General features: G+C 73.1%; 45 protein-coding genes and 3 pseudogenes (1 of these 48 running past the window's edge). 23 read left to right on the top strand and 25 right to left on the bottom strand.

Annotated elements, in window-relative coordinates:
- Positions 1-26, bottom strand: a pseudogene (locus ABZ495_RS25715) (transposase); its annotated part reaches 447 nt to the left of the window's first position; the annotation flags it as partial.
- Between the two features lie 73 nt (positions 27-99).
- Between ABZ495_RS25715 and ABZ495_RS25710 the strand changes: the two are divergent.
- From ABZ495_RS25710 to ABZ495_RS25695, 4 genes are all read left to right on the top strand, one after another.
- Positions 100-471, top strand: coding sequence for a hypothetical protein (locus ABZ495_RS25710; protein WP_359838283.1), 372 nt, complete (start codon positions 100-102; stop codon positions 469-471).
- A gap of 746 nt (positions 472-1217) precedes the next feature.
- The gene (locus ABZ495_RS25705) at positions 1218-1535 is read left to right on the top strand and encodes a hypothetical protein (RefSeq protein ID WP_359838281.1); all 318 of its coding nucleotides are present in this window, start codon (positions 1218-1220) and stop codon (positions 1533-1535) included.
- Positions 1532-1798: a DUF4235 domain-containing protein gene (locus ABZ495_RS25700; protein ID WP_329485119.1), complete on the top strand. Its 267-nt coding sequence runs from the start codon at positions 1532-1534 to the stop codon at positions 1796-1798. The genes ABZ495_RS25705 and ABZ495_RS25700 overlap by 4 nt, the downstream gene beginning before the upstream one ends.
- 618 nt (positions 1799-2416) lie before the next feature.
- Positions 2417-2989 (top strand): Asp23/Gls24 family envelope stress response protein, encoded by a 573-nt coding sequence (locus tag ABZ495_RS25695; protein ID WP_359838280.1) that lies wholly within the window; start codon positions 2417-2419, stop codon positions 2987-2989.
- A 547-nt stretch (positions 2990-3536) separates the two neighbouring features.
- Here the strand turns inward: ABZ495_RS25695 and ABZ495_RS25690 are convergent.
- From ABZ495_RS25690 to ABZ495_RS25680, 3 genes and pseudogenes are all read right to left on the bottom strand, one after another.
- Complete coding sequence (locus ABZ495_RS25690; RefSeq protein ID WP_359838278.1) at positions 3537-3734, bottom strand: hypothetical protein; 198 nt, start codon at positions 3732-3734, stop codon at positions 3537-3539.
- Between the two features lie 232 nt (positions 3735-3966).
- A complete protein-coding gene (locus ABZ495_RS25685) occupies positions 3967-4500 on the bottom strand; it encodes a hypothetical protein (RefSeq protein ID WP_359810408.1) in 534 nt (177 codons plus the stop codon).
- 181 nt (positions 4501-4681) lie between these two features.
- A pseudogene (locus tag ABZ495_RS25680) lies at positions 4682-4845 on the bottom strand (LLM class F420-dependent oxidoreductase); the annotation flags it as partial.
- A 407-nt stretch (positions 4846-5252) separates the two neighbouring features.
- Here ABZ495_RS25680 and ABZ495_RS25675 point away from each other — a divergent pair.
- Both ABZ495_RS25675 and ABZ495_RS25670 read left to right on the top strand, forming a co-directional pair.
- On the top strand, positions 5253-5498 hold the full coding sequence (locus ABZ495_RS25675; RefSeq protein ID WP_359838276.1) for a DUF2945 domain-containing protein: 246 nt from the start codon (positions 5253-5255) through the stop codon (positions 5496-5498).
- A 251-nt stretch (positions 5499-5749) separates the two neighbouring features.
- Complete coding sequence (locus ABZ495_RS25670) at positions 5750-6808, top strand: SMI1/KNR4 family protein (RefSeq protein WP_359838274.1); 1059 nt, start codon at positions 5750-5752, stop codon at positions 6806-6808.
- 877 nt (positions 6809-7685) lie between these two features.
- Here the strand turns inward: ABZ495_RS25670 and ABZ495_RS25665 are convergent.
- Together ABZ495_RS25665 and ABZ495_RS25660 are read right to left on the bottom strand one after the other, a co-directional pair.
- Positions 7686-8600 (bottom strand): oxygenase MpaB family protein, encoded by a 915-nt coding sequence (locus ABZ495_RS25665; RefSeq protein WP_359838272.1) that lies wholly within the window; start codon positions 8598-8600, stop codon positions 7686-7688.
- 392 nt (positions 8601-8992) lie between these two features.
- A complete protein-coding gene (locus tag ABZ495_RS25660; protein ID WP_359838270.1) occupies positions 8993-10132 on the bottom strand; it encodes a helix-turn-helix domain-containing protein in 1140 nt (379 codons plus the stop codon).
- Positions 10133-10219: 87 nt separating this feature from the next.
- Between ABZ495_RS25660 and ABZ495_RS25655 the strand changes: the two genes are divergently transcribed.
- Both ABZ495_RS25655 and ABZ495_RS25650 read left to right on the top strand, forming a co-directional pair.
- A complete protein-coding gene (locus ABZ495_RS25655; RefSeq protein WP_359810393.1) occupies positions 10220-11281 on the top strand; it encodes a ferredoxin reductase in 1062 nt (353 codons plus the stop codon).
- A 7-nt stretch (positions 11282-11288) separates the two neighbouring features.
- Positions 11289-12413, top strand: a complete 1125-nt coding sequence (locus ABZ495_RS25650; RefSeq protein ID WP_359810390.1) for an acyl-CoA desaturase — start codon at positions 11289-11291, stop codon at positions 12411-12413.
- Between the two features lie 33 nt (positions 12414-12446).
- Here the strand turns inward: ABZ495_RS25650 and ABZ495_RS25645 are convergent, their stop codons facing one another.
- Both ABZ495_RS25645 and xylB read right to left on the bottom strand, forming a co-directional pair.
- Positions 12447-13640 carry an ROK family transcriptional regulator gene (locus ABZ495_RS25645; protein WP_359810387.1) on the bottom strand — a complete coding sequence of 398 codons (1194 nt, stop codon included), beginning with the start codon at positions 13638-13640 and terminating at the stop codon, positions 12447-12449.
- A gap of 73 nt (positions 13641-13713) precedes the next feature.
- Positions 13714-15144 carry a xylulokinase gene (gene xylB / locus ABZ495_RS25640; RefSeq protein WP_359810384.1) on the bottom strand — a complete coding sequence of 477 codons (1431 nt, stop codon included), beginning with the start codon at positions 15142-15144 and terminating at the stop codon, positions 13714-13716.
- 93 nt (positions 15145-15237) lie between these two features.
- Between xylB and xylA the strand changes: the two genes are divergently transcribed.
- Positions 15238-16410: a xylose isomerase gene (gene xylA, locus ABZ495_RS25635; protein ID WP_359810381.1), complete on the top strand. Its 1173-nt coding sequence runs from the start codon at positions 15238-15240 to the stop codon at positions 16408-16410.
- 132 nt (positions 16411-16542) lie between these two features.
- On the opposite strand, the gene yjfF is transcribed toward xylA, so the two are convergent.
- The 5 genes from yjfF to ABZ495_RS25610 all read right to left on the bottom strand — a co-directional run bounded on the left by yjfF (position 16543) and on the right by ABZ495_RS25610 (position 22891).
- Positions 16543-17514, bottom strand: a complete 972-nt coding sequence (gene yjfF, locus ABZ495_RS25630) for a galactofuranose ABC transporter, permease protein YjfF (RefSeq protein WP_359810379.1) — start codon at positions 17512-17514, stop codon at positions 16543-16545.
- Complete coding sequence (locus tag ABZ495_RS25625; protein ID WP_359838268.1) at positions 17511-18596, bottom strand: ABC transporter permease; 1086 nt, start codon at positions 18594-18596, stop codon at positions 17511-17513. The genes yjfF and ABZ495_RS25625 overlap by 4 nt, the downstream gene beginning before the upstream one ends.
- Positions 18593-20116: a sugar ABC transporter ATP-binding protein gene (locus ABZ495_RS25620; RefSeq protein WP_359838266.1), complete on the bottom strand. Its 1524-nt coding sequence runs from the start codon at positions 20114-20116 to the stop codon at positions 18593-18595. The genes ABZ495_RS25625 and ABZ495_RS25620 overlap by 4 nt, the downstream gene beginning before the upstream one ends.
- Positions 20117-20194: 78 nt before the next feature.
- Entirely contained in the window at positions 20195-21178 is a 984-nt protein-coding gene (locus tag ABZ495_RS25615; RefSeq protein WP_359838264.1) for an ABC transporter substrate-binding protein, read from the bottom strand.
- Positions 21179-21901: 723 nt separating this feature from the next.
- On the bottom strand, positions 21902-22891 hold the full coding sequence (locus tag ABZ495_RS25610) for a LacI family DNA-binding transcriptional regulator (RefSeq protein ID WP_359810369.1): 990 nt from the start codon (positions 22889-22891) through the stop codon (positions 21902-21904).
- A gap of 681 nt (positions 22892-23572) precedes the next feature.
- Here ABZ495_RS25610 and ABZ495_RS25605 point away from each other — a divergent pair.
- Positions 23573-26071: a glycoside hydrolase family 9 protein gene (locus ABZ495_RS25605; protein WP_359838262.1), complete on the top strand. Its 2499-nt coding sequence runs from the start codon at positions 23573-23575 to the stop codon at positions 26069-26071.
- A 269-nt stretch (positions 26072-26340) separates the two neighbouring features.
- On the opposite strand, the gene ABZ495_RS25600 is transcribed toward ABZ495_RS25605, so the two are convergent.
- From ABZ495_RS25600 to ABZ495_RS25580, 5 genes are all read right to left on the bottom strand, one after another.
- Positions 26341-27282, bottom strand: a complete 942-nt coding sequence (locus ABZ495_RS25600) for a glycoside hydrolase family 6 protein (protein WP_359838300.1) — start codon at positions 27280-27282, stop codon at positions 26341-26343.
- Positions 27283-27328: 46 nt separating this feature from the next.
- A complete protein-coding gene (locus ABZ495_RS25595) occupies positions 27329-29620 on the bottom strand; it encodes a glycoside hydrolase family 3 N-terminal domain-containing protein (protein ID WP_359838298.1) in 2292 nt (763 codons plus the stop codon).
- Between the two features lie 86 nt (positions 29621-29706).
- Positions 29707-30528, bottom strand: coding sequence for a carbohydrate ABC transporter permease (locus ABZ495_RS25590; RefSeq protein ID WP_359810364.1), 822 nt, complete (start codon positions 30526-30528; stop codon positions 29707-29709).
- A complete protein-coding gene (locus ABZ495_RS25585; RefSeq protein ID WP_359810362.1) occupies positions 30525-31421 on the bottom strand; it encodes a sugar ABC transporter permease in 897 nt (298 codons plus the stop codon). The genes ABZ495_RS25590 and ABZ495_RS25585 overlap by 4 nt, the downstream gene beginning before the upstream one ends.
- Entirely contained in the window at positions 31418-32710 is a 1293-nt protein-coding gene (locus ABZ495_RS25580) for an extracellular solute-binding protein (RefSeq protein WP_359810360.1), read from the bottom strand. Before ABZ495_RS25580 ends, ABZ495_RS25585 begins: the two co-directional genes overlap by 4 nt.
- 180 nt (positions 32711-32890) lie before the next feature.
- Between ABZ495_RS25580 and ABZ495_RS25575 the strand changes: the two genes are divergently transcribed.
- From ABZ495_RS25575 to ABZ495_RS25565, 3 genes and pseudogenes are all read left to right on the top strand, one after another.
- Positions 32891-33895, top strand: a complete 1005-nt coding sequence (locus tag ABZ495_RS25575) for a LacI family DNA-binding transcriptional regulator (RefSeq protein ID WP_359810358.1) — start codon at positions 32891-32893, stop codon at positions 33893-33895.
- Between the two features lie 262 nt (positions 33896-34157).
- Positions 34158-34460 (top strand): annotated as a pseudogene (locus ABZ495_RS25570) (xylose isomerase); the annotation flags it as partial.
- A 106-nt stretch (positions 34461-34566) separates the two neighbouring features.
- On the top strand, positions 34567-34752 hold the full coding sequence (locus ABZ495_RS25565; RefSeq protein WP_359810355.1) for a hypothetical protein: 186 nt from the start codon (positions 34567-34569) through the stop codon (positions 34750-34752).
- 80 nt (positions 34753-34832) lie between these two features.
- On the opposite strand, the gene ABZ495_RS25560 is transcribed toward ABZ495_RS25565, so the two are convergent.
- The 5 genes from ABZ495_RS25560 to ABZ495_RS25540 form a co-directional block, all read right to left on the bottom strand.
- Positions 34833-35921, bottom strand: coding sequence for an aldose epimerase family protein (locus tag ABZ495_RS25560; RefSeq protein ID WP_359810352.1), 1089 nt, complete (start codon positions 35919-35921; stop codon positions 34833-34835).
- Between the two features lie 148 nt (positions 35922-36069).
- Positions 36070-37578, bottom strand: coding sequence for an L-arabinose isomerase (gene araA, locus ABZ495_RS25555; RefSeq protein ID WP_359810349.1), 1509 nt, complete (start codon positions 37576-37578; stop codon positions 36070-36072).
- On the bottom strand, positions 37575-38264 hold the full coding sequence (locus ABZ495_RS25550; RefSeq protein WP_329485142.1) for an L-ribulose-5-phosphate 4-epimerase: 690 nt from the start codon (positions 38262-38264) through the stop codon (positions 37575-37577). The genes araA and ABZ495_RS25550 overlap by 4 nt, the downstream gene beginning before the upstream one ends.
- The gene (locus ABZ495_RS25545; protein WP_329485143.1) at positions 38261-39958 is read right to left on the bottom strand and encodes a ribulokinase; all 1698 of its coding nucleotides are present in this window, start codon (positions 39956-39958) and stop codon (positions 38261-38263) included. Before ABZ495_RS25545 ends, ABZ495_RS25550 begins: the two co-directional genes overlap by 4 nt.
- 310 nt (positions 39959-40268) lie before the next feature.
- Positions 40269-41258 (bottom strand): LacI family DNA-binding transcriptional regulator, encoded by a 990-nt coding sequence (locus tag ABZ495_RS25540; protein WP_359810414.1) that lies wholly within the window; start codon positions 41256-41258, stop codon positions 40269-40271.
- A gap of 478 nt (positions 41259-41736) precedes the next feature.
- Between ABZ495_RS25540 and chvE the strand changes: the two genes are divergently transcribed.
- The 9 genes from chvE (at position 41737) to ABZ495_RS25495 (ending at position 55250) form a co-directional block, all read left to right on the top strand.
- Positions 41737-42831: a multiple monosaccharide ABC transporter substrate-binding protein gene (chvE, locus tag ABZ495_RS25535; protein ID WP_359838260.1), complete on the top strand. Its 1095-nt coding sequence runs from the start codon at positions 41737-41739 to the stop codon at positions 42829-42831.
- 98 nt (positions 42832-42929) lie between these two features.
- Entirely contained in the window at positions 42930-44477 is a 1548-nt protein-coding gene (gene mmsA / locus ABZ495_RS25530) for a multiple monosaccharide ABC transporter ATP-binding protein (protein ID WP_359838259.1), read from the top strand.
- Positions 44478-44480: 3 nt separating this feature from the next.
- The gene (mmsB, locus tag ABZ495_RS25525) at positions 44481-45716 is read left to right on the top strand and encodes a multiple monosaccharide ABC transporter permease (protein WP_359838257.1); all 1236 of its coding nucleotides are present in this window, start codon (positions 44481-44483) and stop codon (positions 45714-45716) included.
- Between the two features lie 431 nt (positions 45717-46147).
- Positions 46148-48796, top strand: coding sequence for an RICIN domain-containing protein (locus tag ABZ495_RS25520; protein WP_359838255.1), 2649 nt, complete (start codon positions 46148-46150; stop codon positions 48794-48796).
- Positions 48797-48936: 140 nt separating this feature from the next.
- Positions 48937-49983, top strand: coding sequence for an expansin EXLX1 family cellulose-binding protein (locus ABZ495_RS25515; RefSeq protein WP_359812067.1), 1047 nt, complete (start codon positions 48937-48939; stop codon positions 49981-49983).
- Between the two features lie 131 nt (positions 49984-50114).
- Positions 50115-50645 (top strand): SigE family RNA polymerase sigma factor, encoded by a 531-nt coding sequence (locus tag ABZ495_RS25510; RefSeq protein ID WP_329485149.1) that lies wholly within the window; start codon positions 50115-50117, stop codon positions 50643-50645.
- Positions 50642-51436 (top strand): hypothetical protein, encoded by a 795-nt coding sequence (locus ABZ495_RS25505; RefSeq protein ID WP_359838254.1) that lies wholly within the window; start codon positions 50642-50644, stop codon positions 51434-51436. The genes ABZ495_RS25510 and ABZ495_RS25505 overlap by 4 nt, the downstream gene beginning before the upstream one ends.
- Before the next feature lie 753 nt (positions 51437-52189).
- Positions 52190-53662 (top strand): endo-1,4-beta-xylanase, encoded by a 1473-nt coding sequence (locus ABZ495_RS25500; RefSeq protein WP_359838252.1) that lies wholly within the window; start codon positions 52190-52192, stop codon positions 53660-53662.
- 169 nt (positions 53663-53831) lie between these two features.
- On the top strand, positions 53832-55250 hold the full coding sequence (locus ABZ495_RS25495; RefSeq protein ID WP_359838250.1) for a non-reducing end alpha-L-arabinofuranosidase family hydrolase: 1419 nt from the start codon (positions 53832-53834) through the stop codon (positions 55248-55250).
- 259 nt (positions 55251-55509) lie between these two features.
- Here the strand turns inward: ABZ495_RS25495 and ABZ495_RS25490 are convergent, their stop codons facing one another.
- Positions 55510-56238 (bottom strand): SDR family NAD(P)-dependent oxidoreductase, encoded by a 729-nt coding sequence (locus ABZ495_RS25490; RefSeq protein WP_359838248.1) that lies wholly within the window; start codon positions 56236-56238, stop codon positions 55510-55512.
- Between the two features lie 175 nt (positions 56239-56413).
- Between ABZ495_RS25490 and ABZ495_RS25485 the strand changes: the two genes are divergently transcribed.
- A complete protein-coding gene (locus tag ABZ495_RS25485; protein WP_359838247.1) occupies positions 56414-56884 on the top strand; it encodes a hypothetical protein in 471 nt (156 codons plus the stop codon).
- 156 nt (positions 56885-57040) lie between these two features.
- Here ABZ495_RS25485 and ABZ495_RS25480 read toward each other — a convergent pair.
- The coding region (locus ABZ495_RS25480) for a hypothetical protein (RefSeq protein ID WP_359838245.1) at positions 57041-57671 on the bottom strand (631 nt) is incomplete at its 5' end.

Here is a 57671-nt window from a genome sequence, read left to right as displayed (position 1 = left end):
CAGCCGTGGAAGTACCGGACGCCGTGGTGCCCCGAACCCCTGGCCGTCGGCCGCGCGCCGTGAGACCGTCCGCAGGTGACCGACACCGCTGCTGGGGCAATGACCTCGGAACGCCCGGACGACCGCGTTGCGTCCGCGCTCCGCTTCTCGACGGAACTCGTCGCATGGGTGGCCACCCCCTGGGCGCTGGCCGACTACTCGTGGCTGCTTGCCACCCTCTCCGTCCTGGCCCTGATCGGCCTTCCGACGTTGTTCTCCACCCCGGGGGACAGAGCCAACGTGGTCGTCGCGGTGCCGGGTTGGGCCACGATCCTGCTGGTACTGCTCCAGCTCGCGGCGGCGGTGGTCTCCTCGTGGCTGGCCTGGCCCGCCTGGGTGGCGGCCTTCGTGACCGTACTGGCCGCCGCCACCCTCTTCACGGAGCGTCGACGCTGGCGGTGGCTGGTCTCCGCGCACCGACGCGCAGGCTGAGGCCGCCCTTTGCCCGCTGCGGAGTTGACCCGGCCCGGGTCCGTCGCGGGGTCCGCGACATCCGCGTCGACGCCCCGCTCCCCCGGCCAGCGTGCCGAAACCCTCCGGCCCGGCCCCGGGCGGTCCCAGGTGCGAAGAACGGCAAGCCAGCTCCCCGCCATGACGTCGGCGAGACCAATGAGAGCGAACCCACGCCCAAGCGCGCCTGGCCCGCTCGAGGTCGAAGGTCAAGCTGGGATCGCCTCTCAGCACTGCCCATGGTCCGGTCCAGAACGGCGGTCGGGCTGCCGCCCCCGCGCCGCCGGCGGCACACTCCACGTCACGTCAACGCCACAGCCAGGCGAGCCAGTTCGCGGTTCGACCGCTGACCTCCCCCTGATGGCCGCACTCGACCTGTTCGAGCGGCGGTGGAGCCTGCACATCCTCTGGGAGCTGAGCGGCGGCCCCGTGCGGGCACGGCGCAAGGCGCTGGAGAGACAGGGCGTTGTCCCGGGGCAGCCACGGCGCGGCGGCGAAACCGTCCGCTTCGGACATACCTCGCCACCGATACCCCGTCATCCCACGACCCCGTTCCCACCCGGCCGGGATCACCTGGGCCGCCCGCGCCGAACAAAGGCGGATGCGCGGCGCGTTCGGGGGTAGCCGGGGTTGTACCGGCCCAGCCGCACCTGCGGAGGACTCGGCCGTACATCGAACGCCGACGGGCGGGCCACGCACCCGGCCCTCGCCGACGAAAGGGGACAGCTGTGAAGAACCCGGCACAGGAGACCGTCGCGCACGCCGCCGAGGCGGTTCGCGACACGTTCACCAAAACCGCCCGGACCATGCGTGACCACGCCCCGAAGGATGTCCTGGACCGCGCCGGAAACCTGGCGGCCCAGGCCCGGGGCACGGCGGCGCATGCCGGGCGTGTCGCGGCGGACCACACCCCGGCGCAGGTCCGCTCGAAGGCGGGCCGGGCCGTGGGCGCCGCCCGCGCCAACCGGTCGCCGCTGCTGGCAGCCGCCGCGGCAGCCGTCCTCGCGGTGGTCCTGCTCCGCAGCCTGCTCGGACGGCGCCGGTGAAGGCCGCCAAGATCGCCTACAGGCCGGTCGGCCTGCTGCTGGGCGCATCAGCAGGCCTCCTGGCCGGCGCCCTCTTCAAGCAGACCTGGAAGGTCCTGGGCCACGACGACGACGCGCCGAACGCGACCGACGAGCACCGCACCTGGCTGGAGATACTCGTCGCGGCCGCCCTCCAGGGCGCGATCTTCGGCACCGTGAAGGCGGCCGTCGAACGGGGAGGCGCGGCCGCCACCCACCGCCTGACGGGCACCTGGCCCGCCTGAACCACGGCACTTTCGAACTGAAACAGCGCCCCCGGCTCTGGTTCGCGCCGAGCCCTACGACCCCCGGCGGTCGCCCCGTTCACGCCCGGGCCGGGGGCCGGGCATGAACGGGGCCTCGACCCCACCGGCCGGACACCGGGCCAACCCGATTCCACTGGTTCCACTGGTTCCACTGGTTCCACCAGGGAGGGAAGCTCAAGCGGGGTCGTCGAGCACGAGCCGGCACCGGCCGTCCTGCGCTTGCTGCCCCGCGGGACGGCTCGCGGCGTGTCGTCCGCGCGGTCGGAAGCCCTCGTCCACCTGACGGCTCACCGCCGACGCCCGGGCCTGGCCCTCCGGCCCCGCCCCTGAGCCTGCTGTTCGTTCCGGGCGATGGCCCCGAGGACGGCGCAGGCGTGGGCGCGTGGCCCTGGGTGTCCAGCCAGGGGAGGCGGCGGTCGGAGCAGTCGAGGCCGGCCTTGCTCGGTCATCTCCAGTAGCCGAACCTCAGCCGGTCGCCCGGCTCCCGGCGCCACGGCACCCCGATCGCCGGTCGAACCAGGGTTGGTCCACCCGGTGGTGGGAAGGTGCTCGGTGGTCGGCCGGTACGGTCGGCCACGAGGTGCAGGCAGGTGAACGATGATGACCTATCCCACCAACCCGACGGGCAGCGGTGCGGTGCAGAAACCCGCGACCACGGCCCCCACGCCTCCCGGCGACTACGCGGCCGCAGCAGCCGAGCCCTCGTCGGCGCCCGGTACCGGGCCCGGACGCCCCGGGCCGAAGCGCCCCGGTCCCGTGGCCGCGGTCCGGCAGCAGGACGCCTCGGGGCCGCCCGCCGGCAGAACGACCGTTCTGAAGGGCGCGGTGGCAAGGATCGTGGCCACCGCCGCCTGCGAGGTACCGGGTGTCCACCGGCTGGGCGGCGGACCTTCGCTCACACATGGCAATCACGGGGGCGCTGATCGGAACGACCCCGCTCGCGGGGTGGAGGTGGAGGTCGGCGAACGGCAGGCCGCCGTCGACCTCGATGTCGTGACGGAGTACGGGTTCTCCATCCCGCGCACGGTCGACGCTCTCCGGGCCGCCGTGGTCGACGCAGTGGAGCAGATGACCGGCCTGGAGGTGGTCGAGGTGAACGTCCGCGTCACCGATGTCCACCTGCCGCAGGACGACCTCCCGGCGGCGGGCGAGACACCACGGGTCATCTGACCCGGACCCTCAGGGCCGTCCGGGGGACCCACCCTTACGGCCTGTCCTGGCGCCCGGTCGACCGGTCCCGGTCGGCCCGATCACCGCAGGCCCGCTCCCGCACTCCACGGGCCGGCTTCGAGCACCGGGTGGCAGGAACGACCGGCCGCCCGGGCAGGCACGGACGGCCCCTGAACCTCCTCTCCAGCGGCAGGGCACGCGCATGGCCAAGGGGGCGACATCGTGTGGTTGTGCGGCGAGGACGTGGTCGGGGAGGCGTTCGCAGAACGTTCCCAGCGGGCGGCGGGCGGCGGGCGGCGGGCGGCGGGCGGCGGGCGGCGGGCCAGAGCCGTGGCGTGAGGGCGGGGTCGGGCCAGCCCGCCGGTGCAGAGCAGGGCAGAGCAGGAGGGTGGAGCCGGGTCGGCAGCTGGACGGTGACGTCGGCGCGGGTGGCGCCCTCAGCGCAACCTCGGCTGCACCAAGGAGTCGATCATCCGCCGCACCCCCGCTGATCACCCAGCCACGCGCCGCCCCCGCCGGTGTGGCGCAGGGGCGGTTCGGGAGGAGCTCAGACCGCCGCCCGCGCGGGGTCGTCGGCCGGGAAGCCGTGTGCCGGGTCGATCCGGTTGTCCGCGCTCAGGAAATCGCCGCTCAGAGGTGATCCGGATGCACGTCGCAGCGCGCCCACGGCGGGGTCGGAGATGGAGACCGTGAGCCGGTAGGGCGGGTCGCCGATGGTGGTGTTCGACGAGTCGATCGGTGCCACGAGCACCCGCTGGAGCGCGATGCCGTCGTACCCCGGGCTCAGCGTCTGCGCGGGGAGCGTGACCCCCGCCGATCCGCCGCTGCCCGGCGTGATGCGGGCCGCCCGGCCGACCCACGGCGGCAGGTGGGGGCCGCAGGGCTGCCGGGCGGGCCCCCGGAGACCGCCCGGAGCGAGCGCGACCGCGTCGCGCGCCCCGGGCGGCCGGTGCCGGGCGGTCCTTCAGGGGCGCGCGTCAGGCCCGGCGGCGGGAGAGCGCCACGACAGCGGCGGCGACGAGCATGGCGGCACCGGCGGCGGCCAGTACCGGCCCGGCGTACCGGGCGGACTGGAGCACCACGTCCCGGGCCGGGCCCTCCCCGTCGCGCGCGACCGCCGACCCGGCCGTGTCGGTGAAACCCGCGAAACCCGCCTTCGCCCGCTCCGCCCCGGCGCGCAGGCTGTCGGTGGCCCCGCCGAGTCCCTCCTCCACGGCGTGCCGGGCCTGGTCCGCGCCGTGGCCGACGAGTTCCCGGGCGTGCTCGGCGGTGTGGCTGACGCGCTCCCGTGCGTCGGCCACCCCGTGGCTGACCCGTTCCCTGGCCTGCTCGGTGCTTCGGAGCACGCGTTCCCGGGCCTGTTCGGCTGCATCGCGCGCCCGGGCTGCGACGTCGCTGCCGGCGTCGCGCTCCGCGCCCGTGTCGGCGAGACGGTCGCGGGCCTCCTCGGCCTGCGAACTCAGCTCCGCCATGGTGCGGGCAGACTCATTGGTGCTGTGGTCGGCGTCCATCGGGGGCACACTCCTCGGTCACGTCGATGTGTCAGTCTCGTCGATGTCGGTCAGGTGGGCGGGGCGATCAGCTGGACAGGGTTAGGGGCGGCCGTGCGGTTGACGTCAGCGCAGGGCCGACGGGCAGGCTCTCCCAGACGGACGCGGCCCGGTGGGGCCCGGGCGTGGGAGGTGGACCGCGTCACAGCTCACGCAGGGCGGGGAGCAGGGTGCGCTGGGACCAGTCGAGGAAGACCTCCCTGTGGTCACCGCCGCCTGGACCAGCGCCACCTCGTCGAACCCCGCGTCGGCGTACGCCCGGACCGCTTCGACGAAGCCCTCGACGCGGTCGCGGCAGGGAGCCGCGAGGACTCGACTCGGCGACGTGTCCAGCCACGGAGAGTAGTCGTCGGAGATGGCAGCGAAGTCGTAGCCCGCCTGCTCGGCGTGGACGACGTCCTGCACCAGGTGCCGGGGGCCGACCCGCCCGCTCATCACCGTGTAGCCGACTCTCACCATGCCCGGACGCCTGCCCGGGTCCCGCGGAACCACACTTCCTTGCCGGTCGATCGGCCCGAGACGGGGCGGCGGGCGCCGCTTCGAGCGACGCCCGCCCGCCTCACGACCGCCCGCCTCACGACCGACCGCCGCGCTGGGGCAGCGGACGGCTGGAGCTCCACGCTCCCCGTCGGAGCCCGCGAGATTCGCTTCGGCCGGGGATGGGCACACGCCCGGTCGGACCCACGACGCGGCCGGAGCCGGGAGGACGCACCATGACGACCAAGTCCCACGCCACCGGGAACGGGCGGAAGCGGCTGCGGCGAGGCGACCACGTCTCCTGGCGCAGTCACGGAACCACCGTGACCGGCCGGGTCGAGCGGGAGATCACCTCGCAGGTCGAGGCCGCGGGCCGGACGGTCGACGCCTCACCCGAGGAGCCGCAGTACGAGGTGCGCAGCTCCGCCTCCGGGCGGACGGCCGTACACCGGCCGTCCGCCCTGCGCCGACGGAAGGACTGACCGGACCCGGCGGCGCCGGCACGCACCGCTCGCCCTGACGGCGCGCCAGAAAGAGCGGCTTCAGCCGGAGCGGCGTCAGCAAGAGCGTCGGCGGGTCGCCCTCCGAGAGGAACACGAGAACGTCATCAGCCTTGCAGCGTGAGTCGGCGAGGTCGAAGAGGGACCCGAGCGCGGGCCGGCAGGACCGCTCGAAGGCCTCGCGCCCGGCCGGGGTCCGGTATCGACCCGAGCGGGCCGCCGTCCGGCCGCTCATGCCGGAGCACTGGCCCGCCTACGAGGAGTACCAGGCCAAGAACGACCGGGAGATCCCGGTCGTCCTGATCGAGCCGACGGCGTTCGGTCGGCCGCCGTCGTCCGGCCGGGCGGCCCGGCTCGACGCCGTCGTCCGGCGGGGACTGTCCCCTCCCGGCGGTAGGGTCGTGCCGCCGACGCACCGACCGAGGGGGACCCTGATGACCGACCGCACGACCGACGGCACCGCGAGCACGCCCAGCGCGGCCCAGGGCGCCGGCAGCGCCGCCGGCGACGACGCCGTACGGACCGCGGGGCGACTGCGGCGGGTGGCGGAGTCCTCCGAGGGGCTGGTGGTCCTGGACCCGGGGATCAGCGACGAGGAGATGGACGGCTGGCCGGCGCCGGTGCCCGAGGAGATCCGCGCGCTGCTGCGAGTCGTCGGGGGCGTGCGGATCACGGTCTCGCGGTCCGCGGTCAACGGCCACCTGTCGATCGAGCACGTCGACCTGGGTCACCCCTTCAACCGGGGCTGCTACCCGGCCGGTGACAGCAGCTGGTACGTGGAGCACGCCGGCGGCGCCGGCACCCACTGGTTCGTCTACCTCGACCACGGCGACGGCCACACCTACGTGGACGTCGACCGGGTCACGGGGGCGTGGGGCCCGGTCTTCCGTTTCTGGGACGCCACCGACTCCGTGCGCGTGGCGCCCTCGCTGACCGCCTGGCTGGAGCGCCTCGCCGACTGCCTGGAGGAGGCACTCGCCTCGGCTCGGGCCGAGGCCGGACCCGGCACCGCCATCGAGGTCAGGACGTTCGGCCGACACTTCGGCGATCGGTGGCCGGACCCGGAGCGGGAGGCGACGACGGTGGAGCCGGTCACCGCCGCGGCGGCCCGGTTGAGCGGTGACCCCCTGCTGCGCGAGGCCGCAGCGGCCCTGCCCGACGACGCCCTGCTCGCCGATCTGCGGTCCGTCACCGGCCCCGCCGCCGTCGACTTCCCGCTGCCGGTGAGCTGCCGCTACGCCCGCTGGTCGGCCGGGGCCCTGCTGTCCGCCACCGCGTGGGACGGCGAATAGCTCCGAGGGGCGGGGCCGTCGGCCCACTTGGCTGAATCTCGCCCCCGGTCGGCGGGCCGACGCCCGTGTGGTCCCGGCCGCGCGGGGAACGCGGGCTCCCGGACGGCGCCGGACACGAGGTCCGGCGCCGCACGGCTGGACGAGAGAGGGCGATCCCCATGATGGCGACAGTGGCGGTGCTGGCTCTGACGATCCTGCTCTTCAGTGCCGGACTCGGTCTCACCGTGGCGGTGGCGGGCCTGGCGAATCGGTTCGGGCGGTCGGCCGCGCGCCGCCGGCGATGACCGGTGGGCGACCGACCCCGCCGGCAGGGGCCGCCAGTGCAGGACGGAGGAGAGCGCCGCACCGCACCCCGCCAGGAACCAGGCCAGGCGGCCGTGGGTGCGGGCCAGGCCGATCACCGGAACGGCGAGCGCCTCGCGCCGCCGTTCCAGGCGCCGGGGCTCCACCGCACCCTCCCGGCCGGCCACCCTGAGGCAGGCGGCCACCTCGCGGGCCAGCGCCCGGTCCTTCGGTGTCCGGTCCTTCGGTGTGAGGTCCCCACCCTGCTGTCCCGAGCTCCGGACGTCGCTGTGCACCCCTTCCCCCGGGTCAGGGCGGGGGTCGCCGATGGCCGCCCGGCTGCGGGCCGCGGACGGGCTCCGGACACTGCGCTTCCTGGGGCTCCCGGTACGGCGCCTGGTGCAGGAGAAGTTCAGCGAACCCGGCCACCGGTCTGGTCCTGGCCGTGATCGGCGTCGTCCTCCGGGCGGCGGCCGGCGCCACTACTGGGAGACGCCGGGCGGCCGTCCCTTCGGGCACCGAGGTCCTGGTCAGAGGTCCTGGTCAGAGGTCCTGGTCAGAGGTCCTGGTCAGAGGTCCTGGTCAGAGGCCCTGGTCAGGTCGGGACGCCCGGGTCCACCCGCCGACCCGCCTCGCCCCCGGGCGGGCGGGTCATCGCCCACCTGATCCCCCTGGTCACGCCGGCCGCGCCCAGCCGGACCGCCGGCCCCTCCACCACCGGCAGGTAGGGCAGGCGGAGTTCCCGCCGCGCCCACCCCGGCAACAGCGAGACCGCGCCGGCCGCGAGCAGCCCGTACGGCGGGCGGACCACCCACGGCAGGGGCGGCCGGAGGAGGATGAACCGCGCCGCGTCGAGGGCTGCCCTGGTCCGGTGCAACTCCGCGCGGTACGCCGCGAGGACGGCAGCGAGCTGCCGCTGGTCGCGCGGCGGGTCGACGACACCCAGCGCGGCGGCCACGACGGCGGCGTCGGCCACGTAGCCGTCATAGGCCTCGTCGTCCAACGGCCTTTCCCCGTAGGCCCGGTGGGCGCGGAGGAAGCTGTCGACCTCGGCGGCGTGCACCCAGCCGAGCAGGTGTGGATCACCGGCCCGGTATGCCTCCCCCGAGGCACTGGTGCCGCGGACCCGCTCGTGCACCGCCCGCACGTGGTCGACCGCCCGCTGCGCGTCGGCCGCCGTCCCGAACGTGGTGACCGCGAGGAAGGTGCTGGTGCGCTGGAGCCGGCCCCACGGATCGCCCCGGTAGCCGGAGTGCGCCTCGACGGCGGCCATCGCCAGCGGGTGCAGCGACTGCAGCAGGAGCGCCCGGAGTCCGCCGACGAACATCGAGGCGTCCCCGTGGACGACCCGGATGGGCCGGTCCGGGCCGAACCACCGGGGGCCCGGCGTCTCGTGGATCCGGCTCCGGGTGGCCGGGCCCTGCGGCCCGGCCACCCGGGCGAACAGTTCCGCCCCGGCGCGCCGCCGGAGCGCGGCGAGGGCCGGGATGCCGGAGATGCCATCGGTCATACCTGCCACTGTAGTTCCGCGCCGCGCCGACGGGCCGCCACCGACGGGCCGCCGCCCACGGGCCGCGCCACCGGCCGGACTGGTCGCACGGCGATCCCCGCCCCCGGCGGCAGGGGCCGCGGGCTGGGGTGAGGGCCCGCGGAGAGGCGGGCGGGGCCGGCTTCCCGGGGACCGTCGGAGCGGGCGCACCGGCGCCCGGAGCGGCGGCGTACATGAGCCGTTCCCGTCGTCGTCGGTACCGGAGACGGTACGGACTCAGGGGTCCGCACCGGGCGCCGCACGCGGCCGACCACGCAACTCACCTGGGAAGACGTGGCCCGGCCTGCGGTTCGGGAATCGCTTCTGATTCCTGGCCCGCGCGCGGACGCGGTCGTGGGCGCCCGGAGTACGCGTCAGCCGGCCGGAAGACCCACCGCCAGGGTCAGTTCAAGGACCCGGTACGGCGACGCGAGATCCGGGAACAGCTCCCGCAGCTGCGACATCCGGTACCGGACTGTCTGGGGATGGACGAACAACGCCGCCGCCACCTCGTCCCGCCTGCCCTGGTGCAGCAGCCACGCTCGCAACGTCTCCTCCAGCCGCCGCGCGGTCGCGACGGGCAAGGTCCGCAACGGTGCGAGCGCGCGGGCACGCAGGTCTGAGAACGCGTCCATGTCGGCGCTCAGCACCAGCTCGGGCAGGTGGGCCTCGGTGTCGCGGATGCCAGAGGAGAGGGAGCGCGCGCGCACGGCTCGCGCGTACGAGGCGGACGCACGAGTCCACGGCCGGGCCGGACCGACCACGGCGGTGCGGTCGGCCAGCTGCCGCAGGAGATGCGATCGGTCGACATCGGGAACGAGCAGCACACCGGTGGCGTCCGGCAGATCATCGAGGACGAGGGTGCCCGGGTCGAGCGCGCGGTAGGCGGGCCGGGCCTGGGCGGCGGGCAGCAGGACCGCGGTGAGCGAAGTCGGAGGCTGCCACCCGGCCCGTTGAACTGAGGCCAGCAGCACGTCCGGGCTCGCGTCGGCGAGGAGGTCGCGGGCCAGGTGTTCCAGGTGGCGCTCGCGGGCCCTGCCTCGCGCCGCCAGTTCGTCGGCGTGGCCCGCGGCGCTCGCGGCGGAGAGCTCGTCGATGTAGGCGAAGGTCAGCTCCGCGAACTTGGCGACCTCGGCGGCGGGCAGACCTACGGGCACGGCACCCGCTGCCAGACATCGCCAGGCCACGCGGGCGCCGACGCGGTAGGCGCTGAGCAGGGCGTCCATCGAACGGCCGTCGCGCACCTCGCCGCGGCCCAGCTCGTAGGCTGCGTCACCGGCGTCGCCGCCCGTGGCATTCCCGCTCGCGAGGTCCAGGTAGTGGCCCAGGGCGGTGCGGACGGCTCGGCGGATGGTGCCGCCCATGCGGCCCGAAAGGGCGTTCGCGTAAGGAGGGACCTCGTCGATGATCGCCTGGACGACCTCGTCGGCGGTGGCCCTCAGCGCGGCCCGAAGCGCGGTGACCGTCGTCTCATCCAGGACCAGCTCGCTGGCCCTCCGGATTGCTTGACTCACGCTTCTGTTCCCTGCGAACAATTCGGTCGACCAGATTCACGTCCTACGGTCAGGACTTTACACCCTGAGGCGCAGCAAGCTGGAGTCATGACGAGTGCAGCCCTCCGCAAGAGGGCGTGGAAACTGCTGGAGATGGTCACGACGCCGCTGCTGCCGTCGGACTACCTCGACCTGGTCAGCCCGCTGCGTGCGGGCGCCGACCTGCGCGGGCGCATCGAGGCCGTGCACCCCGAGACGGGTGACGCCGCGACCGTCGTGATCAGGCCGGGACGGGACTGGCGCGGCCACGCGGCCGGTCAGTACGTGCGGATCGGGGTCGACGTCGACGGGAGGCGCCTGTGGCGTGCCTACTCCATCACCTCACCGACGGACCGCCAGGACGGCCGGATCACGATCACCGTGAAGGCGATCCCGGACGGCAAGGTCAGCAACCACCTGGTCCGCAGGGCGGCACCGGGCACGCTGGTCCAGCTCGACCAGCCGACCGGTGACTTCGTGCTGCCGCCTGCCAAGCCCGCCAAGGTGCTCTACCTGACGGCCGGCAGCGGCATCACGCCCGTGATGGGCATGCTGCGCGACGTCGAGTTGGATGACGTCGTCATGGTCCACTGTGCGCCGCGGCCCCAAGACGTGATCTTCCGCAACGAGCTGCACGGCCTGGTCGCGGACAAGAAGCTGCGCCTCGTCGAGGTGCACAGCGCCACGGACGGCAAGCTCGACATCGCCCGCCTCGGCGAACTCGTGCCCGACTGGGCCGAGCGCGAGACCTGGGCCTGCGGGCCCGCGGGTCTGCTCGGCGCCGCGGAGGAGTACTGGACCGAACACGGCGTCCGGGATCGCCTGCGCACCGAACGCTTCCGACCCCGCATCGTCGTCGCCGGCGACGGCGGCGGCGGCGAGGTCACGTTCAGCGCCACCGGCACGACAGTCGACGCGGACGGCGCCACGCCGTTGCTGGACATCGGCGAGGAGGCCGGCGTGCTCATGCCCTCCGGGTGCCGCATGGGCATCTGCTTCGGCTGCGTCACGCCGCTCAAGGCGGGCGCCGTCCGCGACCTGCGCACCGGCGAGATCACCGAGGCCGAGCCGGGCGTCCTCATCCAGACCTGCGTGTCCGCCGCGGCGGGCCCCTGCGACATCGAACGGTAGACGCACCTTGACCGCCATCGACCCCACCGCCCACCTGACCGCGCAGCAGATCGAGGAGCTCGGCCGCGAGCTGGACGCGATCCGCGACGAGGTGATCGCCGACCGCGGCGAGAAGGACGCCGCCTACATCCGTAAGGTCATCTCGGCGCAGCGCAAGCTCGAGCTGGCCAGCAGGGGCGTGCTGCTGTTCTCGGTCTTCCCGCCCGCGTGGCTGCTCGGCACCGCCGGCCTGTCCGTGGCGAAGATCATGGACAACATGGAGATCGGCCACAACGTCCTGCACGGCCAGTGGGACTGGATGCGGGACCCGAAGATCCACTCCACCACCTGGGAGTGGGATCACGTCTCGCCGGCCGAGCAGTGGAAGCACTCGCACAACGAGTTGCACCATACGTACACCAACGTGATCGGCAAGGACAACGACCTCGGCTACGGCATCATGCGCGTCGACGAGGACCAGGAGTGGCACCCGGCCCACCTCGGCCAGCCGCTGTGGAACTTCCTCAACGCCTGCTTCTTCGAGTACGGCATCGCGGCGTACGACCTGGAGCTCGGCAAGAACCTGCACAAGCGCCGCCGCAAGGACCCGGAGTTCCGCGCGCGGGCCAAGGCCGTGGGCCGCAAGATCCGCAAGCAGGTGCTCAAGGACTACGTGATCCATCCACTGCTGTCAGGCCCGTCGTTCCTCACCACGCTCGCCGCCACGTTCACCGCGAACCTGGTCCGCAACATCTGGTCACACTCGGTGATCATGTGCGGGCACTTCCCCGAGGGCGTCCAGGTCTTCGAGCGCCGGTCGATCAAGGGCGAGACACGCGGCCAGTGGTACCTGCGCCAGATGATGGGCTCGGCGAACATCAGCGGCAGCAGGGCCATGCACTTCATGACCGGCAACCTGTCGCACCAGATCGAGCACCACCTGTTCCCGGACCTGCCGAGCAACCGGTACGCCGAGGTCGCGGTGAAGGTGCGCGCGCTCTTCGAGAAGTACGAGCTGGAGTACGTCACCGGGCCGCTGCTCGAGCAGGTGTTCTCCGCGTGGCACAAGGTCTTCCGGCTCTCGCTGCCCACCAAGAAGCCCAAGGTCATGACCCGGGCCGGGCGCGCGATGGTCGTGGTCGAGCACGACTGACACGGTGACGGCCCCGGGACGCTCCCGGGGCCGTCAGCCGACGGACAGCAGGGTCGGGTCCGCCATGATCCGGCGGATCGTGGTCTGCGCCGCGCCCAGCACGGGTCCGCGACGTCCCAGGGCGGACGAGCGCAGCGCCTCCGGGGGCCAGGGCCGGACGGTGACCCGGTCGGTGAGTTCGGCACGGACGGACGGCAGCAGCCACGCGGCCAGTTCGGCGTAGGTGCCGCCGAGGACGAGGCCGTCCGGGTCGATGAGGTCGACGGCGGAGGTGAGGGCGAGGCCCAGGGCACGGCCGGCGCGGTCCAGGGCCGCCAGGGTCGGCGGGTGCCCGGCACCGGCCCGCTCGGCCAGCAGGGCGACCGGGTCGCCGGCCTCCGCGGGTCCGCCCGGACCCGGGTCGTGCTGCGCGAGACCGGCCTCTCGCAGCACGGCCGCCTGGCCCGCGTACTGCTCCAGGCAGCCGCGCGCGCCGCAGACGCACCGGAGGCCGCCCGGGTGCACGGGGATGTGCCCGAGTTCGCCGGCGAAGCCGCGGGCGCCGCGGAACACCTGCCCGTCGATGACCAGGGCGGCGCCGATCCCGGCGTCCGCGGAGACGTGCACGAAGGTCTCCGCGGCCTGGCCGGCGTTCCAGTACTCGGCCAGAGCCCCGAGGTTGGCCTCGTTCTCCGGCTCGGGCGCGGTGTCCGGATCGGGCCAGTGGTCGGCGACGCGGACGGTGTGCCAGCCGAGGTTGGGCGCGCGATCGACCTGTCCGACGGGTTCGTTCGGCACCACCCCGGGCACGGCCAGGACCCGGCCCTCGACGCGGAGACCGAGGTCGCGGGCCTCGGCCTCCGCGTCGGCGGCCAGCGCGGCGACCTCCGCCAGCACCTGCCCGGCCGGCCGGCCGGCGTTCGACCGTTCGACCCGGCGCCACACCCGGGGTTCTCCGCGCAGGTCCACGACGCACGCGCCGAGGTGCATGACGCCGATCTCCAGACCGAGGCCGGCGGGGCCCCGGTCGCTCACCGACAGCGCGCGTCCGGGGCGGCCGACCCGTCCGTCGGGGGCGGTATCCGTCTCGGTCAGCGCACCCCGCCCGATCAGTTCGTCGACCAGCGAGGAGACGGCCGCCCGGGTCAGGCCGACGCGTGCGGCGACATCCGCGCGGGACAGCGGGCGGCTGAGCGGGTTGTGCGCGGCGACCGTGCCGAGGACCACCGAGAGGTTGCGCCGTCGCATGTCCTGTTGCGAAGCGGGCCCGGAGCCCCGGCTGTGCCCCGTTCTGCCGACCACTCCCACGCGCGGGCCCCTCCTACCGGTCCTCGGCCGGGGCTCCCTGCAAGGCCCCGGCCCGACGCAGGGTACCGCTGATCCGTTCGAGTGCGTCCGCGTCCCGTGCCACGGGCTCCAGCACCGGGCCGTCGGCGGTGCGCCAGCGGCGGGCCACCGCGTCGGCGGGCTCGCCGGTGAGCAGCGCGGCGGCTTGGGCGGCCGCGCCGAGTGCGACCAGTTCCCGCGCGGCGGGTACCCGCACGGCCCGGCCCGAGAGCCGCAGGACGGTCCGCTGCCAGGCGCGGCCCCGGGCACCGCCACCGATCAGCAGCAGCGGCTCGTCGCCCGCCGGCTCCTCGCCGCCCGCGCGCAGCACCTCGTCCAGGGCGGTGAGCAGGGCGTGGGCGGCGCCGTCGTAGGCGGCTTGGAGCACCTCCCCCGGGGTGGTGTCGTGACGGAGTCCGTGGACCAGGCCGGACGCGCCGGGCAGGTCCGGGGTGCGCTCGCCGTCCAGGTAGGGCAGCACCACCACGGTGCCGCCGTCCTCGACCTCCTCGCGCCCGCGTCCGAGGAGGGCGGCGACGCGGTCGACGGCGAGGGTGCAGTTGAGCGTGCAGGCGAGCGGCAGCCAGCCGCCGAGGGCGTCGGCGAAGCCCGCGACCGTCCCGCTCGGGTCCACCGGCCTCTTCCGGCCGACGGCGTAGACCGTCCCGGAGGTGCCGAGGCTGAGCACGGGCTGCCCGGGCCGCAGTCCCAGCCCGAGGGCCGCCGCCATGTTGTCGCCGGTTCCGGCGGCCACCAGGGCCCCCTCGCGCAGCGCCGTCCCGGGGCGGACCAGGCCGGCCGGTGCGCCCGGCACGAGGACCTGCGGCAGCAGGGCCGGGTCGAGGCCGATGCGGTCGAGGACGACCTCGTCGTAGCCGTCCGGCCCCCACCAGCCGGTCCCCGACGCGTCGCCGCGGTCGGTCACCGCCTCCCCGGTCAGCCGCTCGGTCAGGAAGTCGTGCGGGAGGCGGACGGCCGCGACGCGGTCGGCGGCGGCGGGCTCGTTGGCGCGCAGCCAGGCCCACTTGGGAGCGGTGAAGGCGGCGGTCGGCAGGCTGCCGGTGCGCCGGACGATCTCCGCCGGGCCGATCCCGGCTCGCAGCGCGGCGGCCTGGGGGGCGGACCGGACGTCGTTCCACAGCAGCGCCGGGCGGACCGGTGCGCCGGCCGCGTCGAGGGTGACCAGGCCGTGCTGCTGGCCGGCGATGGAGACGGCGGACGCGCGTCCGGCCCAGCCCGTCCCCGAGACAGCCTCGTCGAAGGCCCGCCACCACTGTTCGGCATCGCTCTCCCGGCCGGCTCCCTCGCTGACGGTGTGCGGGGCTCGACCCTCGCCCAGGACCGTGCCCGTGTCGATGTCGACGGCGAGGGCCTTGGTGGACTGGGTGGAGCTGTCGACGCCGATCACGACACGCTGCTCAGCCATGCGTTCCTCCGATGGGGTTCCTTCTGACGCCCCGGCATACTAATTTGTTGAGAGCCCTGACAAACACCCTCCGCACCGATCCGGAGCCGCTCCATGTCCAGCGACCCGCTCGCCCCCACCCCCGCGCACAAGTTCACCTTCGGCCTGTGGACCGTCGGCTGGCAGGGTCGCGACCCCTTCGGCGACGCGACCCGCCCCGCCCTCGACCCGGTCGAGACCGTGCAGCGGCTGGCCGGACTCGGCGCCTACGGCGTCACCTTCCACGACGACGACCTGATCCCCTTCGGCGCGGACGACGCCACCCGTGAGGAGACCGTCAAGCGCTTCCGCGCCGCGCTGGACGCCGCCGGACTGAAGGTCCCGATGGCGACCACCAACCTCTTCACCCACCCCGTCTTCAAGGACGGCGCCTTCACCGCCAACGACCGCGGCGTGCGGCGCTACGCGCTGCGCAAGACGATCCGCAACATCGACCTGGCCGCGGAGCTCGGCGCCTCGGTCTACGTCGCCTGGGGCGGTCGCGAGGGCGCGGAGTCCGGCGCGGCCAAGGACGTGCGCACCGCGCTCGACCGGCTGAAGGAGGCCTTCGACCTGCTGGGCGAGTACGTCGAGCAGCAGGGCTACGACCTGCGCTTCGCGATCGAGCCCAAGCCCAACGAGCCGCGCGGCGACATCCTGCTGCCCACGGTCGGCCACGCCCTGGCGTTCATCAACGCGCTGGAGCGCCCCGAACGGGTCGGCGTCAACCCGGAGGTCGGCCACGAGCAGATGGCCGGGCTCAACTTCCCGCACGGCATCGCCCAGGCCCTGTGGCACGGCAAGCTGTTCCACATCGACCTCAACGGCCAGTCCGGCATCAAGTACGACCAGGACCTGCGCTTCGGCGCGGGCGACCTCCGGCAGGCCTTCTGGCTGGTCGACCTGCTGGAGTCGGCCGGCTACGACGGCCCGCGCCATTTCGACTTCAAGCCGCCGCGCACCGAGGACTTCGACGGCGTCTGGGCCTCGGCCGCCGGCTGCATGCGCAACTACCTGCTGCTGGCCGAGCGCTCCCGCGCCTTCCGGGCCGACCCGGAGGTGCAGGCCGCGCTCGCCGCATCCCGGCTGCCCGAACTCGCGCTCCCCACCGCCCAGGACGGCCTGGCCGGCCTGCTGGCGGACCGCTCCGCCTTCGAGGAGTACGACGTCGACGCCGCCGCGCGGCGCGGCATGGCCTTCGAGCAGCTGGACCAGCTCGCCCTCGAACACCTCCTCCGGGCCCGCTGACCCCGGTCACGGCGAAGCCGGGTCGTGCGAGCCGCACGACCCGGCGCCCCCGGTGCCCACCTCGGCCGATGGCCGCGGTCCGGTACCCACCCCGGCACGGCCGGGGCGGGCCGGCCGGGGCGGCGCGGTGTTCTACCGACGACGGACGGTGTTCAGGCGCTGGAGGACGATGAAGACGAACAGCAGCCCGCCGATCACGATCCTGGTCCACCATGAGCTGAGGGTGCCCTGGAAGCTGATGACGGTCTGGATCAGGCCCAGCACCAGCACACCCAGCACGGTGCCCAGCAGGTAGCCGGAGCCGCCGGTGAGCAGGGTGCCGCCGATCACCACGGCGGCGATCGCATCCAGCTCCAGGCCGACCGCGTGCAGGCCGTACCCGGAGAGCATGTAGAAGGTGAGCAGCACACCGCCGAGCGCCGAGCAGAAGCCGCTGATCGCGTACACGGTGGTCTTGGTCCGCCCCACCGGCAGACCCATCAGCAGGGCGGACTGCTCGCTGCCGCCGAGCGCGTACACGTTCCGCCCGAGCCGGGTGTAGTGCAGCACGACGAACCCGGCCGCCAGCACCAGCAGGGCGATCAGCACGCTCGGCGAGACGAACAGGTCGCCGAGCGGGATCCGGGTCTGCGCCATCGCGGTGTACCACGGATCCGTGATGGAGATCGACTCGATGCTGATCGTGTAGCACAGTCCCCGGGCCAGGAACATGCCCGCCAGCGTCACGATGAAGGGCTGGATCTCGAAGACGTGGATCACCCACCCCATCACCCAGCCGCCAGCCGTGCCCATCAGCAGTACCAGCGGGATGACCACCAGCGGCGGCCAGCCGTGCCGCTCGACCAGCCAGGCGGAGACCATGGTGGACAGCGCCACCACCGCGCCGACCGACAGGTCGATGCCGCCGGTCAGCACGACGAAGGTCATCCCGACCGCGACCACGAGCAGGAAGGCGTTGTCGATCAGCAGGTTGAGCAGCACCTGCCCGGAGAAGAATCCGTCGTACCGCACCGAGCCGACGGTGAACATCGACACCAGCAGCACGGAGGTGACCAGCAGCGGGATCTGCGCGCGAACTCTGGTCAGCAGGGTGTTGGCGTTCACGCGCCGACCTCCCGGTTGGTGATGGTGGCGGCGGGGCCCGGCCGGACGCCGCTGCGGCGGCCGGCGCCGCGCCGGGCGAGCTTGGCACGGAAGTTCGGCGACTGGATCAGACAGACCGTGATCACCACGAAGGCCTTGAAGACCAGCGTGGTCTCCGGCGGGATGCCGATGGTGTAGACGGTGGTGGAGAGGGTCTGGATGATCAGCGCGCCGAGGACGGTGCCGCCGATCGAGAACCGGCCGCCGTTGAGCGAGGTCCCGCCGATCACCACCGCGAGGATGGCGTCGAGTTCGATCCACAGGCCGGCGTTGTTGCCGTCCGCTGCCGAGACGTTGGAGGAGACCATGAGTCCGGCGACCGCCGCGCACAGCGCACTGAACACGTACACCAGACCGACCAGGCGCATCGCCCGGATCCCGACCAGCCGGCTGGCCACGGGATTGCCGCCGACCGACTCCAGCAGCAGGCCGAGCGCGGTGGAGCGGGTGAGCAGCGCGGTGAGCAGCGCGACCAGCGCGCTGAGCAGGATCGCGAACGGCATCGCCAGCCAGTAGCCGCCGCCGATCAGCTTGTACGGCTCGCTGGTGATCGTGATGATCTGGCCGTCGGTGATCAGCTGGGCGACGCCGCGTCCGGCGACCATCAGGATCAGGGTGGCGATGATCGGCTGCACCCCGACCCGGGCCACCAGCACCCCGTTCGCGAGGCCCAGCAGTACCGCCGTGCCGAGTGCTATGCCGACCGCGCCGAGCACCGTGCCGAGGCTCCCCGGGTCGGCGGCCTCGCTGATGTGGAGGCAGGCGAGCGCGCCGGCGATGGCGACCGTGGAGCCGACGGAGAGGTCGATCCCACCGGTGGCGATCACCAGGGTCATGCCGAGCGACACCAGGATCAGCGGCGCGCCGAAGTGCAGGATGTCGACCGTACTGCCGTACAGGTGACCGCCCTTGAGGTGGAGGGCGAAGAAGTCCGAGGTGAAGGCGAGGTTCGCGAGCAGCAGCACGGCCAGCACGGCGGCCGGCCAGAACAGCCGGTGCCGGGTCACCGCCCAGGCCCTCGGGGTGGTCGGCGCCGTGGTCATTGTTCCGCTCCGCTCGCGATGGTGGCCAGGACGCGCTCCGGGGTGAGCTCGCCGTCGTTGTCGAGTTGGGCGACCATCCGGCGGTCGCGCAGCACGCCGACGCGATGGCTGAGCCGCAGCACCTCCTCCAGTTCGGCGGAGATGAACAGCACCGCCATGCCCTTCTCGGCGAGGTTCGCGACCAGCTTCTGGATCTCGGCCTTGGCGCCGATGTCGATGCCGCGGGTGGGCTCGTCCAGGATCAGCAGCTTGGGGTCGGTGATCAGCCAGCGGGCCAGCAGCACCTTCTGCTGGTTCCCGCCGCTGAGGTTGCGGACCAGCGCCTCCGGGTCGGCCGGGCGGATGTCCAGGGCGCGGATCCAGCGCAGCGCCAACTCGTCCTGCGTGGTGCGCGACAGCGGACGGGCCCAGCCGCGGGCCGCCTGTAGCGCCAGCACGATGTTCTCCCGGACGGTCAGCTCGCCGACCAGGCCCTCGGTCTTGCGGTTCTCGGAGCAGAACGCGATGCCGTGGGCGATCGCGTCGCGCGGGCCGCGCAGGGCCGTCTCGGCGCCGTTGATCCGCACGGTGCCGCGGTCCTTGTGGTCGGCACCGAACAGCAGCCGGGCGGCCTCGGTCCGGCCGGACCCCAACAGGCCTGCCAGGCCCACCACTTCACCGGAGCCGATGGCGAGGTCGTACGGCTCGACGGCGCCCCTCCGGGCCAGGCCCTCGGCTTCCAGGAAGGCCCGGCCGGTGGCCGGCGCGGAGCGCTCGCGCCGTTTGCCGCCGGCGAGCTGGTCGAGTCCGGCGAGCTCGGAGCCGATCATCCGGGAGATGAGGTCGATCTGGTCGAGCTCGCCGGTCAGGTACTCGCCCACCAGCCGGCCGTTGCGCAGCACGGTCATCCGGTCGCAGATCTCGTAGATCTGGTCGAGGAAGTGCGAGACGAACAGGATGGCGACCCCCTGGTCGCGCAACCGCCGTATCACGGTGAAGAGCTGGCGGACTTCGTCGCGGTCCAGGCTGGAGGTCGGCTCGTCCAGGATCAGCACCTTGGCCGAGACGTCCACCGCTCGGACGATGGCCACCAGCTGCTGGACAGCGATGGAGTGGCTGCCCAGCGGTGCGCTGACGTCGATGTCCAGCTCCAGCGTGCGGACCAACCGGGCGGCCCGGCGGCGCGTTTCGGCCCAGTCGATCAGGCCGAGGCGGCGCGGCTCGCGGCCGATGAAGATGTTCTCCGCGACCGACAGGTTCGGACAGAGGTTCACCTCCTGGTAGACCGTGCTGATGCCCGCCTCCTGGGCCTGCAGCGGTCCGGCGATCCGCACCCGCCGCCCGGCCAGCACCACCTCGCCGCCGTCCGCCGGGTGCACCCCGGTCAGCACCTTGATCAGCGTGGACTTGCCGGCGCCGTTCTCCCCCATCAGGGCGTGCACCTCGCCGGGGAAGAGCCGGAAGTCGACCCCGTCCAGCGCCACCACCCCGGGGAACTCCTTGCGGATCCCCCGGACTTCCAGGACCGGTTGCTGACGCACCCCGGTTCTCCTCTCCTCGTGCGAACCCGGTCCGCCCGGGAGCGTTCCGCCGAACGCTCCCGGGCGGGCGGGGGCTTGTCAGTACTGGCGGGTGGGCAGCGCGGCCGCGGCCTGGTCCTGGGTGAAGACACCCTCCTCGGTCTTGATCCGCTTCGGCACCTGCTCGCCGGCCTTGACCTTCTTCACCAGGTCCATCAACTGGTCACCGAGGAGCGGGTTGCACTCCACGTCGACGTTGATCTTGCCCTGGCTCATCGCGGTGAAGGCGTCCTTGACCCCGTCGACCGAGATGATCCGGATGTCGGTGCCGGGCTTCTTGCCGGCCTCCTCGATCGCCTGGATCGCACCGAGGGCCATGTCGTCGTTGTGCGCGTACAGCACGTCGATCTTCGGCTGGGCCTTCAGGAAGGCCTGCATGACCTCCTTGCCCTTCGCCCGGGTGAAGTCACCGGTCTGCGAGGCCACCACCTTGAACTTGGCGTCCGCCTTGATCACGTCGCCGAAGCCCGCCTTGCGGTCGTTGGCCGGCGCCGAACCCGTGGTGCCCTGCAGTTCGACGATGTTCACCTCGTCGGGCTTGCCCTGGTACTCCTTCGTCAGCCACTCGCCGGCCTTCTTGCCCTCCTCGACGAAGTCCGAGCCGAGGAAGGAGACATAGAGCGAGTCGTCCTTGGAGTCCACTGCCCGGTCGGTGAGGATCACCGGGATCCTGGCGTCCTTCGCCTCCTTCAGCACGGTGTCCCAACCCGACTCCACCACCGGCGAGAAGGCGATCACGTCCACCTTCTGCTGGATGAACGAGCGGATCGCCTTGATCTGGTTCTCCTGCTTCTGCTGCGCGTCGGAGAACTTCAGCTCGATGCCGGCCTTCTTCGCGGAGTCCTGGACCGACTTGGTGTTCGCGGTGCGCCAGCCGCTCTCCGCGCCGACCTGCGAGAAGCCCACGACGAGCTTGTGGCCGGAACCCTTGTCGGCCGAGCCGCCGCCGGTGCCGGAACCGCACGCGGTGAGGACGACGACCATCGCACCGGCGACCAGGGCCGCCGCAGCTCTCTTGGACATGGTGGGACTTCCTCTCGGGATCATCGATCGCGCGGACGGCACCGGTCACGTGAACCCGAGGTGTCGGCACCGTTTCGCTCGAAACAGATTGTTAACGCTCACAATCGGCAGCGGCAAGACCCTCGCGACCCGTTACCCAATCTTGACCAGCGCCTTGGCTCCGCCCCGAGGATCCATCAACTCGACCGTACTGCGGGGAGTTGAGCCGTCGCGGGCGGCAGAGTCCGACGCGAGCACCGGATCGCACCCGGCCGACGCGGACGCGGGTGCGGTCGGGAACGGCACCCGTCGGGCCGTGCTCCCGCGGGGAGTGTGCGGGGCCTCACCCGCCCGAACTGCCGGTTGCCACCAGCCGTCGACACGGGCGAGCGGGCGGTCGGCTGCCACCCGCGGGTCGGGAGCGTCGACAGCGACCCCCGGGGACGCCCGCCCCGGTGCGCGCCGACCGTCGGCACCGAGGGGTGCCGGCCGGAGCGGAAGGGGCTGGAGTTCCCTCGACCGTGGTGGAGCCCGGCGCGGGCCACACGCTCCCGCGACCCCGACCGGGGGTCGGTCTCGTCCGTACGGGCTCCATCCGGGCCACGCCGAGGCGCCGTCCGCGCCGTCCGCCCCGTCCGCACCGGCGTCGACCGCCCGACGGCACCCGACAGCGCGTCGGACCGGCGGGCACCCGACGGCCCGGTACCGTCCGGACAAGCGCATCCGGCAGCCGCCGGCCCCGAGTCAGCCGCTGCGGGCGGGACCGGCGCTGCGGCGCAGGACCATTTCCGGGGAGATCTGGACGTGGTTGCGGGCGTGAGCGACGCCGGCCAGCTCCTCCAGGAGGAGTTCGAGGGCGCGTCGGCCGAGTTCGCCGAAGTCCTGGCGGACGGTGGTGAGCGGCGGGGTGAAGTACGCGGCCTCGGGGATGTCGTCGAAGCCGATCACGCTGATGTCGCCCGGCATGGCGCGGGCCGCCTCGTGCAGGGCGCGGACCAGGCCGAGGGCCATGTGGTCGTTGGCACAGAAGACGGCGGTGACCTCCGGGTCATGTGCGATCCGACGGCCCGCGTCGTAGCCGGAGCGGGCGCTCCAGTCGCCGCTCTCGACCGGCGGCACCCGGGCGCCGCCGGCCTCCAGCGCCTCCCGCCAGCCGGTCTGGCGGTCGCGGGTCTCCATCCAGCCGGCCGGCCCCGCGAGGTGGTGCACCGTGCGGTGGCCGAGGTCGAGCAGGTGGCGGGTGGCGGCCTCGGCGCCGACCCGGTTGTCGAACGACACCATCGGCACCCGGGACTGGCTTCCGGAGCCGACCGCGACCACCGGCACCGAGCTGGACAGCCGGGCGAGGACGCCGACGGCGGAGATCTGCGGGGCGATCACCACGATGCCTTCCACACCCTGGTCGCGCAGCCGGTCCACGGCCTCCTGAACGGAGCGGCTGTCCAGGGAGCGCAGGCTGGCGACGCTGACGAAGTAGTCGGCGGTGCGGGCGGCGCGCTCGATGCCGTCGAGCATGGAGGCGGGCCCGTACAGCGTGGAGTCGAAGCTGACCACGCCCAGCGTCTTCGAACGGCGGGTGACCAGGGCGCGGGCGGCCGAGTTCGGCCGGTAGTCGAGTTCGCGGATCGCGGCGAGCACCCGCTCCCGGGTGCCGGGGCGTACGTGCGGGGCGCCGTTGAGCACCCGGGACACCGTCTGGTGGGAGACGCCGGCCAGCTTCGCGACATCCGCCATCACCGGCTGTCGCACCTCTGTGCCGACCGCTTCAGATCCCACGCGCAGTCCCCTCCGGTGCCCCGGTCCGACCGTCCGCCACGAGCCGTGCGGCGGCGCCACTGTCTCATGCCTACACCGTGCCGTGTAATGTTAGCGTTAACAGACGACAGAGGGCAGACGCCGGCCACCTCGCGCCACCCGAGGCGGGGGCCTGCGCCGGGAGCGCGACCGCGAACGGGTGGTCGAGGGCCGAACGGCGAAGGGCGCGGAGGCGCCGCCGGTGGCGACGCGATTCCCCTCGGCGGCGGTGACCGGTGACGCTGCTCCCGCAGCAGGAGTGGCTGCCGAGGGGGACCGACGGCGCGCCGGTACCGGACCCACGGGCTGTTCCACCGCCGGCCCTCCACCCGTTCGGGGCCGACGGGCGTGAGGCCGACGCGCGGCGAGCTCCCGGTCCGCTCCCCGCCGACCCACACCCCGCACGGACGAGCCGGCGACCTCGGCAGCCCACCGACCGTCCCGGGAGCGTCGCCGGTCGGCACGGCCGGGGTCAGATCGCCCGCCCCGCAGGATCAACGGCCTTTCGCTGCCGGTCTCTTGACGCGGCCATTGCGAAGCTGGCTTGATTGGCGAGTGGGAGCGCTCCCAGCAGGTGCTGCCCACCCCCTGCACCCTCCCCACCCGAGGAAGGCCCCACCCGTGCCTCCTGTCACCCCCGCCCGAGGCGTCTCGCGGCGCGCGGCCGCCGTACTCACCGGCCTCGCCCTGGCCGCCGGCGCCCTGACCGCCACCGGGCTCACCGCGCCCTCCGCCCACGCCACCGCGTCCCCCGGGGCCGGCCCCGCGGCCGCGGTCGCCGACTCCCCCGTCCGGGTCAACCAACTCGGCTACCTGCCCGACGGCCCCAAGCGGGCCACCGTCGTCAGCTCCGCCACCGCCCCCCTGGCCTGGCAGCTGCGCGACGCCACCGGTGCGCAGGTCGCCTCCGGCACCACCACGGTGCACGGCGCCGACCAGGCCTCCGGCCAGTCGACCCACCTGGTCGACTTCGGCGGCTACCCCGGTACCGGCACCGGCTACACCCTGGTGGTCGGCGGTCAGGCCAGCCACCCGTTCGACATCTCGGCCTCGCTCTACGACGGCCTGCGCGCCGACAGCATGTCGTTCTTCTACCAACAGCGCAGCGGCATCGCGATCGACGCGGCGCTGGCCGGCAGCGCGTACGCCCGCCCCGCCGGGCACCTGGGCGTGGCCCCGAACAAGGGGGACACGAGCGTGCCCTGCCAGGCCGGCGTGTGCGACTACCGCCTGGACGTGCACGGCGGCTGGTACGACGCCGGCGACCAGGGCAAGTACGTGGTCAACGGCGGCATCGCGACCTGGGAGCTCGTCAACTCCTTCGAGCGGGCCCGCCGGTCGAACGGAGACGCGGCGCTCGGGGACTCCACGCTGCGCCTGCCCGAGCGCGGCAACGGGGTGCCGGACGTGCTCGACGAGGCCCGCTGGGAGCTGGAGTTCCTGCTGCGGATGCAGGTCCCCGCGGACCGGCCGATGGCCGGGATGGCCTTTCACAAGACGCACGACGCGCAGTGGACCGGCCTGCCGACCCGGCCCGACCTCGACGACCAGCAGCGCGAGCTGCACCGGCCGTCGACCGCCGCGACGCTCAACCTGGCGGCCACCGCCGCCCAGTGCGCCCGGGTGTACGCGCCGTACGACGGCGCCTTCGCCGCCCGCTGCCTGGACGCGGCCCGCCGCGCCTGGGCGGCTGCCAGGGCCAACCCGAACGTGCTCGCCCCGGCGACCGACAACACGGGGGGCGGCGCGTACGAGGACGCGGACGTCTCCGACGAGTTCTACTGGGCGGCGGCCGAACTCCTCGCCACCACCGGCGAGTCGCAGTACCGGGACGCGGTCACCTCCTCCCCGCACCACACCGGGCCGGTGGACGGCTTCTGGTGGGGCGGCACCGCCACGCTCGGCCGGATCACCCTGGCGACCGTCCCCGGCATGGCCCTGCCCGCCGACGACGTCAACCGGTTGCGCTCCCTGCTGACCGCCGCCGCCGACACCCACCTGTCCACCATGGCCGGCCAGGGCTACGCGGTGCCGATCCCCGCCGACGCCTACGTCTGGGGCTCCAACAGCTCGGTCGCCAACGACGCGATGGTGATGGCCGTCGCGTACGAGCTGACCGGCCGGCAGGGCTACCGCGCCGGGGCGCTGGAGACGCTGGACTACCTGCTGGGCCGCAACGCCCTGGACCACTCCTACGTGTCCGGCTACGGCGAGCGCGCCTCCGAGAACCAGCACCACCGGTTCTGGGCGCACCAGAACGACGCGACGCTGCCGCACCCGCCGGCCGGCTCCTTCGCGGGCGGCCCGGACGCCGGGCTGGAGGACCCGATCGCCAAGTCCCGGCTGGCGGGCTGCGCGCCGGCGGCGTGCTACGTCGACGACATCGGCTCGTACTCCACCAACGAGGTGGCGATCAACTGGAACGCGTCGCTGGCGTGGCTGGCGGCCTTCGCCGCCGAGCGGCGCAGCACCCCTACGGCGCCCGCGGTGCAGGTGGTCCCGGCCGCGGTGACCGTTCCGGAGGGCGGCTCGGCGACGGTGGGCGTGCGGCTGTCGGCGGCGCCCGGGCAGACCGTCAGGCTGACGGTCTCCCGCTCCTCCGGTGACCAGGACCTGGCGGTCGCGTCCGGCGCCACACTGGTCTTCACCCCGGCCGACTGGGCGACGGCCCAGCAGGTCTCGCTGACGGCGGCGCAGGACGCGGACGCGCTGGCGGGCGCCGCGGTCTTCCGGGTCGGTGGCACGGGGGTGACCGCGGCGACCTTCACGGCGACCGAGGCGGACGACGACACGGCCCCGCCTACGGCGTCCTGCTCGGTGGCGTACAGGGTGGACAGCTCCTGGGGCAACGGCTTCACCGCGACGGTCACCGTCCGGAACACCGGCACGTCGACGATCTCCGGCTGGACACTGGGGTGGGCCTTCACGGGTGACCAGAGGATCACCACCGCGTGGAACGCCACCGTCAGCCAGTCGGGCGGCTCGGTGACCGCCCGGGACGCCGGCTGGAACGGCACCCTGGCACCCGGCGCCACCGTGGGTCTCGGCTTCCAGGCCGGCTACTCGGGCAGCAACGCCGCTCCGACCGGCTTCACCCTGAACGGCGCGGCCTGCGCCTGACCCCGCTGCGCCACGGTCGGTCGCCGCCGGCCCCGAGGTGGCGGACGCTTCGCACCCGCATGGGTCTCGAAGCGTCCGCCGCCTCGCGCCGTCCCGGCGACCGCGCGGCCGGAAGGCCTCGACGCCTACGTCCTGCCGGCCGGGGCCCGCCCGCCGCGCCCGGGTCCGGGCAGCCGTGCGCGCCGGCACCGGAGCCGGGGAACGGTTCCGGTGCCGGCGCGCGCTTCGGCTCGGGAGCGGCCGCGGGGCCGCCCCTCACCGGTCCGCGGTCAGTAGCCGTAGATCATCTTGTAGGCGACCTCGGGCAGGAACTGTCCGGCGGTCGATCCCGTGCCGACACCGCAGTTGCCGTCCGACTCGCCGGGCACCTTGATCCACAGGAGCATCTCGGCGCCGCCGCCCCACCCGGTGGGGGTCCCGATCCGGCGTCCCGCCGGGTTGCACCACGCGCCGTCGGACCCGTTGCCGTTGCGGCTGGTGTCGACGACGAACGGCTTGGTGAAGCCCTTCGTCGACTTCAGCGCCGCGTTGACCGCGTTGCCGTACGCCACGTTCTGGGCGGTGGTGAGGTAGTTCGAGACGTTCAGGGAGAAGCCGTGGGCTCCGGCCACCCCGGCCGCGGCCAGGTGCCGGGCCATGGTCTCGGCACTCAGCCAGGCGGGGTTGCCGGCGTCCAGGTAGAGGAGGGTGTTCGGCGCCTTGGCGTTGAACTGCGCGACGGCGCCGCTCAGCAGCGCGTTGCGCTCGGAGATCTGGGCCTGGCTCATGCAGCTCTCGTCGCCGAGCGAGTCGGGTTCGAGGACGACCGCCGCCGGCCGGTTGCCGATGCCGGCGGCGAAGGCGGCGATCCACGTCCGGTACTCGGCGGCGCTGCCCGCCCCGCCGCCGGACTGGCCCGCGCAGATGTCCCGGTCGGGGATGTCGTAGGCGACGAGGACGGGCAGTTTGCCGGCGGCGGCCGCCGCGCGGGTGTAGTCACCGGTGGCCGTTCCGACGGCGCCGCTCCAGTTGCCGAACCAGCGGGCCGACGGCACGTTGGCGATCGACGCCTGGATCGCGGCGGCGCGGCCGTCGCCCCGGTTGGCGTTGACCCACCGCTGTGCGCTGGAGTCGGGGTCGGCGTAGAAGCCGCTGGTCGTGAGGGCGGGTCCGGCCGCGTGGGCGCCGCCGGGGTCGAGCGCGAGAAGGACGGTGGTCAGCGCGGGTGCCATGAGCAGGGACAGCCTGCGGCTCGATCGGCGCACGGTGGTTCCTCCGCTACGGGGTGGGGGTGGGTGGAAGGTCCTGGACGGTGACGGCCGGGTGGAGCCGGCGGGTGTGGTCGAACGGGCGGACCGGGCCGGTCAGGCGCAGCGGCACGGTGAGGCGGGCGTCGGTGCTGGAGGCGGCGATCCGCAGTTCCAGCGCGCCGGGTTCGACGATCCGGTGGCCATCGCGGCCGGTGAAGGAGGCCAGGTCGGCGGGGAGCGCCAGCACCACCCGGCAGGCGGCTCCCGCGTCGAGCGGGATCCGCCGGTAGCCGACCAGCCGCTGCACGGGCTGCACCACCGAGGCCACCGGGTCGTGCAGGTAGAGCTGCACGACCTCGGTGCCCGCCCGGGCGCCGGCGTTGCGCAGCTCGAAGGCGAGCCGGAACTCGCCGTCGGTACCGGTCTCGGCCACCTCCACGGTGAGGCCGGCCCAGGTGAACTCGGTGTAGCCGAGACCGTGTCCGAAGCCGTAGGCGGGTGTCGGGTCGGTGCTGGAGACCTCGCCGGCCTGGGCCAGCCGGGCGGCCAGGTAGGTGGAGGGCTGGACGCCGGGGTGCGCGGGCACGGAGACCGGTAGCCGTCCGGTCGGCTCGACCCGCCCGCTGAGCACGCCCGCGAGGGCCCGGGTGCCCTCCTCCCCGGGGAAGAAGCACTGCACGACGGCCGCCGCCTCGGTGACCGCGCGCCCGAGCGCGTACGGCCGCCCGGCCAGCAGGGTGACCACCACCGGCGTGCCGGCGTCCAGTACTTCCTCCAGCAGCTTCCGCTGGCTGCCGGGCAGTTCGAGCGAGGCGGCGTCGCAGCCCTCGCCGCTGGTGCCGCGGCCGAAGAGCCCGGCCCGATCCCCGAGGGCGAGCACCACCACGTCGGCCCGCCGGGCGGCCCGGACCGCCTCGGCGATGCCGCCGGTGTCCTCGCCGTCGACCGTCACCCCGCGCACCGTACGCAACTGGCTGCCGGCGAACTCCGCCTCCAACGCCTGCCGCAGGGTGGGGAGTTCGATGCCGGCCGGGGTCCGCGGGTGCTGCGCGCCGACGTGCACGGGGAAGGAGTAGCAGCCGAGCACGGCGGTGGGTTCGTCGGCGTTCGGCCCGATCAGCGCGATCCGGGCGGGGCCGCGCAGGGGCAGCAGGCCGTCGTTGCGCAGCAGTACCACGGCCTGCTCGGCGAGTTCGGCGGCGAGTGCGCGGTTGGCGGGCCGGTCGAGGTCGACCAGGCCGCGCAACGCCTCGGGTTCGCCCGGGTCGGTGCCGGCGAGGGCGGCGGGCACCGGGTCCCAGTCGGCGTCCAGGAGGCCGAGCTGGGCCTTCTGCACCAGGACACGGCGCAGCGCCCGGTCGATCAGCGCCTCCGGTACGGCTCCGGCCCCGACCGCGTCCAGCAGGGGCTGTCCGAAGGTCTGCACGGTCGGCAGTTCGACGTCCACTCCGCTGGCCAGGGCCAGTGCGGCGGCGTCGGACCAGTACTCGGCGACGCCGTGCAGCGTCTTGAGGAAGGCGATGCCGAAGTAGTCGGCGACGAGCGTGCCGGTGAAGCCCCAGGTGTCCCGGAGCAGTCCCGTGAGCAGGGCCTCGTCGGCGGCGGAGGGCAGGCCGTCGGTGTCCGTGTAGGCGTGCATGACCGAACGGGGACGGCCTTCGCGGACGGCCATCTCGAAGGGCGCCAGGATGACGTCGGCGCGCTCGCGGGGGCCCATCGAGACGGGGGCGAGGTTGCGTCCGGCACGGGAGGCGGAGTACCCGGCGAAGTGCTTGAGGGTGGCGACGATCCCGGCCGACTCCAGGCCCTGCACGTAGGCGGTGGCGACGGTGCCGACCAGGTACGGGTCCTCACCGATCGTCTCCTCGACCCGCCCCCAGCGGGCGTCGCGAACGACGTCGAGCACCGGGGCGAGGCCCTGGTGCACGCCGACGGCCCGCAGGTCCCGCCCGATGGCCGCGGCCATCGTCCGCACCAGCTCCGGGTTGAAGGTGGCGCCCCAGGACAGCGGCACGGGGTAGGCGGTGGCACCCCAGGCGGCGAAGCCGGCCAGGCACTCCTCGTGGGCCAGTGCGGGGATGCCGAAGCGGTTGGCGGCGGCGATCCGCCGCTGGGTGCGCTGCAGCGAGAGCGCGCCGAGCGCCGGGTCGACGGGCGCGGTGCCGAAGGGCCGGGTCAGCTGGCCCAGCCCGTAGGGCAGGAGGGTGTCGAGGTCGGGCGGTTGCTCCATGTCGTGCTGGTGCGGGGCGACCTCGCCACCCTCGGCGCTGGCGCCCACCCAGACCCCGACCAGTTGGGCGGCCTTCTCGCGCAGGGTCATCTCCCCGATCAGGGCGTCCGCCCTGGCCTCCGGGGAGAGCGTGGCGTCCCGCCAGGCGGGGACGGCTTCGGGGGTGCGGCGGTCGTTCACTTTCCTCCAACGCCCATCAGGCCCTGGACCAGGGCGCGGCGGGCGAACAGGTAGACGACGAAGACGGGGAGCATGGACAGCACGACGGCGCTGAGCAGGCCGGGCACGTCCACGCCGTGCTCGGTCTGGAACTCGTACAGGCCGAGGGTGACGACCTTGGTGGAGTCGGACTGGGTGAGGATCAGCGGGAAGAGGAAGCCGTTCCAGGCCTGGAGCGCGGCGAAGACGACGATCGAGGACAGCCCGCCTCTGGACAGCGGGAGCACCAGTTGGCGGAAGACGCGCGCCGGGGTCGCGCCGTCCACCGCCATCGCCTCGTACAGCTCGGGGCCGATGTCGCGCATCGCGCCGGTCAGCACCAGGGTGCAGACCGGCAGGCAGAAGGCGGCGGTCGGCAGGACGACACCGATCAGCCGGTCGTACAGGCCGGTCTTGCTGATCACGTAGAACATCGGCACGATCACCGCCTGGGCGGGGATCGCCAGGCCCAGCAGGAACAGCCGGAACACCCAGCCGGTGGCCCGGCCGCGGGCGCGCACGATGGCGTAGGCGAGCGGCGGGACGACCAGCAGCACGATCGCGACCACGCCGGCGGTCACGGTCAGGGTGTTGAGGAAGTCCTTGCCGAAGCCGTTCGAGAAGTCGGTCAGGTAGTTCCGCAGGGTCCACCGCACCGGCGGTTTCAGCGGACCCTCGGTGGAGTAGTCGGCGCGGGTGCGGAACGTGGCGATCAGCAGCACGTACAGCGGCAGGCCGACCACCAGCAGCCACCCCAGGGAGCCGAACCCGGCCAGGAGGTTGGGGCGCCGGCGCGTCACAGGCCCTCCGCCGTGCCGCGCATCCGGTCGTAGCCGGAGATCCGGACCACCGCGAGCGAGATCAGGGTGGCGACCACCACGAGGACCAGCGCGATGGCCGACCCGGTGCCGAAGTCGAAGCCCTTGAAAGCCTTCTGGTACATGTAGTAGGCGGTGACGGTGGTGTCGGTGCCGGGGCCGCCCTGGGTGAGGATCAGGACCGTGTCGAAGGTGGTCAGGCCGCCGACCACCATGAGGATCACCGAGGTGATGACGGTGTTGCGCAGCTGCGGCAGGGTGATGTGGAAGAACTGGCGCACGGTGCCCGCCCCGTCGACCGCCGCCGCCTGGTAGAGCACCGGCGGGATGGCCCGGGCGCCGCCCTGGTAGAGCAGCGCGTGCAGCGGGGTGAACTGCCAGATGCCGACGAAGGTCAGCACCCCGATCGCGCCGCTCCTGCTGCCGAGCAGGTTGCCGTCGCCGAACAGCCAGGTGAGCTGGGCCGGCACGCCGAAGTTGGGGTCGAGGACGGCCCGCCACACCACCGAGACGGCGGTCGCCGAGAGCAGCAGCGGCACGAAGTAGACGGCCGAGAGGACGGCCCGGTTGCGCTGCGGCCCGGCGGCCCAGACGCCGAGCAGGATGCTGACCGGGGTCTGGGTCACCACCCCGAGGGCGGTGAGCAGCAGGGTGGTCCCGACGGACTGGGCCATCACCGGGTCGTGGACCAGGGCGGCCCAGTTGTCCAGGCCGTTGAAGCGCGGCTCGCCGATGCCGTCCCAGCTGGTGAAGGAGAGCACCACGACCAGCAGCAGCGGCACGATCGCGAACAGCAGGAAGAACACCCCTGCGGGCACCGCCCAGGCGAGGCCCGGGCGGGTCACGCCCGGGCCGGACCTCGCACCGCGCGTCATGAGGTCGGCAAGGCCTGCATGGCCTTGATGAAGGCGTCGGCGTCGGTCCTGCCGGCGAAGAACTGCTGGACGGCGGTGTACATCGGGGTCATGGCGGCCGGCGGGTAGGCCTGGTCCCAGGAGAGCTGGAACGACGGCGCGGCCTTGACCAGCTCGTACTGGGCCCTGGAGTACGCGGGACTGGCCGAGAGGTCGAGGAAGTCGGCGGTGCTGGTGGTGGTCGGCAGGTTCCCGATGGCGAGCTGCGCCTTCACGAACTCGTCGGAGTACATCAGCTTGAGGAAGGCCGCGACGGCCTCCGGGTGCTTCGTCTTCTTGAGCACCGAGTAGAAGTTGTTGGTGTTGCCGACCACGGCGGCCGGGTCGCCCTTCCCCCCGCTCACGGCCGGGAATCCGGTGTAGCCGAGGCCGGACGCGGCGAAGTCGGGGTGGGCGTCCTGCTGGGTGGAGTAGTACCAGGAGCCCATCAGTTCGAAGGCGGCCTTGCCCTTGGCGACCAGCGCCGGGGAGCCGCCGTCGGTGAACTTCACGGAGTCGGCGTTGCTCCCGAAGGCGCCGGCGTCGACGAGCTGTTGGAGGGCGGCCAGCGCCTTGCGGCTGTCCTCGCCCGCCCAGGCCTCGCGGTCGCCGCCCAGCGCCCGCTGGAACAGACCGGGGCCGCCGATCCGGTCGTACAGGTACTCGAACCACATCAGGGTGGGCCACCGGTCGCCGCCGCCGAGCGCGATCGGGGTGACGCCCGTGGCCTTCAGCGCCTTGCTGGTGGCGAGCAGGTCGTCCCACGTCGTCGGCGGGGTGAGCCCGGCGTCCGCCAGCACCTTCTTGTTGTGGAAGAGCAGCACCGGCTGGGTGCCGCGCATCGGCACGCCGTACGGCTTGCCGTCCACCACCGCCGAGTCGAACACCGAGGGGAGGAAGTTGTCCTTCAGGCCCGGGTCCGCTGCGATGAACCCGTCCAGCGGGAGCAGCAGGCCCGCCTTGACGAACGGCTGGATGGATCCGCCACCCCAGTTGAAGAAGACGTCCGGGGCGCGCGAGGTGTTGATCACGGTCTGCAGCTTCTGCTGGTAGTCCGCGCCGGGGACGGTGTCGAGCACCGCCTTGACCTTGGAGGTCCGGTTGAAGGTCTCGACGAGCTGCTTCTCGACCTTGTTGGCGGCGTCACCGTAGACGAGCACGTGGATCGTCCCGGAGCCCGCGTCGGAGGAGGCCTCGCCGGATCCACAGGCGGCGGTCGTGCCCAGGAGGAGCGCGCTGGCCGCGATGACTGCGGCGAATCTCAATCGCATACCCTGCCTCGATCGAATGTTTCGAGTATATTGCCGAATGTTGTGGGAAACCTAGGACCGTCCTGACCCTCCGTCAAGAGGTCCGGCCGAATCGGATCCGGCCGGTCGACGGGCTAGCATCCGTGCCGTACGGTCACCCACGACGGAGTTCGCCCAGCCGGGGCAGTGCAGGAGGAACCCGTGACCAGAGCGGCGACGCTCGCCGAGATCGCGCTGGAGGCCGGGGTCTCCGCGCCGACAGTTTCGAAAGTCCTGAACGGGCGCGCCGACGTCGCCCCGGCCACCCGGGAGCGGGTGGAGGAACTGCTGCACCGGCACGGCTACCGGCGGCGCGGCAGCCGGCAGGTGAGCCCGCTGCTGGAGCTGGTCTTCCACGAGCTGGAGAGCGCCTGGGCGGTGGAGGTGATCCGCGGCGTGGAGAACGCGGTGCGCGAGGAGGGTCTGAGCATCGTGCTCTCCGAGTCCGCCGGTCGGCTCAGCCCCGGCCAGTCCTGGGTGGACGGGGTGCTCGCCCGCCGCCCGACCGGCGTGGTGCTGGTGCTGTCCGACCTGGACCGCTCCCAGCGCGAGCAGCTGGCCGGCCGGAACATCCCGTTCGTGGTGATGGACCCGGCCGGCGACCCCGGCCAGGACGTTCCCGCGGTCGGCACCACCAACTGGGACGGCGGCCTGGCCGCCACCCGGCACCTGCTCGACCTCGGCCACCGCCGGATCGGCCTGATCGGCGGCCCTGCCCGGATGATGTGCAGCCGGGCCCGGGCCGACGGCTACCGGGCGGCGCTCGACATGGCGGGCGTACCGTACGACCCTGAGCTGGTCCGGGCGGGCGACTTCCACCACGAGTCCGGGCGCCGGGTCGGCCTGGAGCTGCTGGCGCTGCCCGACCGGCCGACCGCCGTGTTCGCCGGCAACGACCTCCAGGCGCTCGGGCTCTACGAGGCCGCCAGGGAGCTGGGCCTGCGCATTCCGGAGGACCTCAGCGTGGTCGGCTTCGACGACCTTCCGCTGGCCCGCTGGGTGGGGCCGCCGCTGACCACCGTGCGCCAGCCGCTGACCGAGATGGCCGAGACAGCGACCCGCCTGGTGATCGACCTGGCGCGCGGGGTGCGACCCGGCACGCGGCGGGTGGACCTGGCCACCAGCCTGGTCGAGCGCAGCAGCACCGCGCCGCCCCGGACCGGTTGACGGAGCGTCGGCCGGATCTGCGGGCACCGCGGGGTGGGTCGGCCGATCGAATGTTTCGAAGGCTTTCCGGCTGCTCGACAGCGGCTCCTTCCCGGCTCCTCGCCGGCCCGGGCGCGCGGAGACCCAGCGGTGCCGGGGCGCGCGCCGGCGCCCTGGGCGCACCGGGCCTGCTCGGCGTCACCTGCGTCCCGCTCGCCCCGCCAGCAACAGGGTGGGATCCGCCACGATCGGGCGGACCGTCGTCAGCGCCGCGCCCAGCAGCTTCAAGCCGCCGCGCACCGAGGACTTCGACGGCGTCTGGGCCTCGGCCGCCGGCTGCATGCGCAACTACCTGCTGCTGGCCGATCGCTCCCGCGCCTTCCGGGCCGACCCGGACGTCCGGACCGCGCTCGCCGCATCCCGGCTGCCCCAACTCGCGCTCCCCACCGCCCAGGACGGCCTGGCCGGGCTGCTGGCCGACCGCTCCGCTTTCGAGGAGTACGACGTCGAGGCCGCCGCCCGGCGCGGCATGGCCTCCGAGCAGCTGGACCAGCTCGCCCTCGAACACCTCCTCCGGGCCCGCTGACTCCACCGGTGGCGGGCCGGGTCAACGGCTCGGTCCCGCGGGGCGGGAGCGTCCGGCGGGCTTCACGGCCACCCCGTCCCACAGCGACTTCCGCAGCCGCGACCTGGTGAACTGGACGCAGCTCGGCAACGCCCTGCCCGCTGCCCGGACGTCCCGCCAGGGGCTCGCCGCCCGTTCACCCGACCAAACACCCCGTGAACCGCTCACCCGGCCCTGCTCCGGCGTCGTCGGGCGCGGGCAGATGCCGGAGCGCTTCGAGCACGCGAACCACGAGGCCGGATCAACGGCCTGACCAGCGCGGGGTGGGACGCCGACAAGGGGGCGGCGAGCCCCGTCCGGCCCGCCGCCCCCGTTCACCGCTGCGCGGCTTCGCTACGCCGCGGAGAAGCGGTACACCGTCGTCGAGCGGAACTCCTCTCCCGGGCGCAGGACGGTGGACGGGTACTCGGGACGGTTGGGCGAGTCCGGGAAGTGCTGCGTCTCCAGTGCGATGCCCGCGTACGCCCGGTACGGACGGCCGGAGCGGCCGGTCAGCGACCCGTCGAAGTGGTTGCCGGTGTAGACCTGGAGGCCCGGCTCCGTCGTCAGGCATTCGACCTGCCGGCCGCTGGCCGGGTGGCTCAGCACCGCCACCCGGCGCAAGCCCGTCCCGTCGAGCACCCAGGTGTGGTCGAAGCCCGTTCCGGCCGCGCGGACCTGGGGGGCCTCGACCGCGACGCGCTCGCCGATCACCGCCGCCTCGCGCAGGTCGAAGGGCGTGCCGGCGACGGACTCGACCGGGCCGAGCGGGATCAGGCCCTCGTCCACCGGCAGGTAGCCGGTGGCGTCCACCCGGAGCAGGTGGTCGAGCACCGTCCCGCTGCCCTCGCCCGCCAGGTTGAAGTACGCGTGGTTGGTGAGGTTGACGACGGTCGGGGCGTCCGCGCGCGCCCGGTAGCCGATCCGGAGCTGCCCGGCCGGGTCGAGCAGGTACGTCACCTCCGCGCGGAGCTCCCCCGGGAACCCCTGGTCGCCGTCCGGGCTCCGCAGGCGCAGGCGTACCCCGGCGTGCCGGCCCTCCCGGACCGGCACGCCGTCCCAGAGCCGGGTGGCGAACCCGTCCGGACCGCCGTGCAGGGTGTGGCCGCCCGGCTGGGTCCGCAGCCGGTGGGTCGTACCGTCCACCGGCACCGTGCCGCCCGCGATCCGGTTGGCGTAGCGGCCGACCGTCGCCCCGAGGTAGGCCGCTTCACCGAGCAGGTCCCCGACGCCGTCGCACCCGAGGACGACGTTCGCCCGCCGCCCGTCCCGGTCGGGCACGTCCAGGGCCTGGAGGCGGGCGCCGAGGCTGAGCACCTCCGCGGTGGCCCCCGCCGGGGACCCGATGGTCCAGCGCATGACGCGTCGCCCGTCCGGCAGGATCGCGGCGACCTCCTGGGACACCGTCAACTCGCTGCGGGAGACGAGTGCTTCTCTCGGCACGGGGTTGCTCCGTTCCATGCGGCTGGGTGGGTGGCGGCCGGACGCCGGACGCACCGGACCGGCGTTCGGCGGCTCGGGACGTACGGGTTCGGGACAGACGGCTTCGGGGCAGACGGCTTCGGGACGGACGGGGTCGGGACGGGCGGGGTCAGAAGCCCTGGGCCAGGCGGTGATAGGCCTGGTTCCAGCGCAGTTCTTTGGTGAACCGGCGTATGTTCGTGTCGTCGTCGATGACCAGGAGTTCCACGCCGAGCATCTCGGCGAGGTCGTCGAGTTCCTCCGTGCCCAGCGCGCTGGAGAGCACGGTGTGGTGGGGGGCGCCGGCGGTCAGCCAGGCCTCGGTGGAGGTTCGCAGGTCAGGGCGCGGCTTCCAGACCGCACGGGCGACGGGCAGGTTGGGCAGTGGCGCGGGCGGCTCGACCACGTCTATCTCGTTGGCGACCAGCCTGAAGCGGTCGCCCAGGTCGGCGAGGCCGACCACCACCGCGGGACCGGGCTCGGCGTCGAAGACCAACCGGACCGGGTCCTCCCGGCCGCCGATGCCCAGGGGGTGGACCTCGCAGGAAGGCCTGGCGGCAGCGATCGACGGGCACACCTCCAGCATGTGCGCGCCCAGGATCAACTCCCGCCCCGGCTCCAGGTGGTAGGTGTAGTCCTCCATGAACGACGTGCCACCGGGCAGGCCCGCACCGACCACCTTGAGCGTGCGCAGCAGGGTGGAGGTCTTCCAGTCGCCCTCGCCGCCGAAGCCGTAGCCGTCGGCCATCAGCCGCTGGACCGCGAGGCCGGGAAGCTGGCGCAGTGCGCCGAGGTCTTCGAAGTTGGTGGTGAAGGCGTGGAAGCCGCCCTGTTCGAGGAAGTGGCGCAGGCCGGCCTCGATCCGGGCGGCGTAGCGCAGGGCCGCGTGCTCCTCGCCGTCGGCGCGCAGTTCGGGGGCGAGGTGGTAGCTGTCCTGGTACTCCTTGACGAGCCGGGTGACCGTGCTGTCGTCCACGGCGTCGACGGCGGTGACGAGGTCGTTGACGCCGTAGGTGTTGACCGAGACGCCGAACCGCAGTTGGGCTTCGACCTTGTCGCCTTCGGTGACGGCGACGTCGCGCATGTTGTCCCCGAAGCGGGCGAGCCTGAGGGTGCTCAGTTCGGCGCGGCCGGCACCGGCCCGGGCCCAGGCGGCGATCCTGGCGGCGACGGCCGGGTCGCTGACGTGTCCGGCGACGGTCTTGCGGGGGACGCCGAGGCGGGTCTGGACGTGGCCGAACTCGCGGTCGCCGTGGGCGGCCTGGTTCAGGTTCATGAAGTCCATGTCGATGCTCTGCCAGGGCAGTTCGACGTTGGCCTGGGTGTGCAGGTGGAGCAGCGGCTTGCGCAGGGCGTCCAGGCCGGCGATCCACATCTTCGCCGGGGAGAAGGTGTGCATCCAGGCGATCAGGCCGATGCAGTCGTCCGTGGCGTTCGCGTCCAGGCAGATCCGGCGGATCGCGTCGGCGCCGGTGAGGACCGGCTTCCAGACGATCCGCACCGGGACGGCTGCGTCGCCGTCCAGGATGTCGGCGATCCGCCGGGACTGCTCCGCGACCTGGCGCAGCGTCTCCTCACCGTAGAGTGCCTGGCTGCCGGTCAGGAACCAGACCTCGCGGCCTGCGAATGCTTCGGTCATCGGGGTTCGGCTCCTCGGTGGCCGGCGGGCTGCTGGCCGTAGACGTTCTGGTAGCGGTGGTTGAGGCGGTCGATGTCGGCCTGGGCGATCGGCGCCGGTTCACCGAGCTGGCGCGAGAGGTGCACGGTCCGCGCCACGTCCTCGCACATCACGGCGGCCTTCACCGCCGCCTTCGCGTCCTTGCCGATCGTGAACACACCGTGGCTCTTCATCAGCACGGCGGGCGAGCGGTGACCCTCCAGGGTCTCCACGATGCCCCGGCCGATCGAGTCGTCCCCGATCAGGGCGAACGGGCCGACCGGGATCTCCGCACCGAACTCGTCCGCCATCGCGGTCAGCACGCACGGCACCGCCTCACCCCGGGCCGCCCAGGCACAGGCATAGGTGGAATGGGTGTGCACCACTCCCCCGACCTCGGGCATGTGCCGGTACACGTAGGCGTGCGCCGCCGTGTCGGAGGACGGCGCGTACCCGCCCTCGACGACGTTCCCGTCCAGGTCACAGACGATCATGTTCTGAGGCGTCAGCTCGTCGTAGGAGACCCCGCTCGGCTTGATGACCAGCAGCTCCTCACCCGGGACCCGGGCCGAGACGTTGCCGGCGGTCCAGACCACCAGGTTGTACCGGACCAGCTCCTGGTGGAGGTCGCTGACCTGGCGGCGGATGAGGTCGATGGACGTTTTCACGGGGCCTCGCTCGGTGTGGTCAGGGCGGCGTTGCGGATGTCGCGCAGGCGGTGCAGGAGCTTGTCGGGCCCGGTGCCGAAGTGGTCGTGCAGGGCGCGGTACTCGGCGAAGAGCAGGTCGTAGACGTCGGCGGCGGCCCGGTCGGGCTGGTACGCCCCGCGCCGCACCCGGCCCATCGCGGCGGCCGCGGCCCGTACGTCGGGGTAGGCCCCGGCGGCGACGGCCGCGTGGATCGCGGAGCCGAGCGCCGGGCCCTGCTCCGACGCGGCGACGGAGACCGGCCGGCGCAGGACGTCCGCGTAGATCCGCATCAGCAGGTCGTTCTTCTTGAGACCGCCCGTGACGATGAACTCGGTGACGGGGACGCCGCCCTGTTCCAGGGCCTCGACGATGACGCGGGTGCCGTAGGCGGTGGCCTCCAGCAGGGCGCGGTAGACCTCCTCGGGCCGGGTGGCCAGGGTGAGGCCGACGATCACCCCCGAGAGGTGGTGGTCGACCAGCGTCGAGCGGTTGCCGTTCATCCAGTCGAGCGCGACCAGGCCGTGGCCGCCGACCGGCTGGTCCGCGATCTTCCGGGTGAGCAACTGGTGGAGGTCCTCGCCGTTCTCCTCGGCCTCGGCGAGGTAGTCGGCGGGAACGCCCTGGCGCAGCCACCAGGCGAAGATGTCGCCCACCGCGCTCTGGCCGGCCTCGTAGCCGTACGCGCCCTCGACGATGCCGCCCTCGACCACGCCGCAGATCCCGGGGACGTCCGCGAGGGCGGCGCCGTTGATCACGTGACAGGTGGACGTGCCCATGATGGCGAGGAGCTGGCCGTTCTCGACCGCCTGCGCGGCGGGGGCGGCGACGTGCGCGTCGACGTTGCCCGCGGCGACCGCGATGCCTGCGGGCAGGCCGGTCCACTCCGCCGCCCGCGCGGTGAGCGAGCCGACCCGGGAGCCGAGCGGGGCGAGCGGGTGCTCCAGCCGGGTGCGGGCGAAGTCGGCGAAGTCGGGGTGCAGGGCGGCGAGGTAGTCCTCGCCCGGGTAGCCGCCGTCCTGGTGGATGCCCTTGTAGCCGGCGGTGCAGGCGTTGCGGCTCTCGGCGCCGGTGAGCTGCCAGACGATCCAGTCGGCGGCCTCGATCCAGCGCGCGCACGCATCGTACACGGCCTGGTCCTCCTCAAGGACCTGGAGGGCCTTGGCGTACTGCCACTCGGCGGAGATCTTCCCGCCGTAGCGGAGGATCCACTTCTCGCCCCGGGCGTGGGCCAGCGCGTTGATCCGGTCGGCCTGGCCCTGGGCGGCGTGGTGCTTCCACAGCTTGGGCCAGGCGTGCGGGCGGCCGGACCAGTGCCCGGTCTCGGCGAGCGGGGTGCCGTCGGCGAGCACCGGGAGGACCGTGCAGGCGGTGAAGTCGGTGGCGATGCCGATCACCGCGGCCGGGTCGACGCCGGCGGCGGCGACGGCCGCGGGGACGGCGGTGCGCAGCACCTCGCGCCAGTCCTCGGGGTGCTGGAGCGCCCAGTCGGGCGGCAGGCGGCGGCCGGTCCCGGGCAGGCGGTCCTCGATGACGGCGTGGGGGTAGTCGTGGACGGCGGTGCCCAGTTCCTCACCGTCGCGCACGCGGACCACCACGGCGCGGCCGGAGAGCGTTCCGAAGTCGACGCCTACGACGTATCTCTCCGAGTCCTGGGCGGCAGGAGTCACGGTCACTTCCTCATCCTTCGTACGACCGGTGTTGTCACCTGTCGCCGGCGCGGCCCAGATCCGGGGCAGGGCAGGGCGCGCCGACGACAGGATCCGTTCCGCTGCCTCTCCCTCAGGAGGCCTTCAGGAGGACGGAACGAGTGGCCGCCGGCGGCGCGGGGAAGCGGGGCTTTCAGCGCCTCGCCGGCGGAGTGGGAAGGGCGCTGTTGTTCACGCTCACAGGAATTGTTAGCGCTCACAATCCTGGTGTCAAGGGAAAGTTCACGGGATCGCGCCGGCACACCGGGCGGTCAGGGGCTCGCGGACCCCCGCCGCTTCAACGCCGGGCGACCGGGCGCACGCTGCGGCGCAGCACCAGCTCCGGAGAGATCTTCACCTGGGCCCGCGCGGGCGTGACGCCCTCCAGCTCTCCGACGAGCAGCTCCAGGGCTCTGCGGCCGAGTTCGCCGAAGTCCTGCCGCACGGTGGTCAGCGGCGGGATGAAGTAGGCGGCCTCCGGGATGTCGTCGAAGCCGACCACGCTGATGTCGTCCGGCACCGACCGCCCGGCCTCGTGCAGGGCGCGCAGCAGGCCGAGGGCCATGTGGTCGTTGGCGCAGAAGACGGCGGTGACATCCGCCAGTTCCGCGATCCGCAGGCCGGCCTGGTAGCCGGAGCGGGCGCTCCAGTCGCCGCGTTCGACGGCCGGCACCGGGGCTCCGGCCGCCTGCAGCGCACCGCGCCAGCCCTCCTCGCGGTCCTGGCTCTCCAGCCAGTTCGCCGGCCCTGCCACGTGGTGCACCGTGCGGTGGCCCAGGTCGAGCAGGTACCCGGTGACCTCCCCGGCACCGGCGCGGTTGCCCACCGACACCATGGGCACCCGGGTCTGGTTGCCCGAGCCGACCGCGACGACCGGCACCGAACTGGAGAGCCGGGCCACCGCGCTGACGCCGGAGGTCTGCGGTGCGATCACCAGGACGCCCTCCACGCCCTGGTCGCGCAGCCGGTCGACGGCCTCCTGGACCGAACGGCCGTCCAGGGACCGCAGACTGGACACGCTCACGAAGTACCCGGCACTGCGCGCGGCCCGCTCGATGCCGTCCAGCATCGAGGCCGGACCGTAGAGGGTCGAGTCGAAGCTGACCACGCCGAGGGTCTGCGAGCGGCGGGTCACCAGCGCCCGGGCGGCCGAGTTGGGCCGGTAGTCCAGCTCCCGGATGGCGGCCAGCACGCGCTCGCGGGTGTCCGGCCGGACGTGCGGGGCGCCGTTGAGCACCCGGGACACCGTCTGGTGGGACACGCCTGCCAGTTTCGCCACATCCGCCATCACGGGCTGGCGCTGTTCCGTCCCGGTGCTGTCGGTTCCCACTCGCAGTCCCCTTCCTCGGCTGCGCACCACAGTACGCGACCGGGCCCCCACCGATGCGTCACCTCCGGGCCGGCGGAGGCGCTCCTCCCCACCGGGCGTCCGGGCGCCGGACCGAGAGGGCGCCGGACCCGCTGACCGCCGCCCCGGCCGCGCGGCGGTGGAACGTGGACCAACCGACGGCCGTCGGCAACGGCCCGCGGCCCCGGCTCCACGCCCGGCGAGGAGGTTGTCCCGCCCCGGGGATCCAACGATGCACCGGCAACCCTTGACTCCGCCGATGTGAGCGTTAACACTCTTGTCACGCCAGGCCACGGCGACCGTAACCCCGGTGCCCCACAGCACGAGGGCCCCGTCCCCGGCCGGCCCCGCCCGACCGCTCCCAGTCGCCCAGCCAGGGTCGCTCTGTGCCGGTCGCGGAACCATCACTGGAGGAACTGTGCGGAAGATTTCGGCGAGCCTCGTCGCCGCGGGCCTGATCCTGTCGTTGGCGGCCTGCGGCCAGAGCGCCAGCGGCGCCGGCGACGGTCCGGCCAAGGGGGACGCGAAGGGCGGCCTCGTCGGCATCGCCATGCCGACCAAGTCGTCGGAGCGCTGGATCGCCGACGGCACCAACATGGTCAAGGAGTTCCAGGCCAAGGGCTACAAGACCGACCTGCAGTACGGGGACAACGTGGTGGAGAACCAGGTCTCCCAGGTGGAGAACATGATCACCAAGGGTGCCAAACTGCTGGTGATCGCCGCCATCGACGGATCCTCGCTCACCAACGTGCTGCAGAAGGCCGCCGACGCGCACATCCCGGTCATCTCCTACGACCGGCTGATCCGCGGCACCGGCAACGTCGACTACTACGCCACCTTCGACAACTACAAGGTGGGCGTGCTCCAGGGCGGCTACATCGTCGACAAGCTCGGACTCAAGGACGGCAAGGGCCCGTTCAACGTCGAGCTGTTCGCGGGCTCGCCGGACGACAACAACGCCAACTTCTTCTTCAACGGCGCGATGAGCGTCCTCAAGCCGTACATCGACGACAAGAAGCTCGTGGTCCAGAGCGGCCAGACCGCCTTCAACCAGGTCGCCACCCTGCGCTGGGACGGCGGTCTCGCCCAGTCCCGGATGGACAACCTGCTGAGCAAGTCGTACACCGCCGCCCGCGTCGACGCCGTGCTCTCGCCGTACGACGGCATCTCGATCGGCATCCTCTCCTCCCTCAAGGGTGTCGGCTACGGCGCCGGGAAGTCGCTGCCGGTCGTCACGGGTCAGGACGCGGAACTGGCGTCGGTGAAGTCGATCATCGCGGGCGAGCAGACCCAGACGGTCTACAAGGACACCCGCCAACTCGCCAAGGTGGCCGTCCAGATGGGCGACGCGCTGCTGACCGGCGGCAAGCCCGAGGTCAACGACACCAGCCAGTACGACAACGGCGTCAAGACCGTCCCGGCCCAGCTCCTCCAGCCGGTCAGCGTCGACAAGGACAACTACCAGAAGGTCCTGGTGGACAGCGGCCAGTACACCGCAGACCAGCTCAAGTAACCCCGAGGCCCGGCTGACGGGCCAGGCGTCGACACGGTGGTGCGGGGTGCGGTAGATCCCCCGCACCGCACCACCCCGAACGATACGGATGCACAGCCATGGCCGGACCCGTTCTCGAAATGCGGTCGATCAGCAAGTCGTTCCCCGGCGTCAAGGCGCTCTCCCAGGTCAACCTGACCGTCTCGGCGGGCCAGGTGCACGCCGTCTGCGGTGAGAACGGCGCCGGCAAGTCCACCCTGATGAAGGTGCTCAGCGGGGTCTACCCGCACGGCAGTTACGAGGGCGAGATCCTCTTCGAGGGCGAACCCTGCCGGTTCAAGGACATCCGGGCCAGCGAGCGGCTCGGCATCGCGATCATCCACCAGGAGCTCGCCCTGGTGCCCTACCTGTCCATCGCCGAGAACATCTTCCTCGGCAACGAGCACGCCAGCCGGGGCATCATCAGCTGGCACCGGACCCTCACCCACGCCGCCGAACTGCTCCGGCAGGTCGGCCTCGACGAGAGCCCCCACACCAGGGTCGCCGATCTCGGGGTCGGCAAGCAGCAGTTGGTCGAGATCGCCAAAGCGCTGGCCAAGGAGGTCAAACTGCTCATCCTGGACGAGCCGACCGCCGCGCTGAACGACGAGGACAGCCGCAAGCTGCTCGACCTGATCCTGGAACTCAAGGCGCGCGGCATCTCGTGCATCATCATCTCGCACAAGCTGAACGAGATCGCCCGGGTCGCGGACGCCGTGACCATCCTGCGCGACGGCCGGACCATCGAGACCATCGCGATCGGCTCCGAGGGCATCGCCGAGGAGCGGATCATCCGCGGCATGGTCGGCCGCGACCTGGAACACCGCTACCCCGAGCGCACCCGGGACGTCGGCGAGGTCGCGTTCGAGGTCGAGGACTGGAGCGTCCGGCACCCGATCGACCAGCAGCGCACGGTGGTGGACGGAGCCTCGCTGAACGTGCGGCGCGGCGAGATCGTCGGCATCGCCGGTCTGATGGGCGCCGGCCGCACCGAGCTGGCCATGAGCGTGTTCGGCCGTTCGTACGGCCGGTGGGCCGGCGGCCGGGTGCGGCTGCACGGCCGGGAGATCCGCACCCGTACGGTGCCCGAAGCGATCGGGCACGGCATCGCGTACGTCACCGAGGACCGCAAACAACTCGGTCTCAACCTCATCGACGACATCAGCCGGAACATCTCGCTGAGCGCGCTCGGCAAGGTCACCCGGTTCGGCCGGGTCGACCGGCACGAGGAGACCCGGGTCGCCGAGACCTTCCGACGGACGATGAACATCAAGGCGCCGACGGTGTTCACCCGGACCGGCACGCTCAGCGGCGGCAACCAGCAGAAGGTCGTCCTCAGCAAGTGGATCTTCGCCGGACCGGAGGTGCTGATCCTCGACGAGCCCACCCGCGGCATCGACGTCGGCGCGAAGGCGGAGATCTACACCGTCATCGCCGAACTCGCCACCCAGGGCAAGGCCGTGCTCGTCATCTCGTCCGAACTCCCCGAACTCCTGGGTCTGTGCGACCGGATCTACACCATGGCCGAAGGCCGGATCACCGGTGAGGTGGCCCGGGCGGACGCCACCCAGGAATCCCTCATGCGGCTCATGACCATGAGCGCCGCATCCAGCAACGAGCAGGTGTGAGGCATGGCCCAGACCGAGATCATCCCGGATTCGTCCCCGAAGGCACCGCGGGGCGGCCCGAGCCCGTCCGTCGGCGGCGTGCTGGCCCGCGCGCTGAGCGGCAACGTACGCCAGTACGGCATGCTGGTCGCTCTCGCACTCATCGTGCTGCTCTTCCAGTTCTGGACCGACGGCATCCTGCTCCAGCCGCTCAACATCACCAACCTGATCCAGCAGAACGGCTACATCCTCATCCTGGCGATCGGCATGATGATCGTCATCATCGCCGGGCACATCGACCTCTCGGTCGGTTCCCTGGCCGCCTTCGTCGGGGCGGCCGCCGCGGTGATGATGGTCAAGCACCACCTGCCCTGGCCCGTGGCGCTGCTGGCCGCGCTGGTGATCGGCGCGCTCGCCGGCGCCTGGCAGGGCTTCTGGATCGCCTACCTGGGCATCCCGTCGTTCATCGTCACCCTGGCGGGCATGCTGCTGTTCCGCGGCGGCACCCAGATCCTCCTCCAGGGGCAGTCGGTGGCGCCGTTCCCCAAGGGTTTCCAGAGCATCAGCAGCGGCTTCCTCCCCGAGGTGGGCCCGCACACCGACTACCACAACCTCACCCTGCTGCTGGGCCTCGCCGTGCTGGCCGTCGCGGTCCTCCAGGAGGTGCGCGGCCGGCGGCAGACCGCCTCGTACGGGCTGGAGCCGCTCCCGCTCGGGCTGTTCCTCGCCAAGCTCGCCGTGATCGCCGCGGCGGTGGTGGTCTTCACGCTGCTGCTGGCCAGCTACCACGGCGTGCCGATCGTGCTGCTGATCCTCGGCGCGCTGCTGGTCGCCTTCGGCTATCTGATGCGCAACTCGATCATCGGGCGGCACACCTACGCCATCGGCGGCAACGAGGCGGCGGCCAAGCTGTCCGGAGTGAAGAGCAGGCGGGTCGTCTTCCTCGCCTTCACCAACATGGGCGTCCTCGCGGCGCTCGCCGGGCTGGTCTTCGCCGCGAGGCTCAACGCCGGCACGCCGCAGGCCGGCATCAACTTCGAGCTGGAGGCGATCGCCGCCGCGTTCATCGGCGGCGCCTCCGCCAGCGGCGGCGTGGGCACCGTGCTCGGCGCCATCATCGGCGGCCTGGTGCTGGGCGTGCTCAACAACGGCATGTCACTGGTCGGGATCGGCACCGACTACCAGCAGGTGATCAAGGGCCTGGTGCTGCTGGCAGCCGTCGGCTTCGACGTCTACAACAAGCGCAGGGCCGGCTCCTGACCCGGGAACGGCTGCGCGGGGACGGGTGGGGCGCCTCCACCACCCGGCCCCCGACCGGGGGAACACCGCCGCCCGGCACGGCTCCCCCCCTGAATCCCGCGCCCCCGACCGTCCGCCACCGGACGGCCGGGGGCGCGGACGCGTCCCGCCCCGGCGCGCCGACGACCCGGGACGAGGCGTGGGTGCACCCAGGCGGCAGCCGGCTGCCGGACGCCCGGTGCGCCCTCGCGGTCCGGCCGTCCGGGCCGGCCGGCCGGCGTCGGCGGAAAGTCCCGGCCGCACGGCAACCTTCGCTCCGCCGGCGGCAACTGACGGGTGGCACGAGGGCGGCACACCGCCCACGGGCCGTCCGATCCCAGCGCCGCCCACCGCCGCGCGCCGCCGACCCGGGCGGCAGCGCCGCGACGGCGCCGAAGCAAGGAGTAGCCCCCATGAACGAGACGGATCCCACCGCGGACGGCCGCACCCGGCACGACCGCGCGGCCGGTGGCCGGCGACGTACGCGTGGGCGCCACCGCCGGCGCTGGACCACGCTGGGCCTGGCCCTCGGCGTGCCCGGCGTGCTCGGCCCGTACCTGCTCCTCGTGCAGGCCGACTCGAAAGCCGCGTCGGTGGACCCCACCGCTTACTACACGCTGGTGTCGGTCCGCAGCGACAAGGCGCTGGACGTCCCCGGGGCGGACGCGGCCGACGGCGTCCGGATCCGCCAGGCGGGCCGCGCTGCCGGTGCCGCGAGCCAGCAGTGGCAACTGAAGCTGGTGGGGGACGGCTTCTACGAGGTGGAGAACCGCAGCAGTCACAAGGTCATCGGAGTGCGGGGGGCTTCCACCGAGCCGGCCGCCGCCGTCGAGCAGCAGACCGACCACGGCTCCGCCGCGCAGCAGTGGAGGATGCAGGACGTCGGCGGCGGCGCGGTGAAGCTGGTCTCCCGCAGCAGCGGCATGGTCCTGGACGTGTGGGGCGGTTCCGACGGCGAGGGCGTGCCGCTCATCCAGTACGCCGACCGGGGCAGCACCAACCAGCACTGGCGGCTGGTGAAGGTCGACGGCACGGGCGGGTATGCCTGGCACAACGCCCAGATCGTCGGTGGCGGGTTCGTCACCGGGCTGGTCTTCAACCCCGCGCGCAAGGACCTCCTCTACGCCCGGACCGACATCGGCGGCGCGTACCGCTGGGACGCGGCCGCCGCCCGGTGGACCTCGTTGACCGACTGGATCGGCGGCGACGACTGGAACCTGCTGGGGATCGAGAGCCTGGCGACCGACCCGGTCGACCCGGGCCGCCTGTACCTCGCGAGCGGCACCTACACCAACGACTGGGCGGGCAACGGCGCGATCCTCCGCTCCACCGACCAGGGCCGGACGTTCCAGCGCACCGACCTGCCGTTCAAACTGGGCGGCAACGAGGACGGCCGGTCCATGGGCGAGCGCCTGGTGGTGGACCCCGACGACCACCGCACGCTCTACCTCGGCACCCGCAAGAACGGCCTCTGGCGCAGCACCGACTACGGCGTGACCTGGAGCCAGGTCGGCGGCTTCCCCGTCAGGGACGGCGCGAGCAGCGGCGCCGGCCTGTCCTTCGTGACCTTCGGGCCGCCCGGCAGCAGGACGGTCTACGTCGGGGTGGCCGACCGGACCACCTCGCTGTACCGCTCCACCGACGGCGGCGCCACCTGGCAGGCCGTACCGGCCCAGCCCACCGGGCAGCTGCCGCAGCACGGTGTGCTGTCCGGCGACGGCTCGTTCTACCTGACCTACACCAACGCGCCCGGCCCGAACGGGGTGACGGGCGGCTCGGTGTGGAAGTACACGCCGTCCACCGGGGCCTGGAAGAACGTCTCGCCGTCCAGCGGCGCTTACGGCTTCGCCGGCCTGGCCGTCGACCCGCAGCACCCGGCCACGGTGATGGTCACCACGCTCGACCGCTGGTGGCCTTCCGACGAGCTCTACCGGTCGACCGACGGCGGCGCCACCTGGAAGCCGCTCGACGCGAGCGCCGTGCGCGACAACTCCGCGGCGCCGTACGTGGGTACCGGCATCGGGCACTGGATGGGCACGCTGGCCATCGACCCCTTCGACTCCGGACACGTGCTGTACGGCACCGGATCGGGCCTGTGGGGCAGCAACGACGTGACGGCGGCGGACACCGGGCGTCCGACGCACTGGACGATCCCGGCCAGGGGCCTGGAGGAGACCGCGACGCTCGGACTGGTCAAGCCCCCCGGCCTGCCGCTGATCAGCGCACTCGGGGATGTCGGCGGCTTCCGGCACGACGACCTGACCAAGGTTCCCGCCAAGGCGCTGACCGGGCCGCTGTTCACCAACACCACCGGCATCGACTTCGCCCAGGGCAAGCCGGAGTTCCTGGTGCGGGTCGGCCTCGGCGGTGCGCAGCACGGCGCCTGGTCCACCGACGGCGGGGTCGGCTGGACACCGTTCGCGAGCGTTCCGGTGGGCGACGCGGGCGGTGGTTCCACGGCCGTCTCGGCGGACGGCGCCACCGTGGTGTGGACCCCTTCGGGCCAGGCTCCCTTCCTCTCCACCAACCGCGGCGCGTCCTGGACGCAGGCCGCCGGCCTGACCAAGGACACGGCCGTGGTGGCCGACCGGTCGGCGGCGAACACCTTCTACGCGCTCAGCGGCGGCACCCTGTACACCGCCACCGACGGCGGAAGGCACTTCACCGCCCGCGCCGCCGGTCTGGGCGACGGGCAGCTCAAGGCGGTTCCGGGCGTCGCCGGCGACCTCTGGATCGCCGGCGGGCGCAACGGGCTCCGGCACTCCACGGACGGCGGGTCGAGCTTCCGCAAGCTCGACGGCGTGGAGCAGGCGAGCGCCGTCGGCTTCGGCAAGGCGGCGCCGGGCGCCGGCTACCAGGCCGTCTTCCTGAGCGGGAAGGTCAAGGGCGTCACCGGCCTGTTCCGTTCCACCGACGGCGGCTCGACCTGGACCAGGATCAACGACGACCAGCACCAGTTCGGCGGAAGTGTCATCAACGTCGTCGCCGGCGACCCCGACGTCTACGGCCGGGTGTACCTGGGCGGCTACGGGCGCGGCGTGCTGTACGGCGACCCTTCCTGACCGTCGCTGCCCGGGCGGGCGGCGTGGCCCGCCGCCCGCCCGGGCAGCCCCTCGGGAATTCCGCGCCGGAGCGGCAACCTTTCCGGCTCCGGCGGCCACTGAGCAGTGCAACGTCGAGTCGATCTACCGAATGGATGGGAATGAGGGCAACGAAGCACGCCGCCCCGCAGTCGAGGCGCGGGCTGGTCATGGGCGTTCCGCTGGTTCTGGTGGCGGCCGGGGTGCTGGCGTTCCTGGCCTTCGCGCTCCTGCCGGGGAGCGGGGGCGGCGGGGGTAGCGGGGAGGCCGCCGCCGGCCGGCCGGCCGCCGCGTCCGTCGCGGCCACCGCACCGAGCACAGGACAAGCCACCGGTCCTGCCGTCGGGACAGCGGCCGAAACGGCCGCACCGACCGCCTCCGCCGCCCCGCCCGGGACCACGCCCACCGTGGCGACGGCTTCGGCCGCCGGCACCCCGTCCCCGGCGACCGCCGCCCCCTCCCCGCCCGCCACCACCACGCCGCGGCCGTCGACCGCCGGGGCCACCCCGTCGCCCTCGGCCACCGCCCACCCGGTGCCGGCCACCGCGTCCCTGGCCGGGCGGATCAAGCCCGGGGCGAGCTACCCGGGCGTCGCGACGTCCTACGACGCCGCCGACGGCAACGGCGCCTGCTCGTTCGGCCCGTCCGGCGACCTCATGGTCGCGGCGATGAACCACACCGACTACGAGTCGGCCAAGGCGTGCGGGGCGTCCGTGCTCGTCCGCGCCGCCAACGGCGCCACCCTCACGGTCCGGATCGTCAACGAGTGCCCGCTGCCCTGCGCACCGGGGCAGCTCGACCTCAGCCACCAGGCCTTCGCCGAGCTCGCCGAGCTCTCGGTGGGCCGGCTCCCGATCACCTGGACGCTGCTGAGCCCGGGCGCGCCGGAGACGATGTCGGTCCGGTACAAGACCGGGTCGACCCAGTGGTGGTGCGGTATCCAGGCGATCGGTCACCGCAACCCGGTCGCGACGTTGGAGGTCCGGGCGCCCGGCGGCTGGCGACAGCTCCCCCGCAGCGACTACAACTACTTCCTCTCCGCCGACGGCACCGGGTGCGGGGGCCCGATCAGGGTCACCGACATCTACGGGGAACAACTGACCGTCGACGGGATCGCGTTGCAAGCGGGCATCGCGCAGCCGGCCCGGGTCCAGTTCGCCCGGCATTGACCGCGCCGCTCGCCGGCCCGCCGTCCGGGCTCCCTCTCCGGGGCGGCCACCACCCGGAGCCGGTCACGGCCCCTGCTACGCTCAGCCAGGCTGTTAACGCTCACATTGCTAGGAGAGGGCGACCGGGGGAAATGCTCCTCGATGACGCGTCCGCGGAGTTCCACGACTTCTTCGAACGCCACCACGCCGAACTCGCCCGTCTCGCCCATCTCCTGACCGGCGAGACGGACGCGGCCGACGACCTCGCCGCCGACGCCCTGATCGCCCTGTGGCAGCGCTGGGACCGGCTCCGCGCAGCCGACCACCCCCTCGCCTACGCCCGCGGGGTGGTCGCCAACATGGCCCGGGAACGGATCCGCAGCGCGGTTCGCGAGCGGCGCCGGATCCTGCTCTTCTGGTCCCGGGCCCCCGAGCGGACGGACGGCCCGGACGTCGCCGCCGTGCTGGACGTCCGCGCGGCGCTCGCCCGCCTGCCGTTCCGCAAGCGGGCGTGCGTGGTGCTGCGCCACGCCTTCGACCTGTCGGAGAAGGACACCGCCGTGGCACTGGGCATATCGGTCGGTACGGTGAAGAGCCAGACCTCGAAGGCGATGGCCGAGCTGGAAGGCGCACTCGGCGCACGAGCGGTCGGCGAACTGGCGGCAGGAAGGCGGAACCGGTGAACGACGACATCACCCGTCGGCTGCGCGAGGCCGCCGAGGCCCACCAGCCCGACCGGGCACGGATCCTGGCCCGCGTGGAACGCGGTGCGGCCGGTCCTCCCGTCCGCCACCGCACACCGACGTTCGCGAGGTCGTGGCCCAAGGCCGCCCTGGCCGGCCTCGCTGCCGCCGGCATCCTGGCGACCGGTGGTCTCGCCGTCGCCGGCATCGCCCGGACTCCGCCGTCGGAGCCCGTCACCACCCCGGCCGTCCCGCCTCCGGCGGTCGCCTCCTCGCCCCCGGTGGCGACTCCCCCCGGTGTCGCCGACCCGACGCGGGCACCCACCGCCGACCCGCCCACAGCCGCCCCGCCCACCAACGCCCCGCCCGCCTCGCGCCCGACCCCCACGGCGAGCACCCGGCCACAGAACGGACCGCTGTGGTCGGAGGGCTCGGTGGACGCGCACAGCACCGTCTACTGGGCCCAGAGCGACCTCCTCCTCACGTCCGCCCAGCCGCTCACCTCGCTCACCGTGGAACTGCGCGTCGCGCAGACCGGCGACGTGCGGGACACCGGCAACTGGCGAACCCTGCCGGCCGAGGACTTCTCCGTCACCGTGCAGGAGTCGGACGGCGTGCTGGTCTACCGCTGGACCCTCAGGCCCGGCCGCACCGTGCCGGCCGGGCAGCACGAGTTCGCAGGCCAGTACAACCACGCCGCCGGCACGCGCAGCGCCGCGAACGACAGCTACCGGGTCGAGGCCCGGAGTGCGGGCGGCCCCGCCTCCGTCTGGGGAGGGTTCGCCCGATGAGCCGGCCGATGCACGTCCGGGGAGGTGCCGAGCGGCGAGAGCCACCGCCCGGCGGGGCCCTCCTCCGGGAGGCAGGGCGTCCGCCGCGCCGGGTGGCCGGATAGCCAGGTAGCCGGGCAGCCGGGTAGCCGGGTGGCCGTCCGGTCGTATCGCGCCGCCCCGGGGGCGCCCGAGCACGACCTGAAGGCCGGGCGGCACCGCCCGCGTGGGGTCCGGCGGGCCGGCGGTGCGAGGCACCCGGACGGCTACCCGGCGCCTTCGGGCCGGTGCCGGCCCGCGCGGCGGTCACCGTCCCCGTCCCGCGTCGGGTCGCCGGCAGCGAGCGCTCCGGGCCACCGCGCAGGCCGGCCTGCCGGTGACGCCGCCGAGGGGACGGCGGAGGCGTCTGCGCCCGGGCGAGTGCCGCGGCGAATCCGGTCCGCCGCTGCGCGAGGTATTGACAACTCGCAACGCCTGTTGGAGATTTCACCTGAACATGTCAGGCAGGGCGCGTTCCCCACCGCGGAAATGTTAGCGCTAACAGAAGGTGCCGACACCCCGGTTGATCCCCGGATCCGCCGAACCCACAGGGGTGCGCTCGGTGCGTCGACCGGCGCTACGGCTCCTGGACGGGACCAAGCTCCGCGCTCGGGGCACGCACAGCCCGCCCTGCCCGGCAGGACCGGCTCGGCCGCGTACGCGCACGATCGTCACGACGAGGCCCCGGTCCCCACCGGTGTGCCGTCATCCCCCACCCAAGGAGAACGATCCGTCATGCCATGGCTCACCCAGAAGCCCCGCCTCGGCAAGGTCCTGACCGCGGTCGCGGGCCTGGTCGTCAGCTCGATCACGGCCGTCGCCGCGAGCCCCGCGGCCGACGCCGCCGGGGCCACCACGCTCGGTGCGGCGGCGGCCGGCAGCGGCCGCTACTTCGGCGCCGCAGTGCCCGCCGGAAAGCTCGGCGACCCGACCTACTCCACCATCCTCGACCGGGAATTCAGCATGGTCACCCCGGAGAACGAGATGAAGTGGGACACCGTCGAACCCTCCCGCGGGTCGTTCGACTTCGGGCCCGCCGACTCGATCGTCGGCCACGCCTCCGCGCACGGCCAGCGCATGCGCGGCCACACCCTGGTCTGGCACTCCCAGCTGCCCAACTGGGTCACCGGCATCACCGACGCCAACACCCTGCGCAGCGTGATGAACAACCACATCACCACGGAGATGGCCCACTACAAAGGCAAGATCTACGCCTGGGACGTGGTCAACGAGGCCTTCGCCGACGGCGGCAGCGGCCAGCACCGCGGCTCCGTGTTCCAGAACGTGCTGGGCAACGGCTTCATCGAGGAGGCCTTCCGCACCGCCCGGACCGCCGACCCCTCGGCCAAGCTCTGCTACAACGACTACAACATCGAGAACTGGTCCGACGCCAAGACCCAGGGCGTCTACTCCATGGTCAAGGACTTCAAGGCCCGCGGCGTGCCCGTCGACTGCGTCGGATTCCAGAGCCACTTCGGCGCCGGCGGGCCGCCGGCCAGCTTCCGGACCACCCTGTCCGCCTTCGCCGCCCTCGGCGTGGACGTCCAGCTCACCGAGCTCGACATCGCCCAGGCGTCCGCCGGCGCGTACACCACCGCCGTCCAGACCTGCCTCGACGTCGCCCGCTGCACGGGCATCACGGTGTGGGGCATCCGGGACAGCGACTCCTGGCGCACCGGTGAGAACCCGCTGCTGTTCGACAACAACGGAAACAAGAAGGCCGCCTACGGCGCGGTGCTCTCCACCCTGAGCCGCGGTAGCGGCGGGACGCCGCCCGGGGGCATCACCCCCGGCACCGTCTACACGCTCTCCGACGTTGCCGCCGGACGCGTGCTCGACGAACCCGCGGGACAGAACGGCAACGGCACCCCGCTCCAGGTGTGGGCCGCCAGCGGCGCCGCCAACCAGCAGTGGCGGGCCGCCCAGAACGGCGACGGCTCCTACACCCTGACCAACGTCGCCAGCGGCCGGGTGCTGGACGAGCCCGCGAACCAGACGGGCAACGGGACGAGGATGGAGGTCTGGGACGCCAACGGCGGCGCCAACCAGCACTGGCGGGCCGCCCGGAACGGCGACGGCTCCTACACCCTGACCAACGTCGCCAGCGGCCGCGCGTTGGAGGTCGCCGGCGGTCAGACCGCCAACGGCGCTCCCGTCCAGATCTGGGACTCGACCGGCGGGGCCAACCAGCACTGGAAGTTCGGCTGAGCCGAGCCGCCGGCGCGGCGGGTGCCCCGCCGGGCTCCTGTCGCGACCGGGCACCCGCCGCGGGGCAGCTGGTGTGAAGACGCTCGATGCGCGCCCTCACGGCGGCGCGCACAGGTGAGCGATGACAAGGCCGTGTGACAACTCCCTCCCTTCACGAAAGAGGTCTCCCATGCGCAGACGGAATTCCCGCCGCGGGCACCTGTCCGTGGTGCTCACCGCCGTGCTCGCGGCCGTGGTGGCGTTGGCCGCGATGCTCGTCGCCAACCCGGCACAGGCGGCCACCGGCAGCGCCGTGCGCGGTGCCGGTTCCGGCCGGTGCCTCGACGTGCAGAACGCCGGCCAGGCCGACGGCGCGTCCCTGCAGATCTACGACTGCTCGGGCGGTACCAACCAGCAGTGGACGTCGACGTCCACCAACCAGCTGACCGTGTACGGCAACAAGTGCCTGGACGTTCCGGGCCACGCCACCACGGCCGGCACCAGGGTGCAGATCTGGACCTGCAGCGGCGGTGCGAACCAGCAGTGGCGGGTCAACTCCGACGGCACGATCGTCGGCGTGGAGTCCGGGCTGTGCCTGGACGTCACCGGCGCCGGCACGGCCAACGGCACGGCCGTGGGGATCTGGACGTGCACCGGCGCCGCCAACCAGAAGTGGACCGGCCTGTCCGGGACGACGCCGGGCGGCACCTGCCCCCTCCCCTCGACGTACCGCTGGTCGTCGACGGGCGTGCTGGCGCAACCGGCGAACGGGTGGGGCGCGCTGAAGGACTTCACCACCGCGACGTACAACGGCAAGCACCTCGTCTACGCCTCGGACGTGTCGGGTTCCTCGTACGGTTCGATGGCGTTCGCTCCGTTCACCGACTGGTCGGGCATGGCGTCGGCCGGGCAGACCGGGATGAACCAGAACGCGGTGGCACCCACGCTGTTCTACTTCGCCCCGAAGAACATCTGGGTGCTGGCGTACCAGTGGGGCGCGTGGCCCTTCATCTACCGCACGTCGAGCGACCCGACCAACCCCAACGGCTGGTCCGCGCCGCAGCCGCTGTTCACCGGCGGCATCCCGGGCGCCGCCCCGATCGACCAGACCCTGATCGCCGACGACCAGAACATGTACCTGTTCTTCGCCGGTGACAACGGCAGCATCTACCGGGCGAGCATGCCGATCGGGAACTTCCCGGGCAACTTCGGCTCCTCCTACACGACGGTCATGAGCGACACGGTGAAGAACCTCTTCGAGGCACCGCAGGTCTACAAGGTCCAGGGCCGGAACCAGTACCTCATGATCGTCGAGGCCCGGGGCGCGAACGAGCAGCGCTACTTCCGCTCCTTCACCGCCACCAGTCTGAACGGCTCCTGGACCCCGCAGGCCGCCACCGAGAGCAACCCCTTCGCGGGCAAGGCCAACAGCGGCGCCTCCTGGACCAACGACATCAGCCACGGGGACCTCGTCCGCAACAACCCCGACCAGACCATGACCGTCGACCCCTGCAACCTGCAGTTCCTCTACCAGGGCAAGTCCCCCAGCGCGAGCGGCCCCTACGACCAGTTGCCGTGGCGGCCGGGTGTCCTCACCCTGCAGCACTGACCGACCCGCCCCCGGTGAACTCGGGCGCGTGCGGCCGACGGTACCCGGACGATCCTCCCTCGGCACCGGCGCCTCCGCCTGCTGACCGCTCCTGACCGCTCCTGACCGGCCCGAGGGACCCCGGCCGTACGTCGGCCGGGGTCCCTCCCTTCGCGGACCGTCGGCGCGGGGTGCGGACCGCGCCGCACGGACGGCGCCCTCGGCCGGGGCCCGCTGCGCGGCGACCCGACGGCGCCCCACGGCCACTCGAAGTGCCGCTCTACAGCTGCTCGAAGTGGAAGGAACGGATGAAGCAGTCGCGCGGCTGGCCGATCGCGAAGAGGACGCAGTCGAGGACGGACCGCGCGGTCAACGGGCCGTCCGTGGTCCGGGAGGCGTCGTCCCAGCGGGGGTGGAGCGGGTCGCCGTCCGTGAAGTCCGGCGGGTAGAGCGAGATCACGCGGATGCCCTCGGGACGGAGCCGATGGGAGAGGACGTCCGCGAATCCGGCCTGGGCGGCCTTGGCCGCGTAGAACGCGGGATGCGCCTGCGACCGATGGTTCCTCGCTTCCGCGGCCGAGGAGACCAGGTTGACCACGTCCGCGCCCGCCGAAGCGCGCAGCAGGGGCAGGAAGTGCTTGACCGTCAGCAGGGTGCCGGTGGCTCCGGAGGCGACGGTGTCGGCGATCGCTTCGTCGTCGGCGTCCCACAGGTCAGGGCCTTGCAGGTATCGGGCGCCGTTGTTGACCAGCACATCCACCTGGGCCGTTCGTGCGGCGACCCCCTCCGCGAAGCCCCGCACCGTGGCCGGGTCGGCCAGGTCGCAGGCGAACGCGTCCACCTGGGCACCGCTGTCGGCCGCCACCTCCGCGGCCGTCTTCCGCGCGGCGGCCGGCGTGCGGGCGGAGACGAACAGGCGCGCACCCATCCGGCCGGCGTGCACCGCGAACGCCCTCCCGAACCCGCGCCCCGCGCCGGTCACCACCACGGTCCTCCCGGCGAGACCCATGCCCGCACCTCCTTCGACGCTCTCAGTGGATCAAGGGTGAGCCTAGCCGCGGCGTCGATCCGTTCCACCCGGCGGGCCCCGCCGGCCGCCGGGTGCGGAGCCCACGACCGGGTTCCACCACGACTCCCGGCTCGCCGTAGGGCCCGTCTCCGGGGACGGGGGCTAGGGTCTGCGAATGGACGCACCCACGGAGCAGGACCAGGACTCCCCGCCCAAGCCGGACCGTCGCCGCCCCCGGCGCTGGCGCGAGGTCTCACCGACCCGCCGCGGGCTGGTCCTGGCGTGGTGGGGATTCACCCTCACGTTCGCCTTCCTGCGACTGCTGACCTGGCTGATCCACATCGACGCCGCCGGCGTGGGCAACGTCTCGGCGGGAGGTGTCCACATCCACCACTACGTGTGGGGCATCCTGATCCTCATGATCGTCGGAGCGCTGGGCCTGGTGGAGCGCTCACCGCGCTGGCGCACCTGGATGGGCCTGACCTACGGCATCGGCGCAGCCCTCGTCATCGACGAGACCGCCAACCTCATCGACCTCAGCGACGTTTACTGGCAGCGCACCGGCGGCATCAGCATCGCCGTCGCCCTCCTCGTCATCGGGCTCACGGGCAGCATCCTGGCCCTGACCCGCAGGGACGAACCGTAGCCCTGGGCGCGGACCGACGGCCGCGCTCCTGTGGTCTCCAGGTGACCCCACGCTTCGGCCGTCGCCCGATCCGGCCCGCCCTCATCGTCTGAGCCGTCGTCCTCGCCGCCGCGACGGGGGCGGTGGCGCGGCGGTTCGACCGGCAGGGACGGCCGGTCAACGGAGGCGGTGGGCGCGGAGCCGGCGGGCGCGGAGGCGGTGGGCGCGGAGGCGGTGGGCGCGGAGCCGGTGGGCGCGGAGCCGGAAGCCGTCGTTCCGGAAGAAGGCCACGGCGATCACCGCACCGAACAACCAGAACACCGCCGAGAGCGGTAACGCGAGCCAGGACGCACCACGGCCCGTCAGCAGCCCGGTCACCGGCCAGAGGGTCCAGACCCCGAACCACACCCAGGCGAACGCGCGGTGACCCATGATCCCGAAGAAGGTGATCGCCCGTCCCCCGCCGAACACGGCCCACAGCAGCAGGCCCAGCCCCGACCAGGCGAGCAGGAGGTCCCACAGCAGCCGACCGGAGGCCGAGGGCGACTCCCGGTGGTGCCGGCCGGCGACCGTGATGCCGACGACCTCGGCGTACCACGTCTCCGGGTCGGCCGCGGCCTCCCGGTCGGCCCCGTCGTACAGCGCGGAGTCGACCTCGATCCGCTCCACCGCCCCCGAGGCGCGCCGGACGGAAAGCTCGTAGACGGCCGGGTCGTCGGGGAGGACGGACGGGGCCGGGCCGTCGGCGGCATCCGTGCAGAACCGAGCCGGGGGCCGGCGGGGTGGAACCGGGATGTCCCGGTTCCAC

It is taken from the genome of Kitasatospora sp. NPDC005748, from assembly GCF_040630735.1.
In the GTDB taxonomy this organism is placed as follows: Bacteria; Actinomycetota; Actinomycetes; order Streptomycetales; family Streptomycetaceae; genus Kitasatospora.
This window is presented reverse-complemented; position numbering and strand designations above follow the sequence as displayed.

Coding starts and splice junctions, on each gene's coding strand:
- ABZ495_RS25710 (WP_359838283.1), top strand. CDS start 100: ATGACCTCGGAACGCCCGGACGACCGCGTTGCGTCCGCGCTCCGCTTC.
- ABZ495_RS25695 (WP_359838280.1), top strand. CDS start 2,417: ATGATGACCTATCCCACCAACCCGACGGGCAGCGGTGCGGTGCAGAAA.
- ABZ495_RS25685 (WP_359810408.1), bottom strand. CDS start 4,500: ATGGACGCCGACCACAGCACCAATGAGTCTGCCCGCACCATGGCGGAG.
- ABZ495_RS25675 (WP_359838276.1), top strand. CDS start 5,253: ATGACGACCAAGTCCCACGCCACCGGGAACGGGCGGAAGCGGCTGCGG.
- ABZ495_RS25670 (WP_359838274.1), top strand. CDS start 5,750: ATGCCGGAGCACTGGCCCGCCTACGAGGAGTACCAGGCCAAGAACGAC.
- ABZ495_RS25665 (WP_359838272.1), bottom strand. CDS start 8,600: ATGACCGATGGCATCTCCGGCATCCCGGCCCTCGCCGCGCTCCGGCGG.
- ABZ495_RS25655 (WP_359810393.1), top strand. CDS start 10,220: ATGACGAGTGCAGCCCTCCGCAAGAGGGCGTGGAAACTGCTGGAGATG.
- ABZ495_RS25645 (WP_359810387.1), bottom strand. CDS start 13,640: ATGCGACGGCGCAACCTCTCGGTGGTCCTCGGCACGGTCGCCGCGCAC.
- xylB (WP_359810384.1), bottom strand. CDS start 15,144: ATGGCTGAGCAGCGTGTCGTGATCGGCGTCGACAGCTCCACCCAGTCC.
- xylA (WP_359810381.1), top strand. CDS start 15,238: ATGTCCAGCGACCCGCTCGCCCCCACCCCCGCGCACAAGTTCACCTTC.
- ABZ495_RS25625 (WP_359838268.1), bottom strand. CDS start 18,596: ATGACCACGGCGCCGACCACCCCGAGGGCCTGGGCGGTGACCCGGCAC.
- ABZ495_RS25615 (WP_359838264.1), bottom strand. CDS start 21,178: ATGTCCAAGAGAGCTGCGGCGGCCCTGGTCGCCGGTGCGATGGTCGTC.
- ABZ495_RS25610 (WP_359810369.1), bottom strand. CDS start 22,891: ATGGCGGATGTCGCGAAGCTGGCCGGCGTCTCCCACCAGACGGTGTCC.
- ABZ495_RS25600 (WP_359838300.1), bottom strand. CDS start 27,282: ATGGCACCCGCGCTGACCACCGTCCTTCTCGCGCTCGACCCCGGCGGC.
- ABZ495_RS25595 (WP_359838298.1), bottom strand. CDS start 29,620: ATGACCCTGCGCGAGAAGGCCGCCCAACTGGTCGGGGTCTGGGTGGGC.
- ABZ495_RS25585 (WP_359810362.1), bottom strand. CDS start 31,421: ATGACGCGCGGTGCGAGGTCCGGCCCGGGCGTGACCCGCCCGGGCCTC.
- ABZ495_RS25580 (WP_359810360.1), bottom strand. CDS start 32,710: ATGCGATTGAGATTCGCCGCAGTCATCGCGGCCAGCGCGCTCCTCCTG.
- araA (WP_359810349.1), bottom strand. CDS start 37,578: ATGACCGAAGCATTCGCAGGCCGCGAGGTCTGGTTCCTGACCGGCAGC.
- ABZ495_RS25540 (WP_359810414.1), bottom strand. CDS start 41,258: ATGGCGGATGTGGCGAAACTGGCAGGCGTGTCCCACCAGACGGTGTCC.
- mmsA (WP_359838259.1), top strand. CDS start 42,930: ATGGCCGGACCCGTTCTCGAAATGCGGTCGATCAGCAAGTCGTTCCCC.
- mmsB (WP_359838257.1), top strand. CDS start 44,481: ATGGCCCAGACCGAGATCATCCCGGATTCGTCCCCGAAGGCACCGCGG.
- ABZ495_RS25520 (WP_359838255.1), top strand. CDS start 46,148: ATGAACGAGACGGATCCCACCGCGGACGGCCGCACCCGGCACGACCGC.
- ABZ495_RS25515 (WP_359812067.1), top strand. CDS start 48,937: ATGAGGGCAACGAAGCACGCCGCCCCGCAGTCGAGGCGCGGGCTGGTC.
- ABZ495_RS25510 (WP_329485149.1), top strand. CDS start 50,115: ATGCTCCTCGATGACGCGTCCGCGGAGTTCCACGACTTCTTCGAACGC.
- ABZ495_RS25500 (WP_359838252.1), top strand. CDS start 52,190: ATGCCATGGCTCACCCAGAAGCCCCGCCTCGGCAAGGTCCTGACCGCG.
- ABZ495_RS25495 (WP_359838250.1), top strand. CDS start 53,832: ATGCGCAGACGGAATTCCCGCCGCGGGCACCTGTCCGTGGTGCTCACC.
- ABZ495_RS25490 (WP_359838248.1), bottom strand. CDS start 56,238: ATGGGTCTCGCCGGGAGGACCGTGGTGGTGACCGGCGCGGGGCGCGGG.
- ABZ495_RS25485 (WP_359838247.1), top strand. CDS start 56,414: ATGGACGCACCCACGGAGCAGGACCAGGACTCCCCGCCCAAGCCGGAC.